The sequence below is a fragment of the Moraxella nonliquefaciens genome, assembly GCF_001679005.1.
Taxonomy (GTDB): domain Bacteria; phylum Pseudomonadota; class Gammaproteobacteria; order Pseudomonadales; family Moraxellaceae; genus Moraxella; species Moraxella nonliquefaciens.
Map to the genome: position 1 here is coordinate 1 of NZ_LXTW01000023.1, position 57671 is coordinate 57671.

At 42.2% G+C, this 57671-nt stretch carries 52 protein-coding genes and 2 tRNA genes (1 of these 54 running past the window's edge); 30 read left to right on the plus strand and 24 right to left on the minus strand.

The window, feature by feature from the left end; translation table 11 throughout:
• Positions 1–302 precede the first annotated feature (302 nt).
• The gene (gene upp / locus A7456_RS06330) at positions 303–932 is read left to right on the plus strand and encodes a uracil phosphoribosyltransferase (RefSeq protein ID WP_066884896.1); all 630 of its coding nucleotides are present in this window, start codon (positions 303–305) and stop codon (positions 930–932) included.
• A 6-nt stretch (positions 933–938) separates the two neighbouring features.
• Here the strand turns inward: upp and A7456_RS06335 are convergent, their stop codons facing one another.
• Together A7456_RS06335 and A7456_RS06340 are read right to left on the minus strand one after the other, a co-directional pair.
• Positions 939–1781 (minus strand): metal ABC transporter permease, encoded by an 843-nt coding sequence (locus A7456_RS06335; RefSeq protein ID WP_227713265.1) that lies wholly within the window; start codon positions 1779–1781, stop codon positions 939–941.
• Positions 1782–1818: 37 nt separating this feature from the next.
• Positions 1819–2190: a helix-turn-helix domain-containing protein gene (locus A7456_RS06340; RefSeq protein ID WP_062500299.1), complete on the minus strand. Its 372-nt coding sequence runs from the start codon at positions 2188–2190 to the stop codon at positions 1819–1821.
• 110 nt (positions 2191–2300) lie between these two features.
• Between A7456_RS06340 and A7456_RS06345 the strand changes: the two genes are divergently transcribed.
• Together A7456_RS06345 and A7456_RS06350 are read left to right on the plus strand one after the other, a co-directional pair.
• Positions 2301–2762: a surface-adhesin E family protein gene (locus A7456_RS06345; RefSeq protein WP_067008776.1), complete on the plus strand. Its 462-nt coding sequence runs from the start codon at positions 2301–2303 to the stop codon at positions 2760–2762.
• A gap of 79 nt (positions 2763–2841) precedes the next feature.
• Positions 2842–3711 (plus strand): DUF3761 domain-containing protein, encoded by an 870-nt coding sequence (locus A7456_RS06350; RefSeq protein ID WP_067008779.1) that lies wholly within the window; start codon positions 2842–2844, stop codon positions 3709–3711.
• A gap of 20 nt (positions 3712–3731) precedes the next feature.
• Here A7456_RS06350 and A7456_RS06355 read toward each other — a convergent pair whose 3' ends face one another.
• The 11 genes from A7456_RS06355 to erpA all read right to left on the minus strand — a co-directional run bounded on the left by A7456_RS06355 (position 3732) and on the right by erpA (position 15206).
• Positions 3732–4577, minus strand: a complete 846-nt coding sequence (locus A7456_RS06355; protein WP_067008782.1) for a metal ABC transporter permease — start codon at positions 4575–4577, stop codon at positions 3732–3734.
• The gene (locus tag A7456_RS06360) at positions 4574–5587 is read right to left on the minus strand and encodes a metal ABC transporter ATP-binding protein (RefSeq protein WP_320158677.1); all 1014 of its coding nucleotides are present in this window, start codon (positions 5585–5587) and stop codon (positions 4574–4576) included. Before A7456_RS06360 ends, A7456_RS06355 begins: the two co-directional genes overlap by 4 nt.
• 111 nt (positions 5588–5698) lie before the next feature.
• The gene (locus A7456_RS06365) at positions 5699–6661 is read right to left on the minus strand and encodes a metal ABC transporter substrate-binding protein (RefSeq protein ID WP_320158678.1); all 963 of its coding nucleotides are present in this window, start codon (positions 6659–6661) and stop codon (positions 5699–5701) included.
• Between the two features lie 470 nt (positions 6662–7131).
• Positions 7132–7389 carry a GlsB/YeaQ/YmgE family stress response membrane protein gene (locus A7456_RS06370; protein WP_067008785.1) on the minus strand — a complete coding sequence of 86 codons (258 nt, stop codon included), beginning with the start codon at positions 7387–7389 and terminating at the stop codon, positions 7132–7134.
• Positions 7390–7824: 435 nt separating this feature from the next.
• A complete protein-coding gene (gene mpl / locus A7456_RS06375; RefSeq protein WP_067008790.1) occupies positions 7825–9222 on the minus strand; it encodes a UDP-N-acetylmuramate:L-alanyl-gamma-D-glutamyl-meso-diaminopimelate ligase in 1398 nt (465 codons plus the stop codon).
• A gap of 100 nt (positions 9223–9322) precedes the next feature.
• Positions 9323–9865 (minus strand): disulfide bond formation protein B, encoded by a 543-nt coding sequence (locus A7456_RS06380; RefSeq protein WP_067008793.1) that lies wholly within the window; start codon positions 9863–9865, stop codon positions 9323–9325.
• Positions 9840–11405, minus strand: a complete 1566-nt coding sequence (gene gshA / locus A7456_RS06385) for a glutamate--cysteine ligase (RefSeq protein ID WP_067008795.1) — start codon at positions 11403–11405, stop codon at positions 9840–9842. Before gshA ends, A7456_RS06380 begins: the two co-directional genes overlap by 26 nt.
• Positions 11406–11840: 435 nt before the next feature.
• Positions 11841–12197 (minus strand): hypothetical protein, encoded by a 357-nt coding sequence (locus A7456_RS06390; protein WP_067008798.1) that lies wholly within the window; start codon positions 12195–12197, stop codon positions 11841–11843.
• A gap of 332 nt (positions 12198–12529) precedes the next feature.
• A complete protein-coding gene (gene dapB / locus A7456_RS06395; protein ID WP_067008801.1) occupies positions 12530–13336 on the minus strand; it encodes a 4-hydroxy-tetrahydrodipicolinate reductase in 807 nt (268 codons plus the stop codon).
• Positions 13337–13493: 157 nt separating this feature from the next.
• The gene (gene dnaJ, locus A7456_RS06400; protein ID WP_067008805.1) at positions 13494–14693 is read right to left on the minus strand and encodes a molecular chaperone DnaJ; all 1200 of its coding nucleotides are present in this window, start codon (positions 14691–14693) and stop codon (positions 13494–13496) included.
• A gap of 180 nt (positions 14694–14873) precedes the next feature.
• Complete coding sequence (gene erpA, locus A7456_RS06405; protein ID WP_066884936.1) at positions 14874–15206, minus strand: iron-sulfur cluster insertion protein ErpA; 333 nt, start codon at positions 15204–15206, stop codon at positions 14874–14876.
• 104 nt (positions 15207–15310) lie between these two features.
• Here erpA and A7456_RS06410 point away from each other — a divergent pair, with 104 nt between their 5' ends.
• From A7456_RS06410 to A7456_RS06420, 3 genes are all read left to right on the plus strand, one after another.
• Positions 15311–17275, plus strand: a complete 1965-nt coding sequence (locus tag A7456_RS06410) for an ATP-binding cassette domain-containing protein (protein WP_067008808.1) — start codon at positions 15311–15313, stop codon at positions 17273–17275.
• A 157-nt stretch (positions 17276–17432) separates the two neighbouring features.
• On the plus strand, positions 17433–18065 hold the full coding sequence (locus tag A7456_RS06415) for a J domain-containing protein (RefSeq protein ID WP_067008810.1): 633 nt from the start codon (positions 17433–17435) through the stop codon (positions 18063–18065).
• 158 nt (positions 18066–18223) lie between these two features.
• Entirely contained in the window at positions 18224–19228 is a 1005-nt protein-coding gene (locus A7456_RS06420) for a YheT family hydrolase (protein ID WP_067008813.1), read from the plus strand.
• Positions 19229–19434: 206 nt separating this feature from the next.
• Here A7456_RS06420 and secA read toward each other — a convergent pair whose 3' ends face one another.
• Complete coding sequence (gene secA / locus A7456_RS06425) at positions 19435–22329, minus strand: preprotein translocase subunit SecA (RefSeq protein ID WP_067008816.1); 2895 nt, start codon at positions 22327–22329, stop codon at positions 19435–19437.
• Between the two features lie 81 nt (positions 22330–22410).
• Positions 22411–23715, minus strand: a complete 1305-nt coding sequence (gene hemL, locus A7456_RS06430) for a glutamate-1-semialdehyde 2,1-aminomutase (protein ID WP_067008818.1) — start codon at positions 23713–23715, stop codon at positions 22411–22413.
• Between the two features lie 374 nt (positions 23716–24089).
• Between hemL and A7456_RS11415 the strand changes: the two genes are divergently transcribed.
• Complete coding sequence (locus A7456_RS11415; protein ID WP_156623323.1) at positions 24090–24263, plus strand: hypothetical protein; 174 nt, start codon at positions 24090–24092, stop codon at positions 24261–24263.
• A 43-nt stretch (positions 24264–24306) separates the two neighbouring features.
• Here the strand turns inward: A7456_RS11415 and A7456_RS06435 are convergent, their stop codons facing one another.
• Positions 24307–25248: a pseudouridine synthase gene (locus tag A7456_RS06435; RefSeq protein ID WP_227713266.1), complete on the minus strand. Its 942-nt coding sequence runs from the start codon at positions 25246–25248 to the stop codon at positions 24307–24309.
• Positions 25249–25382: 134 nt separating this feature from the next.
• Between A7456_RS06435 and A7456_RS06440 the strand changes: the two genes are divergently transcribed.
• The 5 genes from A7456_RS06440 (at position 25383) to A7456_RS06455 (ending at position 29021) form a co-directional block, all read left to right on the plus strand.
• Positions 25383–25709 (plus strand): ArsR/SmtB family transcription factor, encoded by a 327-nt coding sequence (locus A7456_RS06440; RefSeq protein ID WP_066884835.1) that lies wholly within the window; start codon positions 25383–25385, stop codon positions 25707–25709.
• 187 nt (positions 25710–25896) lie between these two features.
• Complete coding sequence (locus tag A7456_RS06445) at positions 25897–26880, plus strand: LLM class flavin-dependent oxidoreductase (RefSeq protein WP_067008821.1); 984 nt, start codon at positions 25897–25899, stop codon at positions 26878–26880.
• Between the two features lie 85 nt (positions 26881–26965).
• Complete coding sequence (locus tag A7456_RS06450) at positions 26966–28099, plus strand: NADH-dependent flavin oxidoreductase (RefSeq protein ID WP_067008824.1); 1134 nt, start codon at positions 26966–26968, stop codon at positions 28097–28099.
• A 50-nt stretch (positions 28100–28149) separates the two neighbouring features.
• Positions 28150–28302: a hypothetical protein gene (locus A7456_RS11420; protein WP_158512501.1), complete on the plus strand. Its 153-nt coding sequence runs from the start codon at positions 28150–28152 to the stop codon at positions 28300–28302.
• Positions 28303–28514: 212 nt separating this feature from the next.
• Positions 28515–29021, plus strand: a complete 507-nt coding sequence (locus tag A7456_RS06455) for an Rrf2 family transcriptional regulator (RefSeq protein WP_067008827.1) — start codon at positions 28515–28517, stop codon at positions 29019–29021.
• A 107-nt stretch (positions 29022–29128) separates the two neighbouring features.
• Here the strand turns inward: A7456_RS06455 and A7456_RS06460 are convergent, their stop codons facing one another.
• The 5 genes from A7456_RS06460 to dnaA form a co-directional block, all read right to left on the minus strand.
• Complete coding sequence (locus A7456_RS06460) at positions 29129–31492, minus strand: helix-hairpin-helix domain-containing protein (protein WP_067008830.1); 2364 nt, start codon at positions 31490–31492, stop codon at positions 29129–29131.
• Positions 31493–32167: 675 nt separating this feature from the next.
• Positions 32168–33328, minus strand: coding sequence for a metallophosphoesterase (locus A7456_RS06465; protein WP_067008833.1), 1161 nt, complete (start codon positions 33326–33328; stop codon positions 32168–32170).
• Positions 33329–33394: 66 nt separating this feature from the next.
• Positions 33395–34540: a DNA replication/repair protein RecF gene (gene recF, locus A7456_RS06470; protein WP_067008836.1), complete on the minus strand. Its 1146-nt coding sequence runs from the start codon at positions 34538–34540 to the stop codon at positions 33395–33397.
• A gap of 10 nt (positions 34541–34550) precedes the next feature.
• Positions 34551–35690 (minus strand): DNA polymerase III subunit beta, encoded by a 1140-nt coding sequence (gene dnaN / locus A7456_RS06475; protein WP_067008839.1) that lies wholly within the window; start codon positions 35688–35690, stop codon positions 34551–34553.
• A 118-nt stretch (positions 35691–35808) separates the two neighbouring features.
• Entirely contained in the window at positions 35809–37356 is a 1548-nt protein-coding gene (gene dnaA, locus A7456_RS06480; protein WP_227713268.1) for a chromosomal replication initiator protein DnaA, read from the minus strand.
• Positions 37357–37992: 636 nt separating this feature from the next.
• Here dnaA and rpmH point away from each other — a divergent pair.
• The 14 genes from rpmH to A7456_RS06560 all read left to right on the plus strand — a co-directional run bounded on the left by rpmH (position 37993) and on the right by A7456_RS06560 (position 52973).
• Positions 37993–38127: a 50S ribosomal protein L34 gene (gene rpmH, locus A7456_RS06490; protein WP_029103370.1), complete on the plus strand. Its 135-nt coding sequence runs from the start codon at positions 37993–37995 to the stop codon at positions 38125–38127.
• Between the two features lie 188 nt (positions 38128–38315).
• Positions 38316–38705 (plus strand): ribonuclease P protein component, encoded by a 390-nt coding sequence (rnpA, locus tag A7456_RS06495; RefSeq protein WP_067008845.1) that lies wholly within the window; start codon positions 38316–38318, stop codon positions 38703–38705.
• 6 nt (positions 38706–38711) lie between these two features.
• Positions 38712–39026 (plus strand): membrane protein insertion efficiency factor YidD, encoded by a 315-nt coding sequence (gene yidD, locus A7456_RS06500; RefSeq protein ID WP_066893063.1) that lies wholly within the window; start codon positions 38712–38714, stop codon positions 39024–39026.
• A gap of 166 nt (positions 39027–39192) precedes the next feature.
• Positions 39193–40851, plus strand: a complete 1659-nt coding sequence (yidC, locus tag A7456_RS06505) for a membrane protein insertase YidC (protein WP_067008847.1) — start codon at positions 39193–39195, stop codon at positions 40849–40851.
• Positions 40852–41153: 302 nt separating this feature from the next.
• Positions 41154–42584 carry a tRNA uridine-5-carboxymethylaminomethyl(34) synthesis GTPase MnmE gene (mnmE, locus tag A7456_RS06510; protein WP_067008851.1) on the plus strand — a complete coding sequence of 477 codons (1431 nt, stop codon included), beginning with the start codon at positions 41154–41156 and terminating at the stop codon, positions 42582–42584.
• Between the two features lie 9 nt (positions 42585–42593).
• A complete protein-coding gene (nrdR, locus tag A7456_RS06515) occupies positions 42594–43082 on the plus strand; it encodes a transcriptional regulator NrdR (RefSeq protein ID WP_066884789.1) in 489 nt (162 codons plus the stop codon).
• Positions 43075–44256 carry a bifunctional diaminohydroxyphosphoribosylaminopyrimidine deaminase/5-amino-6-(5-phosphoribosylamino)uracil reductase RibD gene (ribD, locus tag A7456_RS06520; protein WP_082995488.1) on the plus strand — a complete coding sequence of 394 codons (1182 nt, stop codon included), beginning with the start codon at positions 43075–43077 and terminating at the stop codon, positions 44254–44256. Before nrdR ends, ribD begins: the two co-directional genes overlap by 8 nt.
• A gap of 554 nt (positions 44257–44810) precedes the next feature.
• Positions 44811–45473, plus strand: a complete 663-nt coding sequence (locus A7456_RS06530) for a riboflavin synthase (RefSeq protein WP_066884783.1) — start codon at positions 44811–44813, stop codon at positions 45471–45473.
• A 260-nt stretch (positions 45474–45733) separates the two neighbouring features.
• Positions 45734–46744 (plus strand): methionyl-tRNA formyltransferase, encoded by a 1011-nt coding sequence (fmt, locus tag A7456_RS06535; RefSeq protein ID WP_067008856.1) that lies wholly within the window; start codon positions 45734–45736, stop codon positions 46742–46744.
• A gap of 4 nt (positions 46745–46748) precedes the next feature.
• A complete protein-coding gene (gene rsmB, locus A7456_RS06540) occupies positions 46749–48080 on the plus strand; it encodes a 16S rRNA (cytosine(967)-C(5))-methyltransferase RsmB (RefSeq protein WP_227713269.1) in 1332 nt (443 codons plus the stop codon).
• A 127-nt stretch (positions 48081–48207) separates the two neighbouring features.
• Positions 48208–49620 carry a threonine synthase gene (thrC, locus tag A7456_RS06545; RefSeq protein WP_067008863.1) on the plus strand — a complete coding sequence of 471 codons (1413 nt, stop codon included), beginning with the start codon at positions 48208–48210 and terminating at the stop codon, positions 49618–49620.
• 187 nt (positions 49621–49807) lie between these two features.
• Positions 49808–50977 carry a LysM peptidoglycan-binding domain-containing protein gene (locus tag A7456_RS06550; RefSeq protein ID WP_228141027.1) on the plus strand — a complete coding sequence of 390 codons (1170 nt, stop codon included), beginning with the start codon at positions 49808–49810 and terminating at the stop codon, positions 50975–50977.
• A gap of 228 nt (positions 50978–51205) precedes the next feature.
• The gene (gene dprA / locus A7456_RS06555) at positions 51206–52363 is read left to right on the plus strand and encodes a DNA-processing protein DprA (RefSeq protein ID WP_067008868.1); all 1158 of its coding nucleotides are present in this window, start codon (positions 51206–51208) and stop codon (positions 52361–52363) included.
• Positions 52350–52973, plus strand: coding sequence for an L-threonylcarbamoyladenylate synthase (locus A7456_RS06560; protein WP_067008871.1), 624 nt, complete (start codon positions 52350–52352; stop codon positions 52971–52973). Before dprA ends, A7456_RS06560 begins: the two co-directional genes overlap by 14 nt.
• 93 nt (positions 52974–53066) lie before the next feature.
• On the opposite strand, the gene A7456_RS06565 is transcribed toward A7456_RS06560, so the two are convergent.
• Entirely contained in the window at positions 53067–53249 is a 183-nt protein-coding gene (locus tag A7456_RS06565) for a hypothetical protein (protein ID WP_062498787.1), read from the minus strand.
• 492 nt (positions 53250–53741) lie between these two features.
• Between A7456_RS06565 and A7456_RS06570 the strand changes: the two genes are divergently transcribed.
• The 4 genes from A7456_RS06570 to A7456_RS06585 all read left to right on the plus strand — a co-directional run bounded on the left by A7456_RS06570 (position 53742) and on the right by A7456_RS06585 (position 56772).
• Entirely contained in the window at positions 53742–55313 is a 1572-nt protein-coding gene (locus A7456_RS06570) for an AbgT family transporter (RefSeq protein WP_067008874.1), read from the plus strand.
• Positions 55314–55588: 275 nt separating this feature from the next.
• Positions 55589–55678 (plus strand) — tRNA-Ser (locus tag A7456_RS06575).
• Between the two features lie 133 nt (positions 55679–55811).
• Positions 55812–55888: transfer RNA gene (locus A7456_RS06580), tRNA-Arg, on the plus strand.
• A gap of 227 nt (positions 55889–56115) precedes the next feature.
• On the plus strand, positions 56116–56772 hold the full coding sequence (locus tag A7456_RS06585; RefSeq protein ID WP_169816057.1) for an RDD family protein: 657 nt from the start codon (positions 56116–56118) through the stop codon (positions 56770–56772).
• 147 nt (positions 56773–56919) lie between these two features.
• Here the strand turns inward: A7456_RS06585 and A7456_RS06590 are convergent, their stop codons facing one another.
• Complete coding sequence (locus A7456_RS06590; RefSeq protein WP_066884763.1) at positions 56920–57327, minus strand: hypothetical protein; 408 nt, start codon at positions 57325–57327, stop codon at positions 56920–56922.
• Between the two features lie 206 nt (positions 57328–57533).
• Positions 57534–57671 carry the final stretch of a bifunctional DNA-formamidopyrimidine glycosylase/DNA-(apurinic or apyrimidinic site) lyase gene (mutM, locus tag A7456_RS06595; RefSeq protein WP_067009010.1) on the minus strand. It continues 705 nt past the right edge of the window, so 138 of the gene's 843 nt are visible here — the last part of the coding sequence; the start codon falls outside the window, past its right edge — the gene reads right to left on this strand; its stop codon occupies positions 57534–57536.

The following is a 57671-nucleotide window of genomic DNA, read 5'->3' on the forward strand; positions in this document are numbered from 1 at the left end:
TGGGGGTCAAGGGGTTTTTTAGGTTTTTGTAAAATATTTGTAGGGGGTTGATTTTTAGGGGGTTTTATAAATTAAAAATGACCGTGTAACTGACTTTTTATCATGATGGCATAAGAATCATCTTAAACATGCACCCTTAATATTTTAGAAAAATTTAGAATCATCAATGAGTTGTAAATAAATCTGCATTTTATTAACACTTGACTCTCACCAAATAAATCATCAAAAACATTTCATGGCGTCCCACTAAATGGTAAAATATGCCAAATTTTCTATTTTTATAACTTTTATTGAGAATCATCATGCAAATCACCATCATTGACCACCCTCTTGTCCGCCACAAATTATCCCTCATGCGAGAAAAAAACTGCTCCACCTATACGTTTCGTACGCTGACCAACGAACTTGGAAGGCTGATGGCGTATGAAGCAAGCCGTGATTTTGAGACCGAAGATTTTGACATGAATGGCTGGGACGGAAATACCATCAAAGGTACACAAGTCAAGGGCAAGACGGTAACACTGGTACCGATTTTACGAGCAGGGCTTGGCATGTTAGATGGCGTACTTGACCTACTACCTACCGCCAAAATCTCGTTTGTCGGCTTGCAACGTGATGAAGAAACGCTTGAACCTGTACCATTTTTTGAAAAATTTGTCAAAGACATTCATAAACGCCCTGCCCTGATTTTAGACCCCATGCTTGCCACAGGTGGTAGTATGGTGGCAACCATTGATATGCTAAAAAAACATGGATGCAAAAGCATCAAAGCCTTGGTACTGGTCGCCGCCCCAGAGGGTGTGAAACTTGTCAATCACGCCCATCCTGATGTTGAGATTTTTAGTGCATCGCTTGACAGCCATTTGAACGAAAATGGCTATATCATCCCAGGTCTTGGAGATGCTGGCGATAAGATTTTTGGTACTCGCTAAATTACTCTACGCCAGTCTTAATGATTGGCGTTTTTGTTTTATTTTTGAGATGACAACTGCCAAAGCAAACACCATTGCCTGCAACAGCACAATGGTCGCCCCTGTTGCCGAATCCAAATGAAAACTTAAAATCACACCCAAAAAACTTGTCAAACACGAACTTATCACAGCCACAGCCAGCATGGTATGAAATCGTCTACACAAAACAAATGCTGTAATGCCAGGGGAGATAAGCATGGCTACCACTAAAATTACACCAACTGCAAACATGGTAACCACAATCGTAGCGGACAGCAAAATAAGTAACCCATAATGTAATACCCTAGGCGATAATCCTGCTACACGGGCGTGGCTTGGGTCAAAACAATACAAGAGCAAATCCTTACCCTTTAACAGCACTACTCCCAAAATCACCGCACAAATGACCATCGTTTGGATGAGCATATCATGACTGATGCCAAGTAAGTTGCCAAACAAAATATGCTTTAAGTGCTGATCGGTATCTATCTTAGTAAACATGACAAGACCCATAGCAAACATGCCTGCAAAGACAATGCCCATGAGTGTATCTTCTTTGATGCGAGTGTTGTTTTTTAAAAAACCCACTGACACAGCACATAAAAGCCCCGCCACAAAAGCCCCAAACGATATCGGAAGTCCAAGCCAAAACGCCACAATGACCCCCGGAAACACAGCATGGCTAATCGCATCACCCATAAGCGACCAACCTTTTAGCACCACATAGCACGACAGCACCGCACACACTGCCCCAACAATGAGTGATGACAATAGGGCGTGTTGCATAAAGGGATAAGATAGGGGGGTTAGGAGAAGGTCGGTTGGGGTCATTTTTCACCTTTAAAAACTGCAACCAATGGTTGCAAAATTAAGCTTTATCCAAAAGTTTTCTTAAAAGTTCAATTTCTTTGTCTTTTTGGGCGATGATTTCGTCTTTGTGCGATGCGGTTAATTTTAATTTTTCAATTTCAGAAATTAAATTTTGGTCATTATTATAGTAATTATTGCTATAATTTTCACTAATTTGACAAACAACATTTTTATTATCTAATTTCAATAACTCAATTACTTTAACACCCAATAATTCGGCAATTTCGTCCAATCTTTCTAAATTAGGCATACTTTCACCACGCTCTATTTTGGCATAGCCGTTTCTTGTAAGACCTAATTTGTCCGCCATTTGTTCTTGTGTCCAATGGCGTTCTTCTCGCAATTCACGAATGGCGACAAAATCAATCATAAAATACCTATTATCAGTTGTCAAATGACAAGTTTAAGTTGGTTGCAATTTAAGAAAAATTATTGTAACATAAGGACGATTATTTGGCAAATTAAATATGGGTAAATTTTATGAAAAAGCTAATATTATTAGGTCTATTATTATCAAGCAGTCAAGTGGCAATGGCGGTAAATTGGGTGAACACAGGCGTAACAGGAGAGCAAAAACAAATAATTTGGATAGATATTGACAGCATATCAGGTTATTATTTTAATAACTATGATAAAAACAATTACTATGTAACTGCTTGGTTAAAATTTGATTACCCTACTTCTCAAAAACTAAGAGACGGTCGCTCATATCATCAAGTAAAGGAGCTTTGGTATTTTGATTGCTTAGCTGGTAAATCAAATTATGGTGATGTGGTATTTTATGCCAGTAATGGCAATTTGGTTGTTAGTGGTAAGAACAATCATCTATCTACTTATTCATCTAGTAATTGGGATAGGATTGTTCCAGATACAGTAGCAGACGGTTTATCAAAAACAACCTGTAATTTTTATAACATCAAATCAGCTTATCAAACCAAATAAGGAAGCATTATTAAACTTCCACACAATTTTATCTTAATACACCAGTAGAATTATTAGAATATATAAAAATGGAATATTTATGAAAGATAATCCTTCTGCAAATCTTGTCGTAGCCTACATATATCTCACTCCATTTATTGCTTTTTTATTGATTATTTTATATATATTTATCGGTTTGCCATTTCAAAATAAATATAATTTTGAGAAAGAAATACAAAAATATGAAAATATGGCAAAAAATGGAGATATATTAGCACACTTTGAACTGGCTCACTTATACAAACGCGGATATCCTTATTTTCTTAGTTTAGATTCTGATGTGGATTTACAAAAATCCGCTTACTGGTATGAGCAAGCAGCCCTAAAAGGCGATGCGGAAGCTCAATACAAAATTGCCGAAATCTATCAAAACGGTATTGGTATTCCAACGAATTTAAAAAATGCAAGTTATTGGTATGAGCAATCTGCCATACAAAACAATAGCGATGCACAATTTCAACTTGCTGAAAATTGGAAAAATGGTGCTGGTGTTCCGAAAAATAACAACAATGCAATTTATTGGTACACAAAATCAGCCGAAAATAACAATACTCAGGCAATGGAAAAAATCGGCATCATTTATCACGACGGTTTATTGGGTGTGGCGAAAAATAAGGAATTGGCACTAAGTTGGTTTCAAAAACTTAGAGATATGCCCAATTACATAATAAATAGCGATATAAATGCGAGATTATATTTTCTTGAAAACCCAATAGAGATTGCAAAACCACAGCAACCAGAATTACAAATCCCCCAACAACAATACACCAATACAAACAAATACTATCCATCAGAACATTATGGGTATAGCAAAGAGCCTACCGCTCAATGTTGGGACGGTACTTATAGTTATAGTTTAGGTAGGCGAGGCGTTTGCTCTGGACACGGCGGTGTCAAATATTGGTTTTAATTTTGCAACAGCCTGTTGCATTATTCCACTTTCCTTTTTCTCAAAACCCCAAACTTCCCCGAAAACAAAAATGCCCCAACAAAACACAGCGTTTGAAGTAGCACAATCACACCGCCTGTCGCCCCGTCTAGGTAGTAGCTTAGATACACGCCAAGCCCGCTTGTGGCTACGCCCAAAAATCCTGCGATGAGGATAAGCGGACGAAATCTATCGGTAAGCTGATATGCCGTTGCCCCTGGGGTGATAACCATCGCAATCACCAAAATCGCCCCCACTGTTTGTAGTGCCGACACCACGCACGCTGACAATAAACTAAAAAACAGCAGTTGATATATTTTTGGTGACAATCCAACTGATTTGGCGTGAATCTCATCAAAAAAAACAAGCAGTAAATCTTTCCAAAAAACAAGTAAGAAACCAAGCGACACCGCCATAACAATCGCTACCTGCATCATATCGCCATCACTAATGCCCAAAATATTACCAAAAATAATCTCTTGAACATTGACAGATGTGGGATTGACAGAAATAATAAATAACCCCAACGCAAAAAATGTGGTGAAAATAAAACCGATTACCGCATCTTCTTTTAGGTTGGTCAAGGATTTTACCCACAAAATCGCCAAAGACGCCAATATTCCCGAAAAAAACGCCCCAATGGCATAAGGCAATCCCAAAGCATACGCAATCGCCACCCCCGGTACGACCGCATGAGATAGGGCATCACCAATAAGCGACCAACCTTTTAACATCAAATAAGCAGATAAAAATGCACATACCCCACCAACCAAAGACGATAGCACCATCGCTTTGACCATATACTCATAGGCAAATGGCTCAGCAAGTAAGACAAAAAGCTCACTCATGGCACATCCTTATTTGGAACTAAAATGGGGTTTGGTATTATGGTATCAGTTTTTGGGTTGTATAATTGCACACCGTCATCTTTTGGTCGTTTTTGGTTCATATTGACCTGACACACACCAGTTACCTGTGTGGTTTTATCTCTGTGATGATGCTTGGATGTCTCATCATGCACCCCATAAAACACCGCAGGCACTTCATCATCTGCCAAAATCGTAACCGCACGGCTGTCATCATCATCATGTAAGTCCTTACCTGCCAAACGAATTTGTCGTAACACGCCACCAAATACCTTTTCCAAATTTTGCTGAGTAAAAGTGTCTTTGGTTGTACCGCTTGCCAGTACGGTGCGATTTATCATTACCACCTGATCACAAAATTCAGGAATTGTTCCCAAATTATGCGTAGAAATCAAAATCAAATGTCCCTGTGCTTTTAGCTCATCCAGCAAGGTCATGATCGCTTTTTCGGTTTTGACATCAACGCCTGTAAAGGGTTCGTCAAGCAAGATAATTTTGCTTTGTTGGGCAAGAGAACGGGCCAAAAATACCCGCTTTTTTTGTCCACCTGACAATTCGCTGATTTGCCTGTCCTTTAAATGCAAAATGTCCACCCGAGCCATCGCATCATCCACTCTTTGGCGGTCGCCTGCTTTGGGCATTCGCAAAAAATTCATATAGCCATACCGCCCCATCATCACCACATCATAGACCGATACAGGAAATTGCCAATCCACTTCTTCGGCTTGAGGAACATAGGCGACAAGATTTTGTTTTAAGGCGGTATTGATGGGAAGACCACAGAGCAAAATTTGCCCTGACTGGGGTTTAATCAGTCCCATGATGGACTTAAATAGTGTGGACTTACCAGAACCATTTACTCCAACCAAGGCACAAGTTGTACCGCCTGTTAGGCTAAAATTCATATCAAAAAGGGCGTGATGACCGTTGGTATAACGTACGGACAAATTCTGAACGCTGATGCTGACAGTCATATTGTGAATGTGAGTCATAAAATATTAAAAATTGATTTAAAAAAGATAGAAAATTTTCAAAATTTATATGTTTTTTAAATCAAAAATTTGGCAAGACAACTCTCTTATCTTGCCAAATTAGCTTATCAATCATTTTTGGGCTTTTGCATCCTCAAAGCCTTTTACCACCGTACTTGTCGTTACATTTAATAAGTCAAGATAAGTTGGTACAGCACCATCTTTTTCGCTTAGGCTGTCCACATAAAGTACGCCACCATAATACGCCCCTGCCTCCTTAGCGACTTGTTTGGCAGGTTTGTCCGATATGGTGCTTTCGCTAAATACCACAGGGATTTTGTTGGCTTTGACCGTGTCAATGAGTGTTTTGACCTGTTGTGGCGTACCTTGTTGCTCGGCGTTAATATCCCACAGATAAGCTTCTTTTAGTCCATAGTCTTCTGCCAAATAACTAAACGCCCCTTCTGATGTTACAAGCCAGCGTTCATTTTGGGGAATGTTGGCAAATTTGGCACGCAGTGGCTCGTCCATGGCTTTGATTTTTTGGGCGTACTCTTCGGCATTTTTGATGTACACTTCTTTATTTTTGGGGTCGTGAGCGATGAATGCGTTTTTGATATTTTCTACATAAATCAAGGCATTAGACGTAGACATCCAAGCATGTGGATTTGGCATATCCTTGTATGAGCCTGCCTTAATGGGAATGGGCGTGATACCATCTGTTACTACCACCGCAGGAATGTCTTTGGCGTCTTGATAGAATTTTTCAAACCAACGTTCCAAATTCATGCCATTCCACAAAATCAAATCGGCTTCTTTGACCTTAGCAATGTCCTTTGGGGTCGGCTCATAGTCATGAATCTCCGCTCCTGCCTTGGTAATGGACTCAACGTCTGCTGCGTCTCCTGCGACATTTTGGGCAATGTCTTCAATAATGGTAAAGGTCGTTATCACGTTCATTTTTTCGGTTGGGGTAACAGGTGATGGCATCTGTTCGGTTGTCTCACTGGGTTGATTATTGCCACAGCCGATTAGGGTAAAGCACAGTCCCAAACAGGTTGCCCATTTTTTAAATTCAAAAGAGGTGAACATCATAAAAGCTCCAAACAAAGTCACCAAACGCCAAAACCACCACAAATTCCATCATAGAAACATCTTAACATGCTTATCAAGACATATCAGCAAAGCAATATAACACAACACAGCCGCTTAATTTGTGGTAATTTTTGACGTTAAGCATACATTAATTAACATCACCCTTATTATTATGATTTGAATACATATAAATGCACATTCAAACCATGTCATGAACAAGGGATTTATATGATAATAATACTCATTATTTATTAAAAAATCAAGGGATTTGTAAAATAAATCATCATCAACTGTTGACAGTCAGGTCATCTTTATGTTTATCAAGATGATACTCATCACGAACCATGTTAAATCCTATGTACATTTTACCACAAAATACCCCAAAAAATTAGGACATCTAACTTTTGGGGTAAAGTTCTTTTTTTTTGGGGGGGGGAGTTTATCAAATCAAATTTTAACAAATGCTTAAATCACTTGATGCGTCTTTTACCTGTGGCAAATTCGTAGATGAACAGCACGATGATAGCACCGATGACTGACAGCACCAAACCACCAAAGCCACCATTGGCTGACAAACCCAAAGCACCTGCCAAGAATCCACCAACAACCGCACCGACAATACCTAAGATGATGGTCATAATCCAACTCATTGGATTTGCACCTGGTTTAATGGCTCGTGCCAACAGACCAGCGATAAAACCGACAATAAGCGTCCAAACAATACTCATGAGATCTCTCCTAATTAATGCCCATTAATGCCCAACTGGGCATGTCTGTCCGTGCCTGTCATTGATGGTATTTTGTAAAAGTAAAATATGATGGCTAAATCATTTACCCATCCAACTAAAACCGTTACCAACCATCCAACCGCCAAAGACAGGCACACCCTAAATCATGCACTTTTTACATTCGCATTTTTTATTTAAAATACAATTATTTAAAATACGAAAATCACGTAAAAATCACCACGTAAAAAGCACATGAATTGTAACCCAATCTTGCCACCCGTACCACCCCAAAAACGTTAATAACGTAGAACAAGTGTCAAATCTTGGGCAGATTTTTGGTGCTTTGGTTAAAAACTTAGTAAATATACGATGGTTTTGGGGTTTTTTTGTAAAATGAACACAACAACTCACCAAAAAAAGAAGCGGTAATGGCAGTTAAGCCAATATGTCCAAAATCCGCCCATGTATCCCCTCAAACGCCCCATTACTCATGACCACAATGGCATCATCTGAGCGTACATTTGCCTTGATGAATGCCAATACCTCATCAATGCTATCAAGCACAACCTGTCCATTTGTATGACCAATGGCTTCTTTTAGTCCCCATGACAAACCCTTTGGCTCGTACCAAATAACACCATCCGCCAATGACGCAGATAAGGCAAGCTGTTCCTTATAAATACCCAGCTTCATGGTGTTAGAGCGTGGCTCAATAACCGCCCAAATCTTACGACCCATCAGCTTCTTTTTAGCACCGTCTAAGGTGGTAGTGATGGCGGTTGGGTGATGGGCAAAATCATCATACACCTGCACACCCCCAACATCACCAATGAGTTCCATACGGCGTTTTATCCCTGCAAAGTCCGACAGAGCTTTACATGCCATCGCCACACTCACGCCCACGCTGTACGCCGCTGCAATTGCCGCCAGAGCATTGTTGACATTATGCACACCGCTCATGCCCCAGTTCACCACACCCATTTCATCGCCTGCTTTATTGACATGTTTCACGTGAAACACCGAACCATCCTCTTCTGCCAGAGTCGCTTGCCAATCACTCTCATCGCTCTCATCGCCCACCTCTGTTCGCCATACTGGTGTCCATACGCCCATATCTAGGGTATCTTCTAGGCTTTTTATGTCTTTTGGCATGATAATTTGACCGCTTGGGGGTATCATGCGAATCATGTGGTGAAATTGGGTTTGGATTGCTTTTAAATTGGGGAAAATGTCGGCGTGATCGTATTCTAAGTTGTTTAAAATGACGGTTGTGGGGCGATAATGCACAAATTTTGAACGTTTATCAAAAAAAGCACTGTCATACTCATCCGCTTCAATCACAAAATAGTCCTGCCCCAAATACGAACTGTGGGCAAAGACTGACTGCAATCGCTCATCATCAGTATTGACAAGGGGCACACCACCGATTAAAAAACCTGTGTCAATCCCTGCATACTGCAAAATCCAAGCCAGCATGGTTGTGGTTGTGGTCTTGCCATGCGTGCCTGCCACTGCCAAAACATGGCGTTCTTGTAGGAGATGCTCTGATAAAAACTGTGGGGCGGATGTGTAGCGAATCCCCTTATCAAGCATATACTCTACCGCTTGCATGCCACGTTTACAAACGTTGCCAACCACCACCAAATCAGGGGCAGGATCTAAATGAGCGGATTTGTACCCCTCTAATATCTCAACGCCTGCTTGCTGTAACTGTGTACTCATGGGCGGATAAATGGCACTGTCCGAACCTGTAATAGTATGCCCAAGCGAACGTGCCAACAGGGCAAGCGACCCCATAAATGTGCCACAAATACCCAAAAAATGAATGTGCATGATGTTGCCTTAATGATGATATAACTGAGATGATTTGGCAGATTATAGCAAATTTTGGCAAATGACGGTTTTATTTACACAAAAATTTATTCGCTGTTGCTCATATCTGTTTTTTTAATATCCCAAAAAGCCCAAAACTCAACATCACCAAAAATACCACAAACATCGCCAAAGTCAGATGAGGTATGCCAAATCCTGCCATTTGCCAGTCCATCAGAGCACATTCACCCGAACCTTTTAGCACTTCTTGAAATACCTGTAAAATCGGTAAAGTATCCACCCAATAGTTTAGCCCAGGGCCGCAGGCAGGCACTTCATCGGCAGGCAAATGCTGCAACCACACATGACGAGCTGCCACCCCAAGCCCCCACAGTGCACCAAATACCATGCCAACCCACAGGATGAGTTTACCCCACAGCTGTTTGGGATTGATGAGCATGCCAACAAAGGCAAATGCCCCCATTATCCACACGCCCATCCGCTGAAAAATACACAAAGGGCATGGGTCAAGCCCCAAATGACGCTGAAAATAAAAAATCGCCACAAGGGTTGCCACAACTGATAAAGCAAATATGCACGTGCATAGTGTGCCAAAAGTTGGGTATTTTGGTATGATATTATCTGTATTTTTGTAAGTAGTCATAAAAATCTTGGGTCTCTTCTCGCTCTAATTGCTGTTGGTCAGCAAAGGACTGTATGGCAATATTGGCATAATAGAACGCATCTTCGTTGCTAAGAGCATGGGTGAGTAAGGATTTATGGTGTTTTTGGGCAAGCATTTGCCCCAATTGCCATGTACTGCCCAATCTTTGGCTGTCAGATATGACCTGAGCGGATGGTGTAAAGTTGGGATTGATTGCCATGCCTTGCATGAGTGAGAGTGCCAAACGGTAGTCGTTACCACCGTGATACTCATCAAAAGCATCAGCGATGGATTGCATCTGTTCAAGAGTCTGCATTATCCATACCCTCAAAGGTTGTTTACCATCGGAGGTGATGATGGTTGTGTGAGTATCTCGCCCATCATTGACCACTTTATCAATATTTACCGACAGCTGTTTTTCTTCATCAGGCAACAGTTTGGGTGAGTCCGACAGCAAGCAATATAACGCCAAAATCTCCAAAAAGCATGCCGTGGCAGTTGTAATACCAATATCACTGTATGGGTCTAGGTCAATGGCACGAAATTCAACATAAGCGATGCCCCGAGATGCTAAGGCTTGGGTCGGTGTCTCACCAAAGTGCGTCACTTGCTTGGGGCGGATGGGGCTATAAAATTCATTTTCAATCTGTAAAATGTGGTCATTAATCTGCACAGGATTACCGTCTTTATCGTCCACACCAATATCCGTAAAGTCGGTAAAAGACGTACCAATCGCTCGGCGTAGCCCTTTGATGTATTCATCTAGGTCATTATAGCGAATGTCCAAATCCTCTTGTACACTATTGGTATAGCCCAATTTGCCCATCCTTAGGCTCGTTGCATGTGGTTTATAATAGGTGCAAGCCTCATCACACTCACCCAAAGGAATCAAATCATGTATGCGACCTGTCAAAAAGCACTCGCACACGCTTGGGCTTGCCCCCAGAAGATACAAAACAAGTGGGGTTAGGCGTTTAAAGTTGCGAATAAGCCCCAGATATTTTTCATTTTTAAAGGCTTGTAAATCATCACGCTTTTCATCATCCGCCCATACTTTGAACAAACCATCGCCAAAGGATAAGTTATAATGCAATCCTGCAATGGTCTGCATTTTACGACCATATCGCACTCCAAGCCCTGAACGATACAGGGTTTTAAGCCGTCCGATGTTAGATGTGCCATAATTGGCAAGAGGAATGTCTTTGTCATCATCTGATAACATGCACGGCATGGACAATGGCCACATCATCTCATCATTTTCTAGTGAGCGGTGCACCAAAACATGTAAGGTACGTAGCATGTCTAGGGCATCTTTGATGGTTGCTTTGGGTGCGGTGATGAGTTCAAGCAAATTCTCAGAATAGTCGGTGGTAATATAAGGATGGGTAAGTTTTGAACCGAGACGGGCAGGATGAAAAGTCTTGGCAGAATAGCCATCGGGCTGCATGCGTAGACCTTCTTTTTCAATGCCCCGTTTCATACCCGCCACAAGAGCTGAGTTAAACCATATGGGCAACATAAAATGTTGAGATGCGTTCATTGTATTATCCAAATAAATATTTAAGCAACCAATACGAAAATTTTTGACTTCCCATCCTTGTCATTTGGGGTTACTTCTAAAAGATGGCAAATCTATCGCAAAGTTTAAATGATGGTAAGTATCAACACGATACACCTTACGAGATTCCTATTTTAAATCAACCCTGCCATTAGGACTGTCAACGACACAAATTGGCTCATGTGCACTTAAAATGTTTTAGTGCTAAAATGTCTTAGTGATTAAGTGGTTGCATACCTATAATTTAATCTTACCTAACCATTCTTTATAAGACATTAAGCAGTGTTTGATAAGTATAGCAAAACTTATGACATTTAACAAATGTCTTAATCCTGTCATTTTTAAGCATGGGATTAAGACAGTAAAGAATAAAAAACACCTCCCACAAGGAAGGTGTTTTTAAATGGCTGTCTAAAATTAAGAGAAATCTAGTTCAGTTTCAAAACCTTTTAGGCTGTGACGAGCCATTGCTAGGTTTGATTTTTGACGGTCAAGTACTAGGTACAAGAATAGGTTCTCGTTACGAACCAATGGACGAAGTAAGTGGTATTGACCGCTTAGTGTGATTAGGATGTCTTCAATAGAATCGTTAAGGTTCAACGCTTTTGCAGTTTTACGCTTGGCACGTACCACCTCAGTGTTACCAGCAGATGCCAATTCTAGGTCAAGACCGCTACCCAAAGTCGCCAAAGCAAGACCTGATTCGCTATCAACCAACGCTGCTGCGATGAAACCGTCGATGTCGCCCAAGCCGTCAAGAGATAATTTAGCCATGATGTTATTCCTTAAAAAGTAAGTTAAAATTGGATTGATGACGATTTAAGTAATAATTACCAATGATTAAAATCAAATTAACAAGTTAATTTAGGTTTTAATAACCATAATAACAAATTACTAAAAACCATCATGCCATAACGAAAGCCATAGAAACTTCGTATACACAGAAACTTCACATAGACACTTCGTTATGTATATATTAAACCACACCACAAAACAAAATACAAGTATTATTTTTAAAAAGTGTCATAAAAAATGGATGAATAAAACAGACCATCATTTTTGGATAAATTTCATACAAAATCAGATACAACAAACCATTTGGCAAGTTATTTATTTTTAGGTTTAAGTCCAAGCACATCCTGCATGTCATACATCCCTGTCGGTTGGTCATGTAGCCACAGACCCGCTCGCACCGCACCATCAGCGAAAATCATGCGACTTTGGGCTTTGTGAGTTATTTGGATAATCTCACCATTTGTGATAAATTCTACCGTATGCTCACCGACAATCTCACCCCCACGCACCGCATGAATGCCAATTTCACCGTCGGTACGTTTGGCTTGCCCTTGTCTGCCATAGATGGCGGAGGTTTTGAGTGTTTGTCCACGAGCATCCGCCACGGCGTTTGCCATCATGAGAGCCGTGCCAGATGGTGCATCAAGCTTGTGTTTGTGGTGGCGTTCTATAATCTCTACATCAGCGTCCGCCCCCAGCACTTTGGCGGTGGTAGCAAGTAGGTTTAATGATAAGTTCACCCCTGTGGCGTAGTTGCCAGCATAAACGATGGGAATGTGTTTGCTGGCATCATGTAGTTTACTTTGTTGGGTCTCATCAAGTCCTGTTACCCCCATGACAAGGGCGATTTTGTTGGCGACACACGCCTTTAACACATCATCTAAGGCATCAGGCAAGCTAAAATCAATGAGTACATCCACCCCTGAAAAATCTGGCGTGGAGAACGTAACACCGCATTTATCCACACCGACAAACTCGCCTGCATCCACACCAATTAGACCAGATATGGGGCGAACAAATGCCCCCACTAGGTTGGCAGTGGGATTGTCTAACGTGGACTGAACAAGCATGCGTCCCATGCGACCTGATGCCCCCATGATTGCAATGTTTTTTGTCATGATGATTATCCTTGTGGTTGGCTGTCTTAACGTTGCGTGCAATACTGCAAAAAGATGATTTGATGATAACCAAAAATTTATCAAAAGTAAATTTAAAAATAAAAAACACGGCAAATTTACCGTGTTTTATCCGACAAAGACCCAATCACGCTTGCCATCAGTCAAAAATGTCTTTGACCTCATCTTTAATTTTATCAAAAAACCCTTTTTTCTTAGCACTTGCCCCATTGTTGCCATCTAAGGTTTTGGCAAATTGTTCAAGCAGGGATTTTTGCTCACTCGTTAGGTTGGTTGGTGTCTCAACGATGATTTTGCACAATAAATCGCCCTGCATGCCACCACGCACCGTCGTTACACCCTTACCACGCACTCTGAGTAGTTTACCGCTTTGGGTACCCTCGGCGACTTTGATTTTTAGGCGACCACCGCCCAATGTAGGAATCTCTACCTCATCACCAAGGGAGGCAACTGCGATGCTAACGGGAACCTCAATGTGTAAATCTGCCCCATTTCTGGTAAATATCTCATGTGGTTTGATGTGTGTCTCTACATACAAATCACCATTTGGCATACCATTATCGCCCGCTTCACCTTTGCCTGATAAGCGGACACGGTCGCCATTGTCCACACCAGCAGGGATGGAGACTTCTAGCGTCTGAGATTTTCGCTGTGTGCCCTCGCCATGGCAGTCAGGGCAAGGATTTTTTATTTTTTTGCCAGTGCCATGGCAATCAGGACAGGTTTGTTGCATGACAAAAATGCCCTGCTGCATACGCACCTGACCATGTCCACCACAGGTAGGACAGCTGACGATGTCGCTGGCAGATTTTGCCCCTTTGCCATCACAGCTATCACAGTTAATGTTTGTACTATATGTAATTTGTTTTTTACAGCCTGTTGCTGCCTCTTCTAGGGTTAGGACAATTTGATAGAGCAGGTCTGCCCCTTTATTGGCACGAGCACCATGGGAGTTACGAGCACCGAACATCTCACCAAAGATATCACCAAAACCACCGCCAGCATTACCCCCAAAACCGCCACGAGTGCCACCCCCAAAGAAACTGCCAAAAATGTCATTTAGGTCATCGGCACTAAATCCACCAGCATTACCAAAACCGCCATTATTCATGCCTTGTTCAAAGGCACTATGCCCCATGCGGTCATAAGTGGCACGCTTTTTGGCATCTGAGAGTACCTCGTAGGCCATCGTTGCTTCTTTAAATTTGCTCTCAGCATCTGGATCGTCTGGGTTTTTATCAGGGTGGTATTTCATGGCAAGACGGCGGTAGGCTTTTTTAATCTCTTTATCATCTGCTGACTTATCCACACCCAAGATGGTATAAAAATCTTTACTCATAGGTTGTTCCAATTGGCATTTAGCTACTTAGGCGATTCAATTAAGATCGCAATATAAAATAACAAAGTTGCCTATTTATGGTGTTTTTATGCCATTTATCAAGCATGATGGGGATGATTTTTAGCAATTTGCAAAAATTTATGGCAAGATCATCCATATCCACAGTTATCATGGGGCATGTTAGATGGAAAAAGACGAACCACAGCCACAGGTGGTTGTGGCATTTGGATTATCCACAACAAAGCGAGAGCCTTCGAGTCCTTCGATGTAATCAATGGTTGAACCGTGTAGATACTGGTAGCTTAGACTGTCCACCACAAGCGTGGCATCGCCATTGTCAAATGTGGCATCATCATCATCTAATTGGTCCGCAAAATCAAAGCCATAAGAAAAACCCGAACAACCTCCGCCAGTTACATAGACCCGAAGCATCAGTTCGTGATTGCCCTCTATGTCTTTTAGTTTTTGTAGTTTTTTGGCGGCGTTATCGGTTAGGGTCATGATGTTTTGCATGATGGTCTCTTTTTTAAAACTTTTGGGATAATTATACCATAATAAGCCCAAATTTTAGCGATACAAGGTATAATAGACGATTTAACTCATTACACACAATCACCATGATAGAATTTAAAAATGTCGCCGCTTACCGAGAGGGTCGCCTGCTGTTTGATGAATTTAATGCTCAGTTTCACAAGGGTCAGCGTATTGGTCTAACAGGCAATAACGGTACTGGTAAATCCACACTCATCGCCATGATATTAGGTGAACATGGGGTGGATAAGGGACAGATTGACAAGCCAAAAGATTGGCAGATTGCCCACATGGCACAAGAGGTTCACGCCAGTAATCAAAGTGCCCTTGACTATGTACTCTCAGGCGATGTTCAGTGGTATGAACTCAATGACAAACTTCAAAACCAACGTGCCTTGTCTGAACATGACATTGGTGCAATTTACCAAAAATTTGATGAGATAGACGGCTATCGCACACCATCAAAAGCAGGACAGATTTTATCAGGGCTGGGATTTGGTGAACATGAACATGAACGCATGGTCAGTGAGTTTTCAGGCGGTTGGCGTATGCGTCTTAACCTTGCTCGTACACTCATGCACCGAGCGGACGTACTGCTTTTAGATGAACCAACCAACCACTTAGATTTGGATGCCATTTTGTGGTTAGAGGAATGGCTGCTTAAATTTGACGGTTTGGTTTTACTCATCAGTCATGATCAGGAGTTTTTGGACACAGTATGTGGACAAATTTTGCACATAGAGCAAGGCAAGATTAACTTATATACTGGCAATTACAGTCAGTTCATTCACACACGAGCCAAGCGACTAGAACAACAACAATCCGCTTTCGCTAAACAGCAAGCGACCAAAGCTCACTTAGAGGATTTCATTCGCCGTTTTCGTGCCAAAGCAACCAAAGCCAAACAAGCCCAAAGTCGCCTAAAACAGCTTGATCGCATGACTGACATCGCCCCTGTTGTGGCAGATAGTGGCTTTGATTTTCGTTTTTATTCACCCACACACATGGCAAATCCACTCATCACATTAGAAAACGCATCCATTGGTTATGATAAGCCTTTATTAAATAAGGTCAATCTACAAATCACGCCTGACACACGCCTTGGTGTGCTGGGTGCAAATGGGGCAGGCAAATCCACGCTTATCAAGGCACTGGTAGGTGATTTGCCGTTATTAAGTGGTGTTTGCAAATACGCCAAAACCCTAACACTGGGCTATTTTAATCAGCACCAAATGGATGCACTGGATGAATCTGCCACACCCATTGTGCTACTTCAAAGACTGGCAGGGACGACATCGGATGCTGATTTGCGGGCATTTTTGGGGAGTTTTAATTTTCGTGGCGACAAGATTGATACTCAGGTACGTCTGTTCTCTGGTGGTGAGAAGGCACGGCTTACCCTTGCTCTGATTGTCTGGCAACGCCCCAACGTACTGGTACTAGATGAACCAACCAACCACTTAGATTTGCAAATGCAAAATGCACTGATGCTCGCCTTGCAGGATTTTGAGGGGGCGTTGATTTTGGTGTCGCATGACCGTGGTCTTATCACTTCTGTGTGCGATGACCTGATATTGGTATCGGACGGACAAGTAGATGAATTCACAGGCGACATGGCGGACTATGCCAAACACCTAAGATACGCCCGTCTTGCCAAACTCGCTCAAAACAAAGCCACCAACAAAGCCCCCCAACATCATCAAAACAGCAATAGCCAAATCCTAGCAACAAAGAGTGTAACCAAAGCGGACAAACCTACCCTAACCAAAGAAGAAATCCGTAAAAAAAATGCCGAAAATCGCCAAAAAACTGCCCCCTTACGACAGCAGATTGATGCGCTAGAAAAAGAGCTGGACACACTTGGGGCAAGACTTATCAAGATTGAGACTGCCTTATTGGACGCCACTTTGTATGATGATGACCAAAAAGACAGGCTTATGACACTGCTGGTCAAGCAAAGCCAAACTCAAAAACAGCTAAATGATGCCGAAGAGCGTCTACTTGTGGTCATGGATGAGTTGGAGGGTTTAGAGCGAGTGTTAGAGGATTGATGAGACCAACATACATTTTGACATGAGAATAAACCACATAACTTACCAAAGGCAATCTATTGCCCAGCAATCAAATTTTTAACATAAGTTTTAACATAAGTTTTAACATAAAGTTAAATGATAATTTACCCAAAATGACATCAAAATACGATTAAAGATGAAACAACCACTTCCAAAACATGACTATTATGCCATTTTAGGCATATCCAAATCAGCAGATATTGGACGGATTAAAAAGGCCTATCGTCAGCTTGCCCAAACCCATCACCCTGACAGAACAGGTCAAAGCGGATACATCGTGCTGATTAACGAAGCCTACGCCACCTTAAAAGACCCCAAAAAGCGTGCTGAATATGACGTATATCATGCCGTTTATTTTAGCACAACTGGTAAAATCGCTCGTAAATTTACCACCATCGTCAGCCACAATCTACAAAAATCCCCCACTGTCATGGCAAAGCTAAGACAACTAGAACGCCAAAGCCTGGTTTTTGCTCATTTTGCTGAACGTGAACTGCGACCCATGCTCATCAAAAATGGCAAAATCTTATTTGATAAATTTAGCGAATTTATGGCAACTTACAACCCCAATACCCATGCCAACAACACCCATCAATACCCCACACTCATCATCACACCAACGCTTGCCATCCATGGCGGACAGATGAGCTTTGTTCATGATGGTCAAAACATTCGCACAACCCTACCCAAAGGTTTGGCAGATGGCTCACACATCAAACTTACCATAAATGGCGTGGCGGTATGGTTTGTGATAAAAGTGGCCCTCTAAAATAAAAAATGATTAAAACAGGATATGATTAAAATAAAAATTGATANNTATCAATTTTTATTTTAATCTAAGATGATATTACCAGAGCGATTGGTTGCCCATTGAAATTGCACACATCACACCCATTTAGCTTGAATGACTGTTTATAAAAGAGTGCCATGACTGCCCTTGCTACTGATTTTCGTCCACCCTTTTGGCTAAAAAATCCCCACTTACAAACCATTTTACCTCGTTATGTGGTCAATCACACGCCTGATTACACCCGTCATCTTATCAAAGATTCGCTAAATGAGAGTCAAGTGGCATTTGATTATTTTCTTAGCGATGACAGTCAAGTGAACGCCAAATACCAAAAACCGCTCATCGTGCTGTTTCATGGCATGGAGGGGTCAAGCCAAAGCCATTATGCCAAATCATTGGCTGATGCTGTACATGGGGCGGATTGTCATTTTGTGGTGGCTCATTTTCGCTCGTGTGGTGGTGTGGCGGTGTCAGGTAAGGTGTTTTATAATGCAGGTGATACGGCGGAGATTCATCATTATTTAAGCCATTTACAGGATAATTTCACCCAAATCTATGCAGTTGGTGTATCGCTTGGGGGTAATGCTCTTGCCAAATACATGGGCGAATATGGTTCAGATGCCATCTGTCGCTGTGCGGTTGTGGTGTCAGCCCCTGTGGATTTGGCAAGCAGTTCGGTGGCCATGGAGCGACTGCTTGGACGGCATATTTATACGCCTTATCTGCTAAACCCCATCATCAAAAAAGCCCTAGACAATCATCTAACCTCTGATGAGTTAAAGGCATTAAAATCTGCCAAACGTATTGGTGATTTTGATAATGTCTTTACCGCCCCTCGCCATGGTTTTCGTTCAAAAAATGACTACTATCGCCAGTCCTCCGCCTTGCCATATTTGACAGAGATTAGCAAACCCACGCTCATCATTACCGCCAAAGATGACCCATTTTTGGGTGTAACTGCTGAACACTCAGATGTGTCAGCGGATGTGGTATTACTAAACACAACTTATGGCGGTCATATCGGTTTTGTGGATTATGATTATCAGGCTTTGACATTTGATACAGGATTTATCGGTCGGCAGGTAATGGGATTTTTTGACAAGCACTTTGTAGGGCAACCAACAAAGGCAGGCATGCCCTAACATTTTATTTTTAAGTAGCTGTGACTTGTTTTTGGGGCAGGTTGTTTGGGCAGATTAAAAAAGCAAGACTTTAATAGCAAGCTCTACAATCAACCAAAAAGCACCTAAAAGCGAGATTAACAAGCTCACATTCAAGCAATTACAGACAAACACTTAACCCTTAAAGTATTAATCAATTCAACATACAGCAAGATGGCAAGCATTACTTAAATCTTACCATGACATTGCTTATACTTTAAGCCACTACCGCAGGGGCAGGGGGCGTTACGGTTGATATTGGCAGGGATAAAGACATCATCGATGCTTTGGGGTGCTGTGGTATCGCTCACATCTGCCATGCTTTGGTTGGTGTCAGTGCCAGTATTGGCGTTGATATTAGTGTTGGTGTTGGTATTGACATGACCGTTTGGCGAAAGATTTGGCGTGGATGCCACACCGCCCAAACTGACCGTGATACGCTGAACGTTTTGGGTTGCTCGTGGGCGACTTTCATCGGTGGCAATCTCACCCTCTAATCCCATGTCATTATGCTCAAAATGCAGCTGCATCATCTTGGCTTGACGGCGACGCTCTTCTTGGATTTGAGCAATCTCTTCTGGGGTGGCGACATGCACACGTGCCAAGTCCTGCACCACATCTGACTTAATCGCCCCAAGCATGGACTGGAACAAATCAAACGATTCACGCTTATACTCTTGTTCAGGGTTCTTTTGGGCATAGCTACGCAGATGAATACCTTTACGCAGTTGATCCATTTGAGTCAGATGCTCTTTCCAGTGGCGGTCAAGGTTACGAAGCATAAAATCACGCTCCAACCTAGCAGCGTTTTGCTCGCCCATGGTCTCACGTTTTTTCTGATAATGGGCGATGGCAAAGTCAATAATCTTAGCACGCAACCCCTCTTCATCAAGGCGACGGTCAGCATCTAGCCAGTCATTAATCGGCATATAATAACCAAAAGCATCCTCAATCTCATCTTCTAACCCATCAATATTCCATTGGTCATCCACCGAACCTACTGGCACAAACTGCGTGATAAGTGCATTATACACCTCATGGTGCATGGTCTTGATGGATGCTTGCAAATCAATCTCTTCTAACAAATCATCACGCTGTGTGTAGATGACTTTACGCTGTTCATTGGCAACATCATCGTATTTTAACAGACTTTTACGAGCATCAAAATCACGAGCCTCAACTTTGCCCTGTGCATTCTCAATTGAACGAGACACCATTTTATGTTCAATGGCCTCATCTTCTTTTAGACCCATGGCACGCATCATTGACACCACACGGTCGCCTGCAAAAATCCGCATCAAGTCATCTTCTAGTGATAAGAAAAAGCGAGACTGACCGGGGTCTCCTTGTCGTCCTGCACGTCCACGTAATTGGTTGTCAATACGGCGTGATTCGTGGCGTTCTGAACCGATGATGTGTAGTCCGCCTGCTGCTTTGACCGCCTCGTTACGGGCTTGCCATTGACTTTGTAACTCGCTCTTTTGGGCGTCGGTGAGTGCATCCAAATCCTCTATCTCCGCCTGCCAATTACCGCCTAAGATGATGTCTGTACCACGACCTGCCATGTTGGTTGCGATGGTAACGGCAGATGGTCTGCCTGCCTGAGCGATAATCTCCGCCTCTCGCTCATGCTGTTTGGCATTTAGAACGTTGTGCTTAATGCCTGCTTGGTCAAGTAAATACGACAACTGCTCAGATGCCTCAATGGTTGCTGTACCGACAAGCACAGGGGCTCCTTTGGCAGTAATCTCACGAATCTCACGGATGATGCCTTGATATTTGCCCAATTTGGATAAGAAAATTTGGTCATTTAAATCCACACGAGCAATGGGGCGATGGGTGGGGATGATGACCACATCCATATCATAAGTGGATTTAAATTCTGCCGCCTCGGTATCTGCTGTGCCTGTCATGCCAGAGAGTTTATCATACAGACGAAAATAGTTTTGGAATGTGGTTGTCGCCATGGTTTGGTTTTCAGCTTGAATCTCAACACCCTCTTTGGCTTCTACCGCTTGGTGTAGCCCCTCACTCCAACGTCTGCCTGGCATGGTACGCCCTGTATTTTCGTCCACAATAACAATCTCATTATCATCAGAGATGATATAATGAACATTCTTGACAAATAAATGATGGGCTCTAATCGCCGCCTGCACATGAGCGAGCAAGGGCAGGCGAGCAGGACTGTATAGGCTTTCTTTTTCGCCAAGCTCACCCACTTCTATCAAAAACTTTTCTATCTTTTCATAGCCTTTTTCGCTAATCTCAATGGCTCGGTTTTTCTCATCAATCCAAAAATCCTGTGCCACGTTATTTTTATTATCCTCTTCGTTGTCGGACTTTTTTAGGCGAGGAATGATGTTGTTAATTAACGAATACAGATGGGCTGAGTCCTCAGCTTGTCCTGAAATGATGAGCGGTGTGCGAGCCTCATCAATCAAAATACTGTCAATCTCATCAATGATGCAATAGTTTAAGGGACGCTGTTTTTTCTCATCTTTGCTAAACACCATGTTATCACGCAGATAATCAAAGCCGTATTCGTTATTGGTGCCATAGGTGATATCAGCACGATAAGCATCAAACTTCTCATGGGGGGGCTGTTGGCTATAAATCACACCCACTGTCAATCCCAAGAAGCCAAATAGCTCACGGTTAAGCTCAGCATCACGCCCTGCCAAATAATCATTCACCGTAACAACATGCACACCTTTGCCACTGATGGCATTTAGATACATGGCAAGGGTTGCCATTAAGGTCTTACCCTCACCGGTCTTCATCTCAGCAATCTTACCCTCATGCAAGGTCATGCCACCGATAAGTTGCACATCATAATGTCTCATGCCATTGACACGTTTGGAGGCCTCACGGCACACAGCGAATGCCTCAGGCAAGAGTTTATCCAAACTCTCACCATTGGCATGACGACTTTTAAATTCATCGGTTTTTCGGCGTAACTCATCATCAGACAGTGCCAAAATCGTGGGTTCAAGAGCATTAATCTTGTCCACAACTTTACGCATACGTTTTAATTCACGTTCGTTTTTGGTGCCAAATACAGCACTGATGGCTTTTGTTAGCATGTTTTTTTCCAAATTGCACGGAGCAAAAATATTTTAATGGCGGTGATATAGCCAAATTATATGGTAATGAATCTTAAAAAATCAACCAGCCAATCTGGCAAATGCTTTATCAGCACACAACAGCGTCTGTTCAATATCATCATCGGTGTGGGCAATAGACATAAAGGCAGCTTCAAAGGCAGATGGGGCAAGATAGACACCCTGTTCTAGCATGGCATGAAAAAACTGATTAAAACGCTTGGTGTCGGCGTGTGCCACATCATCAAAGTTTTTGGGTAACTCTTTGCTAAAAAACAGCCCAAACATACCGCCCACATAACAACTTGAAAAGTCTATGCCATGTTTATCCGCCAGTTTTTGCAAGCCATTGACCAATTTGGCGGTTTTGGCGGTTAATTGTTCATAAAAATCCGGACGGGTTAATTCATCAAACATTGCCTTACCTGCACGCATGGCCAAAGGGTTGCCTGAGAGCGTTCCTGCTTGATACACACCACCTAAGGGGGCGATACATTCCATAATCTCACGCTTACCACCAAATGCTCCCACGGGCAAGCCAGCTCCGATGATTTTGCCAAAAGTGCTAAGGTCTGGGGTGATGCCAAAATGATGACTTGCCCCTTTTAGTCCCACACGAAAGCCCGTCATTACTTCATCAAAAATCAACACCGCCCCGTGCTTGGTGCAAAGCTCACGCAGGGTGTTATGAAATTCTTGGCTTGGGATAACCATGTTCATGTTGCCCGCTATCGGCTCTAAAATCACGCATGCAAATTCATCACCAAATTTGTCAAAGGCAGATTGTAGTGCTTGGGTGTCATTATAAGGTAGAGTAATGGTATGTTTGGCAAAGTCGGCAGGCACGCCCTTGGATGTCGGCTCACCAATATCTAGCATGCCAGAGCCTGCCTTAACAAGCAAGCTGTCTGAATGCCCATGATAGCACCCCTCAAATTTGACAATCTTGTCTCGCCCTGTGTAGCCACGAGCCAGACGAATGGCACTCATAGTAGCTTCTGTGCCTGATGACACCATGCGAATGAGCTCAATGTGTGGCATGATATCAGCAATCAAATCCGCCATGGTCGTCTCAAATGGCGTGGGAGCCCCAAAAGACAAGCCGTCATCACAGGCGAGCTTTACCGCATCGACGACCTTGGGGTGAGCATGACCCAAAATCATCGGCCCCCACGAACCCACATAATCAATGTACTCACGCCCTTGGGTATCATACATATATGCACCCTTGGCACGGCTTATAAAAACAGGCGTACCGCCCACCCCTACAAAGGCACGCACAGGCGAGTTTACACCCCCTGGAATATGGCGTTTGGCTTTTTCAAATAAGAGCTGGTCGGCGGTCAGTTTAGTCGTTAGTGTGGTCATAAAAATTCCTATTACAAATAAAAGCCATTACAAATAAAAAACAGATGAGTAAATCAACCCATTTTATCATTTTTTGGCGTGGGTGTCTGATTTGATTTGTCCAATGTTTTGGCACGATGACACAAACCAGTGATTTTAATTAATTTTATCAATGATAAAGATTGACAACAATGCCGATGGATTTTATACAAAAATGCTGTTTTTTATTTAAAAATTTCAAAAAAGACGATATAATAGTACAACAAGTAACACAAAAATATTTATTGTAATGATTTATTACATAAAATTACAATAAACAAATCAGCATCACTAAGATTTGATATGGTCATGAGCATCAGCCCCAATGATTTTGTCAATAAGAGATTAGCCGTCCCATGAGCGACAATAAACACCCCACCAAACAAGAGCTTGACGTGATAAGCATCCAAAACACGGACAGCAAAGAACAAGGCTCAGCCTTAGTGGTATTTTTAAAAAAACACCAAAATTTTTTAATCCTACAATGTGTACTGCTGATTTTGCTTGGGGTGAGTTTTTTATTTTGGTAATCTGATACCAAAAAACCAACAGACCATATCGGTAATAAAATCATCATAACAGCAACTGTCGCCTTGATACAAATCTATGCCATTTGCCTGTCATGGGGTCTTTAAATTCAAGATATTTAGCAAGTAGCTGTAAGGGGTGAGTAAAATCATCTTTGGGCTTATGGCACACAGATGGATAATAAGGGTCGTGACAGATGGGCATGCCAAGATGGTTAAGATGAACCCTAAGCTGATGCAGTTTGCCAGTACTGGGGCGAAGCTCATACTTTGCCATGTTACCCCTAAGTGCCAACACATCAATATGCGTGTGCGTGTTGGCAGGTTTGTCGGCATTAACACGCATGAGATAAAACGGCTCACCTCGCTCTAAATGCAAACGAACATCCATCGGCATTGTTAAATTATGATTAACAGTAGCGATGGCGTGATACACCTTTGTGATGGCATGATTGGCAAATAAGGCTTGATACAGATGGCGTGTGGTAGGATTTTTACTCACAAGTATCAACCCTGCTGTCTCTTTGTCCAGTCTGTGAATGGGGGACAAATTGGCATTGTCTGTATCAGCTTTTAGGCGAGTAAGCAAAGTCTGCTTAACATGATTGCCAGATGGTGTTACCGCCAAAAAATGGGGCTTATCCACCACCATAAATTCATCATTTTCAAACAAAATTTGATAATCAAATGGCACAACAACCTCACACGCTAAGCTGCGGTAATAATAAATCGTCCGCCCATGTAGATAGGGTGCATCTGACATCAATGGCACAAACCCACCCTCTGTTGTATCACTCCACACATCACCATTCTCAAAACGTGCCCGCCATTCATCAAAGCTGACATGGGGGAATTTTTGGCATAAAAATACCAACAAATTCTTGGGTATATTGTTTAATTTTTCTAAATAAATACGGCTTGGAGATACGCCGTCTTTCATGGGTGGTGCAGTTTGGAGCATGGTGTGGTTTTTATAAGATGTCAACATGGTTTTATGTCATTTTATCACATTTATCACCTCATTTATCATCTCATGATTTTTGTGATATCACAATCATCTTGACATATCTAAATTTATAGATATAATGATATATTGTTTATAAAATCACCTGCATTCAATTCATGAAATCTACCGACATTTTTAAAGTGCTGGGCAACGATGTTCGCTACCAGATTTTACTGTGGCTAAAAGACCCTGCCACACATTTTGGGGTGGATGCCTTGCGTTGTACAGAAACAGGATTTGATGGTGGGATTTGTGTGGGTGTGATTGCCGAAAAATCAGGACTTGCCCAATCGGTAATTTCAAGCTATCTAAATAACCTACAACAAACAGGGCTGATACAGAGCAGACGCATTGGCAAATGGACCTACTACCGCTATCATTCTGGTGGTGTGGACAAATTTATCCATCAAGTGCGTCATGAGATTGGCGGTTTGTCTGATTAAAATGATATGACATCTTTGGGTTTTGGTTACAGTTTAGGAATAAATCACCATGTTTTGTATGTCCCACACCCCATATAAGATTGATTTTTGATAAAATGACATCATCCGACCAATACCCAAATTAAAAATTTTTGCCCAAATATATCTAAATTATTGTATATGTATAAATATAAAATTGAGAAAAGCCATGACTGATTTATCTATTTTAAACCTTGCCCCCTTGCGAGATGGTGAGACATTTGCCGATGCTGTGGTCGACCTTGTGGCATTGGCACAGCTTGCCGAGCGTCTTGGTTACACTCGCTATTGGATTGCCGAGCATCACAACATGCCATATCTGGCAAGCTCTGCCACAAGCCTGCTTATCGGGCATGTGCTTGACAAGACAAACACCATTCGGGTTGGCTCAGGCGGTGTCATGCTCCCCAACCATTCCCCCTTTATTGTTGCTGAGCAGTATGGTACGCTGGCAAGCCTATATCCCAACCGTGTGGATTTGGGGCTTGGGCGAGCGCCTGGTACCGACCCTGCCACTGCCAAAGCCATCCGCCGTCATCAGGACGATTTTGTGTCAAGTTTTCCTAGTGATATCAAAGAGTTACAGTTCTATTTTGGCGATGATAAGAGCGACAAGGTGCGAGCCTACCCTGCCAAAGGGTTAAATGTGCCACTTTATATCTTAGGTTCTAGTCCTGAGAGTGCTTATTTGGCGGCGGAATTGGGTTTGCCTTATGCTTTTGCATCTCACTTTGCGCCACGCTTTTTAACACAGGCAGTTGAGATTTATCGCAAAGAATTTAAGCCCTCTGATGTGCTTGACAAACCCAAGGTCATCGTTGGGCTAAATGCCATCGTTGCTGATACCGACAGCGAAGCGAAACTTTTGGCGACCACCAGTTTACAGTTTTTCCTAAATGTGGTAACGGGCGAACGTTCGGGCATGAAACCGCCAGTACCAGACATTGAAAGTCGTATCCCACCGCACATCTTATCCATGGCAAAGAGCATGACGGCGTGTAGCGTGATTGGTTCACCAAAGACGGTCAAAGCCCAGTTAGAACAGTTACAAAAACAAGTCAATGCCGATGAATTCATGGTGGTGAGCTATATTTATGACAAAGACAAACAAGCCCGCTCCTATGAGCTTATCTTAGAGGCTGTTGACGGTTAGTTTTAGCACAGTACAACCGAACATAATCACCACAGAGCCATTTAGCCAATTTTAATCAATTTTTTAACTCAAAAGAGAGCACCCCATGACTGACACCACCCCACTTTTTAGCCCTTTTACCCTAAATAATGGTGTAGAGATTCGTAATCGCCTTGTCGTTACGCCGATGACCCACTATGCGTCCAACCCTGATGGCACATTATCTGACGAAGAGCAGGCATTTTTGACAGGGCGAGCGGATGATTTTGGGATATTTATCACAGCAGCAACTTTGGTACACCCAAGCGGTAAGGCCTTTGTCGGTCAGCCGTGTGCCTATGATGAGAGCCATTTGGCAAGCCTAACAAAAATCGCAAGCATCATCAAGCAAGGCGGTGCAAAACCAATTTTACAAATTCATCATGGCGGTTATCAGTCGCTTGCCCAGTTTGGCGAGGTCATCGCTCCATCTGCCATGGATGATGGCACACAATCCGCCAGAGCCATGAGTGTGGACGAGATACAGACAATCATCAGAGGCTTTGGCGTGGCAACTGACTTAGCCATACGAGCAGGCTTTGACGGTGTGGAAATTCATGGGGCGAACAATTATCTGATTCAGCAATTTTTCTCACCCCAAGCCAACAAGCGAGATGATGAGTGGGGAGGCAGTTTAGAGAACCGTTTGCGTTTTCCCAAATGTGTCATCAAGACAGTCAATGATGTTAAAGCCAAACATAACAAGCCAGAGTTTATCGTTGGGTATCGTTTTTCACCAGAGGAGGCAGGCGATGACGGCTTGACAATGGCGGATACTTTTGATTTGATTGATGCTTTGGTTCATGAACCTTTGCAATATCTGCACGTCTCTTTGTGGGATTTTTATAAAAAGGCAAGACGTGGGGCAGACACCAATTTGACACGCATAGAACAACTGCATGAGCGTATTGGTGGTAGATTGCCCTTAATTGGTGTGGGTTGTTTGTTATCGGCTGATGATGTGGTGCGTGCCTACAAGACAGGCTGGGCAGAGTTCATCGCTGTTGGCAAGGCGGTAATGATAAATCCCAACTTTGCCACACTACTAAAAACAGGTCAAACCGATAAAATTGCCACACACATAGACCTCGAGCGTAACGACATCTACAAAATCCCAAGCCAGCTTTGGGCGTATCAACAAAAAGGGCCTGCCTATCTGCCACCATTAAAGGGTGAAAACTGGCAACCTTTGGACATCTGATGGGCGTCTTTGGGTTCTAATTTACCTTAAAACCAATACAGGAGATGAACATGACCAACCCACAATCAACCGATTTGGATGAATTAGACTTTGATGAGGTGGACTTTGATGCCATGCTTGGCGACCTGGCGGACATGAGTGTGATTGGTGGATTTGACAGTGAAAACGATGACAGCTGTCAAGGCGGTGCGTGCAAGATTTAAAAAGCACACCATCTGACCACTTAATGAGCAAATTTTTAAGGCTTTTACTTAACTTTTTAGATTAAATGGTCAGATGGGTTTTTATATAAAAACAATCATTTTATTTGTATGCACTCTCCAAAATGTAACTTATGTCACAAAGGTCAGGCATGTCTTAATAAACATCATGATTGATACGCATATCCCATGTCTTTAACGTTGAGAATGACAGCATGAAACTGACCAATTATAGCGATTATGCACTACGCTCTTTGATTTATTTGGCGGTAATACCAAAAGATGGTGAGCTTGCCAACATTGACGACATCGCCCACGCCTATAACATCTCAAAAGGCCATCTTAGCAAAATCATTCATCAGCTTGGCAAGTTGGGCTATATCCAAAGCGTGCGTGGCAAAGGTGGGGGCATTTGTCTGGCAAAAGACCCAAGCAAGATTAATATTGGCAAGCTCATTCGCCACACCGAAAGTGACTTTGGTATCTTACAATGCTTAGATGATAACAGCAAAAACACAAACAACAAAATCAGCCTGGTCAATATCAGCGATGATGCCAGTGGCTGTACCATCTTTCCTGCCTGCCATTTAAAGGGTGTGTTTCATAAAGCCATGCTTGCCTTTGTGGACGTACTAGACAGCCACACCCTTGCTGACATACTGGTCAATGATAACGAGCTATTGGCACTCTTAGATAAAAACCGAGATAAAACAACCAAATAAGGCACGTTTAGAAAATACTTACAAAACTTTGCAATTTTTTGCGTATTTTGTGATGGCGATGATTGCACCATGATGCAACCACGCCCCAAATTCAATATTAATCCAAATTATTTAAGCCCCGCTTTTTGTAACAACGCCCCAAAACTTCCCACTTTGGCATCGTTTTTGGGCTTGCTAGGTTCACGTTTTGGTCTGTTGTTTGATTTGGCTTTGCTTGATTTGCCCTTAAAATCCCTGCCAGTCTTATCAATATGTGTCTTATCAGATTTTAAGGGTTCTTTTTCGTTGGGCGATTTCATAGAAAGACCAATACGCCCTCTGGATTCATCTACGGACAACACACGCACCTTGACGATGTCTTGGGGTTTTAGTACATGTGTAGGGTTGGCAACAAAACCATCAGAAAGCTCAGAGACATGCACCAACCCATCTTGGTGTACGCCAATGTCCACAAAACAGCCAAAAGTGGTAACATTGGTTACCACACCCTCCAACTCCATGCCGATGTGTAAGTGTTTAATCTCGCTGACATCATCACGGAATTTGGCGGTTCTAAACTCACCACGAGGGTCATGGGCAGGTTTGGCAAGATGAGCAAGCGCTGTTGCAAGTTGGCTAAAATTGTCCGTACTGTCATTTAAGGATTTGACAAGACTTTCATTGCCCAGCACCTCTGATAATGATTTATCCGCCTTACGCAAAATCTCGTACACCAGTTCATAACTCTCTGGATGTACGCCTGTTGCATCTAGTGGTTCACTGCCATCTTTGATGCGTAAAAACCCTGCTGACTGCTCAAAGGTTTTCGCACCCAAGCGTGGTACAGCTTTTAACTCTTCACGGTTTTTAAACGCCCCATTACTGCGACGATGATTGACGATTTGTTGGGCGACATTTTTGTTCAGTCCTGCAATGTGGGCAAGGATGGCAGGGCTTGCCGTATTCACATCCACACCCACCGCATTGACACAATCTTCGGTAACTTTATCAAGGCTAGACTCTAACTCAGCTTGATTAACATCGTGCTGATATTGCCCCACACCGATTGCCTTTGGGTGAACCTTGACAAGTTCAGACAATGGGTCTTGTAATCGCCTTGCAATAGACACCGCTCCACGCACCGACACATCAAGGTTGGGCAGTTCGTGACTTGCAATCTCGCTTGCTGAATACACCGAAGCACCTGCCTCACTTACCATCACCGCTTTGGCTGACAAATCATGCTCATCGATTACCATCTTAATGATCTCTTCTGATTCACGGCTTGCTGTGCCGTTGCCGATGGCGACAAGCTCTACATGATGATCCATCATCAATTTGGCAATTGTCGCTTTTGCCTTATCGTTTGTGGGGTCGGTAAAGGGATAGACGGTATCAGTTGCCACAACATCGCCTATACTGTCAATCACCGCCATCTTTATGCCATGACGAATGCCCGGGTCAACCCCCAAAATAACTTTGCGTCCAGCAGGGGCGGCCATCAGTAAGTGTTTTAGGTTTTGGGCAAATACACCAATGGCGTGAGCTTGGGCATCCAGCCGTCTCTCGGTCAATAGGCGGTGTTCTATCTGTGGTCGCCATTTGGCATGCCACAGTCTGCTCGCTGTCTGTGCCAAAAACTGCCCACGTTCATCCGACTCATCTATCCCAAAGGCATTTTTGATTTGGGCAATAAATGGCTCATCTTCGCCAAGCACAGATAAAGTCAGCACATTTGCCTGTCTGCCTCGAAGCATGGCGAGCAGGCGGTGGTTTGAGAGTTTAGCAAAAGATTCGGTGTGGTCAAAATAGTCTTTGAATTTTTCACCAACCTCTCGCTTTTCTTCACCAACCAGTTTGGCATGAATGCTTGCTGTGGCATTAAAACCCACTCGCACCTTGTCAAATAAATCTAAATTCAACGCCCATTCATCAAGGATGATCGCCTGCACGCCCGCCAGTTGTAACTCATGGGTACTATAATCCACATCAAAACTCTCACCCTGCTCATCTGTTACTACACTGACAGGCGTGTAGTCGGACAGTGCCACACCCAAATGCTCCCCTGCCAAAATCCGCTTAGCAATGGGTGCAAGCCCTGCCAAAGTCGCCTTAGCTGATAAAGTACGGCGTTTTGGGCGATAAGGTTCATAGATGGCATCAAGCTCCAATTTGCTCACGGCATTTGTGATACGCTCACCAAGCTCGTCTGTTAGGGCATTTTGGGCAGTCAAAAGATCTAGCACCTTATTACGGCGAGCTTGCAAATCTCGCTCATGCGTTAAGGCCTTCTCTAAGGTGCGAAGCATGTCATCATCAAGTCCACCTGTTCTGTCCTTACGGTAACGGGCGATGAATGGCACGCTTGCCCCTTCATCCAGCAAGTCGGCAAAGGCCTGTACCTGTTCGGTACGCACGGCGTGATTTTTGGCAAGTTTTTGGTAAATGGTGATGTGATTGATGGGGCTAGGGTTTGAGATTTGGGTATCCATAATATCCTACTGCATGACAATGATAAATGTATTATTATAACAAGTTTTGGGGGTGTTTGACAGACAAAATCCACACACCATCACACGCTCACACTCATTTTCCCATTCACATAAAAGTGCCATGAACGCCTTTGCTGTTTTGCTTATATTGGGCTTACAAGTGTTGATAAAAGAGTTTGGGGCATAAGCGATATGTATTTGTAAGTAAATGCTTACAAAAATTTGCGACTTTTGCGTATTTTCTTACAAGATGACTTTTGGCATAATACACCCATCAGCAAGGAAGACGGCAAATGGACATGCCACCACGGATGAATGCTGATACATGAACCACGGATGATGAATGGAAGACAAAACCCATGCGGTAAGCCCTGACACAAGTTAGGGCTTTATCGTCTCAAAGCACGCCATCTTGCGTTTATCTTTTCATTACTTTTAATGGATTGACATTAAAATTTACCCCATCCAAACTGACAAACTGGCGTAGCACCATACAAAACCCCATGATATAACATAAAAATATTGCTTAATGGTCTGGGTGAGAGCATATCAGAGATGGTAAATTTGGTCTTGGCTAGGGTGGATTAGTGGTCTTAGCAGTGTCTATTTTTACCAAATTCTGCCAACATAAAAACAATAAATCTAATTAGAATCTTAACAACAAGATTCTTGGCATCATAAACCGCCAGAGCTTACATTCTTTTGTCTGTCAAACTCATCATTCTCCATATCTCCACGCATCTCTATCACCCACACCTCAGCTTGTGAACCCAAGCGAAATGGCACACCCCAAAAACCATATCCTGATGAGACAACCACATGCGTGTTGTTGATTTTTTTATACCCATAAGCCACACGGTTTAGGGCTTTGACGATAAAGTTTGCTGGGAAAATCTGTCCATTATGGGTATGTCCTGAGACTTGCAGGTCAATGGGAAGCTGGACATTTTGATCAATCTGGCTGGGTCTGTGGTCAAGCAGTATCACAAGATGGCGAGTATCCACGCCACGCATCAGCTCTTGTGTGGACAGGCGATTGGCATGATAATCATCATATCGTCCGACGATGGTCATGGGTGTGTTATTAATGACAAACATTTGAGTACGGTCATCAAGCAGTATCGCTCCACCATCACGCACTGCCTGAACGATGGCATGACGTTCTTTGGCATCATACAAATCATGATTGCCAAGACTTGCGATGAGATTACCATTGACTGCGGCGACTAAGTTATCAAAAGCGACGTTCATTTGTTCATCGTAATAGACATGTGTGTCATCATCCATGATATCCCCCGGCATGAGTAGCACGTCCACTTTTTCACGGCGTAAAATATCCGCCAAAAGGTTCAACTGACGACTGCCAACCAAATGACCCAAATGCGTATCGCTTGCCACGGCAAACCTAACAGGATTCATCGGTTTATCAATCTGTATGGACAAATGTCGCACCACAGGCATATAGGCGTTATAAACGGACAAACCGATCAGCCCCAAAAAACTTACCACACCAAACACACGCACCACAAGAGCATCCACCCCATTCATGATGGCGTTAAGATGGGGAATGTATTTGATGGCAAATACAAGCATTGTGGTCATGACAATGCTTAACATCCCAAGCCACAGCAGTGCCATATAACCCATACCAAAGCGAAATCGCCCAATAAACAATGTTACCAAAAACAAATGCGTAATGATAAACATGCTCACAAATACCGCTGTTTTGGCGTTTGGCAAATAGGGTTTTATAAGCCAAAATATGCCTCTCGCCCCAAGATAGCTAAACAGCTCAATAAATAAAATGGTTGTGGCTAAAAACAAAAATCGTCTCATGGTAAATCTTTAAAAATCATTCATCTTGCTCTTTTTATTTGGACTCATTCATCACGTTCGTCTGTTTCACGTGAAACATTTATTATTTGGTGTGATATTGCCCTGTTTCACGTGGAACTTTTTAAAACTTTTTGGCAATCTTAGGGCTGATATTTTTTGGGCAATCATCTCTGCTGTGCCATTTTTTAAGCTGGTTATCATCAGCTGACAGGGCAATGATAGCAATGTATCCAACAATAAATCCATCGCATCCACATCAAGCTCTGCATCAATATCATCAATAAGTACCACAGGCTTTATCTGATGATGCTCACACACAACTTGTAATTGTGAGAGTTTTAGGGCAATGATAAGTAATTTTTTCTCACCTCGAGAAAGCACATCCACCGCTTGACTTTTGATTTTTCCATCATCAGACCGCTTTAACATCACCATCACATCAGCACGATGAGCCCCCACTCGGGTATAGCCAAGCTCTATGTCAGAGTCCAAGCGAGATGCCAATATAAAAAGCAATCCTGCCTTATCATCAAAACCTGCCTGATAAGACAGATAAATATCACCTTGATAATGTGGTAACAGTCGCCCCATCATCTCATCAAAACGTACCTGCCATCGCTCAAAAATCACCTGACGACATTGGTGCAATCTGCCTGCATGGTATGACAACTGACCATCCCATGCTCGCACTTCATCAATTCTCTTATGCACACTGGGGGATTTTAGTAATAGATTTCGCTGTTTAAGCAGTCGCTGATGGGCAAGCCATTCTCCATGAAATTCTTGTTTCACGTGAAACGTCAGCCAATCCAACATTTGCCGTCTAACATGACTGCCCTCTTCTAACACCATCATACCGCCAGGATCAATGGATAGTACTGGCAAAGCATGGGTTAGAGAGCTTTGGGTTGTTACGGTTTGCCCGTTGAGTTTTAATGTCGTTGTTGCCAGATGCTTATCATCAAGTTTTTTTTGCACCGCCAGCATGTCATCCTTTGTCATCGCCCATACTGTACAAGATTTTTGATGATGGCTGATGTATCGTTTGGGTTCGTGATGACGAAAAGTCTTACCCCGAGACAACAAAAACACCGCCTCCAAAAGCGATGTTTTGCCACTGCCATTACACCCCACAAATACATTATAATCAGCCAGTGTTAGGCTTATCTTATTTAGGTTTCGTACATGAGTAATTTGTAGCCGTGTTATCATACCCTGCCCATCACACACGCATGGGCATGACAACATACTGATAATTATGGTCATCGCCTACCTGATAAATACGTGTTGGGCTGGTTGGGTGTATCATTTCTAGGCAAATGTCTTCTTCTAGCACATTCAAAACAGCACGCAAATAGGACTCGTTAAAAGAAATCTCAATCGGCTCACCTGTGTAGTTAACCATCACCTCTTCTCTGGCCTCGTCTTGCTCACGGTTGGTTGAGATGACATCCACCGTCTCGCTTTTTGCAAAGTGTAACAACACCCCAGGGGAATCTTTGGTATTTACCACGGCCACACGACGCAAGACCTCAATCATGTTATCTTTATTAAAAATGGCAATTTTATCATTATTAACTGGCATGACACGACGGTAGTCAGGGAATTTACCCTCAATAAGACGGGCTGTCAAAGATATCATCATTTGCCCAAAGTTTAAATTAACGGTCAAAAAGTCATCATCAAAACCTAAGGTAACCATCTCGCCATTTTCTTCGGTGCTTTTAAGTAGGTCAGTTAAGAGTTTTTCTAGACCACTGACCGCCTTACCAGGGATGATGACTTTAATCTCATCATGACTGTCTGCCAAACTCTGGTACGCTACTGCCAAACGATGTCCATCGGTTGCCACCGCGGTTAATTTATCATCTTCAATCTCAAAGAGCAGTCCTGTTAAGTAGTGACGCACATCTTGGGTTGCCATGGCAAAACGAGTGTGTTTAATGAGATTAAAAAGTGCATCTCGTCCGATTTTGACAAGTTTATCTGAATGTGGTTCGCCAATGCTTGGGTAATCCTGAGCAGGTAGGGTACTAAGCATGTACTTACCTTTGCCACTGGTGATATGACAGCGACCGTTCGCCACTTCAATGCTAACCATGTTATCAGGCAGGGCTTTGCAAATGCCAAAGAACTTATCTGCGGCGATGGTTACCGCGCCTACCGTCACACACGCACCATCAGGCAAGCTAATAACATTGGTCAACTCCACATCCAAATCAGATGCGGTCAAAGTCAGACTTTGTGGTTTTAGCACCAGTTTTAGGTTGCCCAAAATCGTCATTTGATGATGGTTGTCCACCGCATCAATGATGAGTGTAATGGCTTTGATAAGTAAGGTTTTATCAATGACTAATTTCATAAAAATCCTTCATGCTTATAAAAAATAACATATCTGTATTTGTGTATTATAACAAAGTTCACACAGCATTTCATGACAATACACGCACAAACTTCATAGCCATGATAAACCTTTATCATCAGGCAAATTCAAGCGTGGCAAGCAAAGCTTGATAGTCTTTTTCCACCGATGATTCTACTGCTCGCAGTTCACTGATTTTTTCACAAGCATGTATGACCGTGGTATGGTCTCGCCCACCAAATACCTGCCCTATCTCAGGAAAGCTGTCTTGGGTTAGCTCACGCACCAATGCCATCGCCATCTGACGGGGGCGGGCAATATTACGAGCCCTCTTTTTACCAATCAAATCTTTAACCGATACGCCATAATACTCTGCCACCAAATCACGAATGTTCTCTGCATTGACCGCACGGGCACGAGCCTCAATACGGTCTTTGATGGCATAACGTACCAGTGAAAGCGTCACCTCACCACCCACCAACAGGGCATTGGCACGCACTTGATTTAATGCCCCCTCCAATCGGCGAACATCAGGGGGCATATTTTGTGCCATAAAAATCGCACAATCTTTGGGCAATTCCATGCCAAGCAGGCTTGCCTTTTTTTGTAAAATTTGCATACGCATTTCAATGTCAGGCGGTTCAATGGCAAGCGACAACCCTCCTTCAAAACGTGATAAAAAACGTGTATCAAAATCCTGCATTTGTGATGGCGGTCTGTCGGATGCCAAAATTAGCCGTTTATCACCTTTGGTAAATTCGCCAAATAGTAACATCAAAAACTGCGACACTTTTGGGCCGTTTTTGTTATTAATCATATGCACATCATCAACGATGAGCAAATCCGCTTGACAGATACGCCGAAGCAAAGAATCTGCCCCACCCTCACCCCCACGCAAGGCATTAATGGTCACCTTAAAAAACTGGTCTTTGCTAAAATAACACACCAAAAGCCCTGCGCGTTCATAGCGATGAGCCACCGCATGCATGAGATGGGTCTTACCCAGCCCCGATGAACCATAAATAAAATACAAATGCGTGTCCTGTTTGGCGGTTTTATCGGTAAGATTTTTGGTCAACTCTTGGCAGGCGTTATATGCCAGCACATTAGATTTACCTTTGACGAAATTTTCAAAGGTAAATCGTCCTTCTAAGGGCTGGCTCTCTTCAATACTGGTAGGTTTTTTAGGGGATTTTGATTTTTGTTTTTTTAAGGTTTTATCCACCCTCTCAGTTTTTGGTGCAAGAGACATGACCCTAAGAACAACATCTGACACATTCTGACCACCACCACTTGCCAAACGTGCCACAACCGCACGGATTTTATCGTAATAATGCGTCTTAATGCGACGAATAAACACATCATTAATGGCAAACAGCACCAATGCATCTTTGGCAAATACAGGCTTTAAAGAACGTAACCACTGATTAAGCTCGCTCTCTTTGAGTTCATGTTTTAGTTCAGACAAGCATGACTGCCAAAACAGCTCAGCATCAGCGTCATGTTTTTGAACATCATCAATCACAGCATCATTTGCCAAATTTTCATCACCTCTTATGGCAACAACACCATCTTCACGACGAGCATCTGTATTATTACCTGTATCCATCTCATCAGCTAACAGATACTCTGGCATAATCTCATCAAACAGCGATATATTTTGCATGGTGAAAACTCAACTTTAACGATTAACCCTAAGGCGTGTTCGCTCCTATGACAAACCTATGACAAAACCCATCATAAAACAAACAATGGTATGCCTGCTCTTAAATTTTTGCCTATCATACCACAAATTTGACATTTTTCAATGATAATTTCATGTGGATAAGTATGTGGATAAGTATGTGGATAACAACAATAAAAAAATTTATTCACATTTTATACACAGGTTATCCACAGGCTTATCAACAATGTAAATATTTGATTATTATAAAAAAACACTACTTATCAACAGAAATATGCAACCCTTATTATTATTATACTTATATTAATATAAATAATAAGGGAGTAAAAAACCTGTGGATAACTTCACTAAAACCTGATAATAATTTACTTTTAGCAAAAAATACAAGAGCATACAACAACCGTATGGCATGATAACACTGAAAAATTAACACCATCAAACCATAATACCTAAAAAATATCTTGACTTAAAAATATCTTTTTAGTAGAATATCTAGGTTTTTCACTAAATATTAATCATGACCACATTAATTGTTCTGATAAGCACATGTTTGGTTAAATATCATCCATCACATAGATGGCTTCTGCAGAGCCTGTGATACAACCTTAAGGTATTATTATGAAACGTACATTCCAACCTAGCGTTCTAAAACGCAAACGCACCCATGGTTTTCGTGCTCGTATGGCAACCAAAAATGGTCGTCAAGTCCTAGCACGTCGTCGTGCCAAAGGTCGCCATCGTTTGACCGTATAATCAAACACATCATCTGACAATCATTATCGGTAATTAACATTTTACTGATTATGAACTTAAAAGATTAAAAGCACTCTTTTGGGGTGCTTTTTGTTTACCTAACATTGCTTTATGATTTGTATTTTGGATAAGTGATTGACGAAACAAGTCAAGCCTTGTATGATAGTCTGATTTAACACGTTTATACCATGATAAATTCACAGCCTGGTGCAATACCATTGTCTTTTACCAAAGCAGAGCGTTTACTTCACCCCAATGAATTTAAACGAGTATTTGATAATCCCATCAAAAAAATCCACTCAGAGCATCTGCTGTTATTTATCCAAACAGGCGTACCAGAGCAAACACAGGCACGTTTGGGACTTGCCATCACCAAAAAAAAGGTGAAACTTGCTGTCATGCGTAACCGCCTAAAACGTCTTAGTCGTGAGATCTTTCGCCACACCGCCCCCACACTCGGGTCTGTGGATGTGGTATTGATTGTTAAAAAAAGCTACGCAAAAAAGACTGACCTAAATGATGAGCTGACACACATTTTTGAAAAATTGGCCATACTTTTTCCAGCCATTTCAATCTGATTGGTCATGTTTACTAAGTTTTTGCAATTTTTTGTCAAGTTTTATCAAAAAGCAATCAGTCCACTTATTCTTGCTCGTTGTCGCTATTACCCAACTTGTTCAGCGTATGCTTATACTGCACTGACCATTCACACCGCACCAAAAGCCCTAATGCTCATCACAAAAAGAGTGCTGTCTTGCCATCCTTTTGGTGGTTATGGTGTTGATTTTGTGCCAGTACCATTATATCGTTATACCTTTGTGCCAGCGATTGTTTTACACCGTCATCCTTTAAAAGACCGCCATTCTTATCAAGTTCATCAAAGTCATTTGGTCAAATAAAATGTTCACTTAATCTAAGCGTTTTATGCTGATGAGTTAAATTTGCCCCAAATCAGCCAATCTCCATATTTGGAATTATTTACAAAAAAAGGGGGTATTTTTTGTTATTTTATTGTAAAATAGATCATTTTGTTTTCTATTTTAAACATTGCAAAGGCTAAAACTTATGCAAAAGATTTTACGGACTTTAATTATTATTGCCATGCTCATCACCTCCTATCTGCTTGTGCTTGCGTGGCGAGATGATTATACCAATAAGCCTGTGAGTGTCAAACAACCTGTGGCAACACAAGGGGTAAATGATGTGCCAAATGCCACTGGCGGTGATGTGCCAGTAGTGGGTGGCGCAACGCCTGTGATGGCATCTGATGTCAGTGGTGGCTTAATTGATGTCTTAACCGATCGTTATGAGATTAAGATTAACCCTGTGGGTGGGGACATTGTTTATGCAGGGTTGAAGCAATATGATGCCACACTTGACAGTAGTGAGCGTTTTGCACTGTTAGAGAGTGAACAAGGTCGTACTTATGTTGCCCAATCGGGGCTGGCAGGACAAGATGGTATTGATACCAATGCTGGGCGTGCCATTTATCAAAGTCCCAGAAGCAGCTATGACATGGCAGGCACAGCAGTACTGACAGTGCCACTCATCCACGAAAAAGATGGTATCACCATCACCAAAACTTATACTTTTAAGGCCGGTGAGTACCCCATTAACGTGGCGTATAACATCAATAACACCTCTGATAAAGTATGGCAGGGTAACATGTATGCCCAATTAAAACGTGATGGCTCATCTGATCCTGGTCTTGATAACAAAGGCATGATGGGTATGCCAACCTATCTAGGTGGAGCGTGGGGCGTACCAAACGAGCCTTATAATAAATTAAAATTTAAAAACTTCAATGATGCCAAGCTAAATGTCGTTAGTAATGATGGCTGGGTAGGAGTGGTTCAACACTACTTTGTCTCAGCATGGACACCGGGTAATTTTGATGGGCAATTTTATAGCCGTGAGAGTGGTGGCGAGCATTTTATTGGTTTTAATAGCCCCGCCATCGTCGTTCCTGCTGGCAAGCAGATGACCATAGACGCCACACTTTATGCTGGTCCTAAGGTACAAGATGAGATGGCAGGGGTGGCAACAGGGCTTGAAAAAACGGTGGATTATGGCATTTTTTGGCCCATTTCAAAGCCGATGTTCTTAATTCTTGAAGCTTTGCATAAAATCTTAGGTAATTGGGGTTGGGCGATTGTTGGACTGACCTTGATTGTTAAGATTGCTTTATTTTGGCTGTCCAATAAAAGCTATGTGTCTATGGCAAAAATGCGTGCCATTGCCCCCAAATTAGAAGCCCTAAAAGAAAAACATGGCGATGACCGCATGGCGATGAGTCAGGCGATGATGCAGTTGTATCGTGATGAGAGGGTCAATCCCATGGCAGGCTGTTTGCCGATTTTGTTACAAATGCCGATTTTCTTGGGATTATACTGGTGCTTGGTGGAGAGTGTGGAGCTGCGTCATGCCCCTTGGATTTTGTGGATTAAAGATTTATCCGCCATGGATCCATGGTTTATTTTGCCAATCATCATGATGGCAACCATGTATGTTCAACAGCTTTTAAACCCACAACCAACCGATCCCATGCAAGCTAAGATGATGAAAATCATGCCACTCATTTTTGGGGTATTTATGTTATTTTTCCCAGCAGGTTTGGTACTGTACTGGACGGTAAACAATCTATTTAGCATGGCTCATCAGCAGTTTGTGAATAAACGTGTTGAAAAAGCTTATAACAAACCTGTTAAAGTACTGTCAGATTGATTGTTTATCAGTCCCAAACCAATCCGCCTTATTTGGGCGGATTTTTTAGGTGGAGTGGAGAAATAAGACAAAATGAGTTGTGATTGATTTGATGTTATTAATATCAAATAAAAACATTCATAAAAAATTCACCGCCAAAAGCGACCCAAAACAAAACAATACTTTGGATTATACGTTAAAAGCAATCATTAATCATTGCCTTTATGTTTTACCCATTGTGATGTGGTTTGTAATTTGGAACTTATGATAGCCAATTATTGGTAAATATGCTAAGATGATTCATTTATTTAGACAATTTAGTCATGACAACAAAAACATCAGCTTCTGCCCAACAACCCACCATTGCTGCCATTGCCAGCCCTATCGGTCAAGGTGGTGTGGGGGTAATTCGTCTGTCAGGTCGCACCGCTTATGCCATTGGCTGTGCCATGTCAGGTCAATCCGCTCTCACGCCACGCCACGCTCATTTCGCCAAATTTAAGAACAGTGCAGGGCAAATCATCGATGAGGGGATTATTATCTACTTTAAAGCCCCACATTCATTCACAGGCGAAGATGTGGTAGAGCTACAAGGACATGGCGGTATGGTCTTGCAAAACTTGTTGCTGTCTGTTTGTTTTGAACTTGGAGCAAGACAGGCGATGGCAGGTGAGTTTTCAATGCGTGCTTTTGAAAATGACAAAATTGATTTGGTGCAAGCTGAGGCGATAGCAGATGTCATTTCTGCAACCAGTGTCGCTCAGCTAAGCAGTGCCATGCGTTCACTCTCTGGTGATTTTTCCAAAAAAATCAATGAGCTATCCAATAAAATCACCAATATCCGCCTGTATGTAGAAGCCAGTATTGATTTTTCTGATGAAGATGATGTGGTATTTTTATCAGATGGGGTGATTGAGTCCAACATTGATGAAATTTTAAATGCCATTGATGACATCTTGGTAACTGCCAAACAAGGGCAACTCTTGCGAGATGGGGTGCAGGTGGTGCTGGCAGGTCGTCCAAATGCAGGCAAGTCTAGCTTATTAAATTGCTTGGCAGGAACAGAACGTGCCATTGTTAGCAACATTGCAGGAACGACACGAGATACACTCTCTGAGGTACTTGTATTGGATGGTTTGACCGTACATTTGACCGATACCGCAGGGCTTCGAGATGCCTGTGATGAGGTAGAAAAAATTGGCATTGACCGTGCCAAATCTGCCGTCAAAGAGGCTGACATCCTACTCTTTGTTTATGATGTGAGTGGTGAGCGTGAGCCATTTGAACTTGCCAAAGAGTTATTTGCTGATATGATTGATGAGATTGGTGTGGAAAATTTTGAACGTAAATTAGTGATGATTGCCAATAAAGCTGATTTGTTGGATGGCGTTCCACGTGAAACCATGCAAATCAACCAAAATACCCCCAATGTTTCATGTGAAACAATCAGTCAAATACAAGTCTCTTGTATCACAGGTCAAGGGCTTGATGAGTTGGTAGATTTACTAAAAAACAAAGTGGGATTTCATCCACCAGAAAATAGCCTAATTGCCCGTACTCGCCACATTGATGCCCTAAAACGTGCCAAATCTCATGCCATGGATGCTCATACTCAGCTTGTCGTTTATCAAGCGGTAGAGTTGGTAGCGGAGAGTCTAAGACTGTCGCAAATGGCATTGGGTGAGATTATAGGACAGATGACGGCGGATGATTTGCTTGGGCGGATTTTTTCAAGTTTTTGTATTGGAAAATAGGAGAGTGATGTGCATTGTCCGTTTTGTGCTGCCATAGATACCAAAGTGATTGACTCACGTCTTGCTGCCGAAGGGTCGCAGGTTCGTCGCCGCCGCCAATGCACTGAGTGTGGCGAGCGTTTTACCACTTTTGAGGTAATGGAGGTGGTTATGCCACGTATCATCAAAAACAATGGCTTGCGTGAACCTTATGATTATAACAAGCTTCGCCGTTCTATGGCGTTGCCCCTACAAAAGCGCCCTGTGAGTATTGACGAAATAGATACAATAGTACACCGAATAGAACAACGCCTACGCCAAACAGGGGAGCGTGAAGTATCTAGTAAAGTGCTTGGCGAGATTGTCATGGCGGAGTTAAAGGAGATTGATGATGTGGCATATGTTCGCTTTGCCAGCGTGTATCGGGACTTTCAGGATATAGAGGCCTTTAAAGCCGAACTTGAAAACTTCGCTCCCAAAGTGTGTCATGATGACTTGCAAGGAAAAAATCATGACTGATGTTTTGAACGCTTTAACCAATATTTTGCCCAATACGCTAAAATCTTGCCTAAGTCCCATCCTGCCTGATGATGAAAGGTTTATGATGATGGCATTAGATGAGGCCAAAAAAGGTGAATTTACCACTCGCCCAAATCCTGCGGTGGGCTGTGTTATTATTAAGAATAACTTAATAATAGGCAAGGGTTTTCATCCCAAAGCAGGTTTTCCCCATGCTGAGATATTTGCCTTGGCTGATGCTAAAAATAACGGTCAAAACACAGCAGGAGCAACCGTTTATGTTAGCTTGGAGCCGTGTAGTCATACAGGCAAAACACCGCCCTGTGTGGACGCTCTGATCCACTCAGGGGTAACTCGGGTGGTGGTGGCTTGTGCTGACCCCAATCCACAGGTGGCAGGGTGTGGCATACAAAAGCTGTTGGATGCTGGTATTAGTGTATCGCTTGGTGTGTGTCAAAAGCAGGCTTATGAACTAAATGCAGGCTTTTTAAAAGCAATGGCGACAGGTCTGCCCTTTGTCCGTTTAAAAATGGGCATCAGCCTAGATGGACGCATTGCCATGCAAAATGGCGAATCCAAATGGATAACAGGCGAATTATCTCGCATGGATGTGCAAAGATTGCGTGCCAAAAGTGGAGCGATTATCACAGGTTCAGCAACCATCATCGCCGATGACCCTGCCCTAAATGTGCGTTTGTCTGATGTAGAGCTTGATAATATTGGTAAAACCGCCATACCACAGCCTAAGGTTGTAGTGATGGACAGAAGCCATCGCTTGGATTTTAAGGATTGGCAAATGGGTGATTGTTGGGGGGTAGATCAATTGCAGGGTCATAACCCACAATCGCATTATCAAGTACTCTCCTATGATAATACGATGATTTGGCATAATGATATTGCACCCTTGTTAAAATATTTGGTAGAAAAGTATCGATGTTATGATGTACTTGTAGAGACAGGGGCGACTCTTGCCACCAGTTTTTTGAGTCAAAATTTGGTGGATGAACTGATTATTTATCAAGCTCCTTGCCTGCTTGGGGTAACCGCTCGCCCAATGTTTGGGGCAGAGATTAAGCGGTTGCAGGATAAATTTGATTTTACACTTATGAATGTAGAAAGGCTTGGCGATGATATTAAAATGGTTTTTCATCCAAAAAACTTATCCACAGCTTGATTGCTAAAATATTTAACCTCAGATTTGACAAAAAATGTTCCACGTGAAACTGTGGAAAACTTTTTTAAAATCAGTGTTTTCTATAAAAAATAGAAGCTAATGATGTGTCATAAGCCTTATTTTTAGAGTGTTCCACGTGAAACCAAGAATGACCAATCACGTTCCACATGAAACATTTCTGGATTGTGGATAAGTTGAAATGAATATTGACAAATGGCAAAGTTAAAACGACTTATCCACAGCCAACCATCAAGATTGGTTAAATATTGCCAACAAATCACACCTTTGGGTGAATGTATAAGACAGATTGTATTTACCTTATGATGATCATAATTTAAGCGGTTGTCATTTGTTTTGCTTTGTCTTTTTTGGGGTGTTTTGTGCATTTGAAGACATTGTTATTTAAAAGTTATTTAAAGACGTCGTTAATTGACCAATTAACTGCTTGGGTTGATTTAGAAAGTTGGATTTATAAGCACCCATTAACCACCCATTGATTTAAAACATTAACCATTTTAAAAAATACTCATAAAAATTCTCATAAAAGGTAAGTTATGTTTACAGGCATCATAGAAACGACAGGCACACTGACCGCCATTACACCCACAGGGGGTGATGTGCGATTGACGATTACTGCCCCTGATTTGGATTTTGGCGATGTTAAATTAGGTGATTCTATTGCGTCCAATGGCATATGTTTGACAGTTGTGGCAATAGATGGCAACAGTTATGTGGTAGATGTTTCACGTGAAACATTGACCACTTCTTCATTAAATATGTGGAAAGTAGGCGACACGTTAAACCTAGAAAAAGCCATGCTCCCAACCACTCGTTTTGGGGGGCATATCGTGGCAGGCCATGTGGACGGCGTGGGCAAAATTACCAAAATCGCCAAAGATGCCCGCTCGGTCTATGTGGAGGTATTTGTACCATCTGAGCTGATGAGATATACCACAGGCAAAGGCTCAATCACGGTGGACGGCATTAGTCTCACGACCAACCGCATAAAGCCGTCTGAAAATATCGTCTGCCTAAATATCATTCCGCATACTGCTGAGATGACCAACATCGCACGGCATTGGACGGTGGGGCGGGCGGTAAATTTGGAAGTGGATTTGGTGGCACGCTATTTGGAGCGACTTATTGGGGCAAAAACCGATACACCCCAAAGCAAAATTACCGAAGAGCTGCTTATCAACAGTGGATTTTTAAAATAGACGATGTGTGACATTTGGGTGATTGTTAGGATTTGTCTGTCTGATAAAAACTTGAAAATTGGTAGAAAATTAACCATAATCACCAAAGCCAAATTGTCATTTTTTTGAGTGTAACATTGAGTGTGGTTTTCTAATATAGATTAAAATATTTAATAAAATCAATAGGATATTTTAAAAATGATTTTGACGGCACATAAAAATCACTCTTTGTTCAACCCATGATTGATGGGATTATTATTTAACATGTATTAAGGTAAAACATGAATCATAAGTTACGCCTAATTTTTGCAGGTACACCAGAATTTGCCAAGGTTGCTTTACAAGAGCTTATTGACCACCAAGATGAGCTAAATATTGATATTGTGGCGGTCTATACCCAGCCCGACCGCAAGGCAGGGCGTGGGCAAAAATTAACTCCAAGCCCTGTCAAAGAGCTTGCTCTTAGCCATAATATCCCTGTGGAACAGCCGATAAGTTTTAGCCTAAAAAGTGAAAATGGACAAGTTTCACGTGAAACACTTGCCAATTATCGTCCTGATGTGATGATTGTCTGTGCTTATGGCTTGATTTTGCCGATTGGTGTGCTGGGTACCCCAACTTTTGGCTGTCTAAACATTCACGCTTCGCTGCTGCCTAAGTGGCGTGGTGCAGCTCCCATTCAGCGGGCAATTTTGGCGGATGATGCGACCACGGGCATTACGATCATGCAGATGAATCAAGGGCTTGATACAGGTGATATGCTATATAAACTCCCTTGCGATATCACAAATACTGATACGACTCAAACACTCCATGATAAACTTGCCAAACTTGGTGGTGTGGCGATGACAACCGTACTAAAAGATTTGGCAACTTATCAAGCCAACGCCAAGCCACAAGATGACAGCCTTGCCAATTATGCTAAAAAAATAAGCAGTGATGAAGGGCAAATTAACTGGCAAAACTCTGCCCATCATATCAACCGCCAAATCCGTGCGTTAAATGCGTTTACCTTTTTAAATGGTGAGCGTATCAAGGTGTTAGAATGTATGCCCATAAAACTTAACCAAACCACAACCGAGATGCCAGCTAAGATTGTAAGTGTGGGGAAAAAGGCGGTGCTGGTGGCGTGTGGTGCTGATGACAATGGCGATAAGCATTTGATAAATATCACAAAAATGCAATGGGCAGGGGGTAAACCCTTGACCGCCGAGCAAATTGCGGTGGGTGATAAATTAAAAGACGGTGAGATTTTTGATGGTCATACCAATAAAAATATCAATGATAGGTAATGATATGAAAATCAACTCACAATTACCCATCCGAGCCAATGTCATCTTAACACTTGAAAACATCAAGCAAGGGCAGTCTTTATCATCGTTATTGGATGATTTATTAACTGCTCTCAAAGACAGTCAAAAAGGTTTTGCTCACCAGTTATTACTAGGCACGCTTCGCCATTGGCATGCCATTGGTCGCATTGGTGAGAGTCTCATAAAACAACCTCCAACTGATATGAGTGTCATCTGTGCGTTAAATATGGGCTTGTATGAACTTTTATATATGAACACGCCTGATTATGCTGTGATTAATGAGACATTAAACGCTCTAAAAGCATTAAATAAAAATTATGGCGTGGGGTTTATTAATGCCGTATTGAGAAAAGTAGCGGACAAAAAAGAAAAATTTACCAAAAAAATACAAAAAAATCACAGCTTGCCCAATTGGCTTGCCAAACAAATTAAGCAGGATTGGGGGGAGTATTATGAAAATTTGGGGCAAAATTTGCGAAAGTCTGCTCCGATATTTTTGCGTGTGAATGGCAAATTTAGCACGCTGGATAAGTATGCTGATTTGTTAAATTCTGCTAATATCGCTCATCAAATTCTACCGCTTGGCGTGGCGGATGAGCGTGTGATTAAGCTGACTGCTTCGCAAAAAGTGCAATCTTTACCGCATTTCCAAGACGGCTTTGTGAGTGTGCAAGACCGTCATGCCCAGCTTTGCGGACATATCTTAAAGACCTTAGATTTGCCCAAAAATCTAAGGTTGTTGGATGCTTGTACCGCGCCTGGGGGGAAGTTGGCACAGCTGTTGGAATTATCAAATGATGTGTTTCACGTGGAACATATTACGGCGCTAGATAATGATGAAAAACGCCTAAATCGTGTGCATGATAACTTAACTCGCTTGGCATTGGCAGATGGGGCAAAGGTGATTTGTGCAGATGCCACAAATTATCGGACGGATGTATCCTTTGATGTCATCGTGCTTGATGCACCGTGCAGTGCCACAGGGGTTATCAGAAGACACCCTGATATTGCCCTGCTTCGCACTGAACAAGATGTTATTCAGACGGTTGCCTTGCAAGTGGATATCTTGCAAAATCTGTGGCAAAATTTGATGGTGGGTGGATATCTGCTGTATGTCACCTGTTCATTGTTAAAAATAGAAAATGAGAAACAGATTCTAAACTTTCTTGCCAATACGCCAAATGCCAAAGCGGTGGATTTTGGGTTAAATCTACCATCTCAAATCAAACAAACAGTGGGTTATCAATGCCTGCCACTAAGTGATGATGATGGAGATGGATTTTATTATGCACTTTTGCAAAAAGTAGATAGATGATATGATGATTTGTCATTATGTTTGTCATTGTATTTGTTCTAAATTAACTTATCATGATATCATTCTAAATTAACATTGATGCCAGATTAATATTAACATTGATTTTTTAAATTCAAAAGGTATTTTTATGAAATATATCAGCACTCGTGGCAATACCGCCCCCATGCAATTTAGCGATGTTTTGCTTATGGGGCTTGCCCCTGATGGTGGTTTGATGCTTCCAGAGTACTACCCACAGATTGACCGTGCGACTTTGGATAAATGGCGGTCGCTGTCTTATACTGAGCTTGCTTTTGAGATTATGTCGCTGTTTGCAACCGACATCCCCAAAGATGATTTAAAGGGTCTGATTGACAAAACCTACACCAAAGCCGCCTTTGGCACGGAGGAGATTAGCCCTGTTCGCACACTAAAAGATGGCATTAAAATTTTGGAGTTATCTAATGGGGTAACGCTTGCTTTTAAGGATATGGCAATGCAGTTTTTGGGCAACGCTTTTGAATATGTCCTAAAACAAAAAAATAAACGCCTAACCATCATCGGAGCAACCTCTGGCGATACAGGCAGTGCAGCAGAATATGCCTTGCGTGGTAAGGATAATATTGATGTCTTTATGATGTCGCCATGTGGTAAGATGAGCGAATTTCAAAGAGCTCAAATGTATAGTTTAATGGATGATAATATTCATAATATCGCCATTGATGGTATGTTTGATGATTGTCAAGATATTGTCAAAGCGATACAACAAGATAAAGCCTTCAAAGATAAATATCAAATTGGCACGGTCAATTCTATTAATTGGGGTCGTATTTTGGCTCAAATCGTTTATTATTTTAAAGGCTATTTTAATGCTACCAATAATAATGATGAAAAGGTAAGTTTTTGTGTACCATCTGGTAATTTTGGCAATGTCTGTGCAGGTCATATCGCCCGTGAGATGGGATTGCCAATTCATCGCTTGATTGTGGCAACCAATGAAAATGATGTTTTAAATGAATTCTTTAAAACAGGCAAATACATTCCCAGAAAAGCCAGCGAAACTTATATAACATCAAGTCCGTCTATGGATATTTCAAAAGCGTCTAATTTTGAGCGATTTATTTATCTGCTTATTGGTAAAAATGGTGATGAATTAAATATGCTTTGGAAAGATGTGAATGGTGGTAGGGGATTTGATTTGTCGCATTTATTAAATGATGCCAATGACAAATACGGCTTTGTGTCGGGTAAATCCACGCACGCTGACCGCATCGCCACAATCAAGGCGGTGTGGGAAAGTGATGAGGATTTGCTGGACCCGCATACCGCAGATGGTGTTAAAGTTGCCCGTGATGTTCGTTTGCCTGATGAAACCATTGTTGTGGCGGAAACGGCGTTGCCTGCCAAATTTGCCCAAACCATCATAGAGGCGGTTGGACACATTGACATTCCAAGACCTCCTCACACCAAAGATATTGAAAGCCTGCCACAAAAAGTGGTGGTACTTGATAATAAGGCAGAGCTGGTTAAAGAGCAGATTGAGAAGTTTGTCAAGCTCTAAAAATGCACAAGTCATTAGATACAAAAGTCATTTTAAATAAGCCATTTTAAACCCAAATAAAATGGCTTTAACTTAATTTATCAGATTTTACCATCATCTTATCAAAAGTTTGTTAAATGATGTATTTTTGTCGGAAAGTTACCGCCAAATAATGATAAAATAGTTAATATTTTTTTACATTTGTGATATGCTAAGCAAAATTTTAGCAAGTTCGCAAGTTCTTGTCTTGCAAGATGCTCTTATTGCCTTAATAATGGATAATGATATGAAGCTAACAGTCCTAAAAAGCCTGATGACCGCTTGCCTAATCGGTGGTGTGATGATGTCATCAGCTCATGCAAATAACCCCGCCCCAACCATCAAAGCAGATGCTCCCAACCGCTATACCGTCAAAAAAGGTGATACATTGTGGGACATCTCTGGCAGATATCTAAATGCACCATACAGATGGCGTGAGATTTGGGCGACCAATCAACAAGTCAAAAACCCACATCTTATCTACCCGGGCGATATTCTTATCATGTGCATCATCAAAGGTCAGACGCTGGTCGGTGTGGATACAGGCGAGGGCTGTGCAGGCATTGAACGCCAAATGCAAGAGGTGCCAGCTGGCGATACCCCCATACAGCTTAACTCATCACAAGACAGCGTGCCTACCATTCCACTATCAAACATTCGTCATTGGCTTGACCGTGCGGTGATTGTGAGCCCTGATGATTTTGAGACAACTCCTTATGTATTGGCATCTAAAAAAGGCAATCTTATCACCGCAACAGGCGATAAAATCTATGTCAAAGGTGCACTGCTTACCCCCGGTCAGATCTATGGTGTTTATCGTAAGTCTGAGCCTTATGTAGATACAAGAACTGGTACGGTTGTGGGGCTAGAAGCCATTCAAGTGGCTCGTGGTATCGTTACTGATGTGTCGGGCAATGGTGTGTCAAGCATTCAGATTACCCAGTCATTTGACACAGAGATTCGTGAAGGTGATCGTGTATTCTCTGAGATTCACACCCAACTGCCTTTGGTGTTCTATCCTGCCCCCGCTCAGGTGAATCGTGGCGGTAGTATTGTTCGTGTGATGGACAGTATTGGCAGTGCTGCCAAAGGCAGTGTGGTTGCCATCAATATCGGTGCTACCCAAGGCGCAAGAGCTGGTCATGTTTTTGACGTATATCGCAAAGGTGCGCTTGTTCGTGATGTCTATGACAATGATACACCAGTTCGCTTGCCCAGTGAAAAAGCGGCTCAGGTGATGGTGTTTAAGGCATTTGACCATATCAGCTACGCCTATGTTCTCTCATCAGAGTTGCCACTTAATGAAGGCGATCAGTTGGTGCCACCTGATTATCTATAAAGTTTTATTTTTAAATTGCCAGTACGCTGTATTGGCAATTTTGTTTTGTCAATAAAATTTTGGGTGCATCCTAACTGATAATATGATGATGCTCTTATAAAAAAGCAGTCATGATATGGGGCATACTTGCCTTTGCTATTTGTTTATTTGTTATATTCTATGAATTTACAAAATATTATAATGGTAGGTATGCTCTAACATCACCTAATATAAAAATAAGTAATAACCATGAAATATCAATCACTAAATGCAACATCTGCCATACTCGCTTTGTGGTATGTGACAAACACATCTTTGAGTGCCTTTTATAAATTAACCGAACAATTTGGTGATGCAAAGCAGGCACTCATGGCAGAGCTTACAAAATGGCAGGAGCTTGGTGTGCATAACGCCCACATCAAAAGATGGCAAGATGCCGATGACGTCATGGCGATGGTAGATGGACTCTATGATGAATCAGAGCGTGGGACATATGGCATGCTTTTTATGGATGATGAGCGTTATCCTGACATGCTAAGACAAATTTATGACCCACCACCGGTGTTGTTTTATCGTGGGGAAGTCGCTCGTTTGTCAGATAGGCAAGTGGCAATTGTTGGCAGTCGTCATCCCACAGAATTTGCTTATCAGACAACTTTAAACATGGCAGAATATCTGACCCATCAAGGGCTGACCGTTACCAGCGGATTGGCAAGCGGCATTGATAAGGCTGCACATTTGGGTGCACTTTTGAATGGACGTGGGCAGACGGTTGGGGTCATGGGAACAGGCATTAATGTGTGTTATCCTAAAAATCAAAACGCTCTATATGCTCAAATTATCAATGATGGGGGCTGTCTTATCAGTGAGTTACTGCCTGCCACGCCCCCCACAAAACACAATTTCCCACGCCGTAACCGTTTGGTGGCTGGGCTGTCGCTTGCTACGCTGGTTACCGAAGCTGCTATTGCCAGTGGTTCACTCATTACCGCCCGCCTAAGTGCTGAGCAGGGCAAACAAGTCTTTGCCATGCCCAGTTTTGTTGATAATGTTAATGCTGAGGGTTGCCATCATCTCATCCGTGAAGGGGCGACTCTCATCTACCATCCCAATCAAATCGTTGATGAGTTAAGTGAGAGCATGACAGGTTATAATGCCCTACCCAAAACTTTCTCTCGGGGTGTTTTAGCACTTGATGACGCCCATCAAAAACCCCCTGTGCCTACACCAGTTGTTATCCCATCCCATTTACAAGGGGTGTTTGATAAACTGCCTGATAAGCCTACGGATTTGGATACGCTTGTGATGATGACGGCATCGGACGTTGGGGTATTGCTGGGGTCTTTGTTAGAGCTTGAAATGTTGGGAGTGGTCAAAGTGGTTGGAGGTCGTTATGAGCGGATATGACCATATCCCCCAAAGTCATGTTACTAAAAGTGTTGATGTGGCGTATGAATGGCTCATGCAAGGTAAGATTTTGGCGTATCCTACCGAAAGCGTGTGGGGGCTAGGTTCTCATCCTTTTGATGAGCAGGCAATAAATAGGCTGCTTGCCCTAAAAAAACGCCCTACCAACAAAGGCATGATTGTCCTAACTTCTGATGAATCCTATATTGAAGTATTTTTTAAAAATTTGTCAAAAGCTCGTCAAGACCAAATCATCAAAAGTTGGTATGCCAATGACAGACGGCAGGCAAGTACATGGCTGTTTGATATTCCAAAGGGGGTTGATGTGCCACGGTCTGTGCGTGGCGAACATGAAAGCCTTGGCATTCGGGTGATTCATCATCCCAAAATCGCCGCCCTATGTGATTTGTTTGCTGCCAATGACACCGACAATCCTTTTGGGTTTTTGCTCTCTACCAGTTGTAATATTGGTGGGCAAGCTCCTGCTCGTGATTTTTGCATGGCGTGGGATTATTTTGGCGATGGTGTGTATTATCTGTTGGGTGATACGCTAGGTTATGACAAACCCAGCCAAATCATCAACGCCAACACAGGAGAAGTGGTGCGATGATTTTGATTTCAATTTTGATTTTGATTTCAATAAAAAATCCTTCGTATGGTACAAAGGATTTTTAATGTAAGGGATTTTCAAAGCAGAGAGTGCTTAGATGCCAATGGCAGTTTTAAAAGCAGCTTCATCAAAGTCATCACCGTGAGTGACAACCACAGTGCCTTTTTCAACGTTGATATTGACAAACTTAACACCAGCGATATTTTCGGTTTTGGCAACCAAAGCATCAGCGGCAGCTTGGTCAGCAACAGTTAGGTTAAATTGAGATTGAGACATAAGATACTCCATGGATTAAATGATGGGTGGATGGTAATGATATAGATTAAGCATGGTATGAGTGTGTTTAAATTAAGATTTAAATCAACTCATCGTTTATTTAAAAAACAAATTGATACTAAACTTATTCTAGCTGATATCAGGTCTTATGCAATAAAATACAGATGAAATGTCATAAACTAAGCATCAACAGCATTGATTTTACAAGTCATTACAATGTAAGCTAATGTAATCCAAAAGTTAAGTATTCATCGCAGATTTGGGATTGTGATGACATGATTCATCAGCATGTTTAAAAGTATGAATTTTTCTGTGATTTTATCTTAGATTTTAAAAACTTGAAACAAACATTTTGATACAATATGTACCAAAATGTTTGTTTTTATTACTAAATTGTGATTTAACAATCGTGCTAAATGATGGCACTTTTTATTTATTATCTAACTACTTGATAAGATTGCATTTTATTGGGTTTTTTAAAAAGGAAAGGTTATGCAAGAAAAAGCAACATCTTCTCAAATGCAGAGATTTTTAAGAGGTGTGGAATGGCTTGGCAATCTGTTGCCACACCCTGCCATTTTATTTGTATGGATGTCGGTCATTCTGCTTGTAGCGTCTGCCATTTTGTCAATGATGGGCGTGTCGGTGGTTGATCCACGCCCAGAGGGTGCTAAGGGGCGTGGCGAAGATGGCATGATTTATGTTGTCAATCTCTTAAATGGTGATGGAATTGCTAAGATTGTTGAAAATCTGGTATCCAACTTTACAGGATTTATACCACTTGGGACGGTGCTTGTCGCCTTGCTGGGGGTGGGAATTGCTGAGCGTTCAGGCATGATTTCAGCAGCTTTGCGTGGGCTTGTCATGAACGCTCCACCAAAGATGGTAACTTTTGTGGTGGTCTTTACAGGCATCATGTCAAATACCGCCTCAGAGCTTGGCTATGTGGTGCTAATTCCATTGGCGGCGATGATTTTTCATTCATTGGGCAGGCATCCATTGGCAGGGCTTGCTGCTGCCTTTGCAGGTGTGTCGGGTGGGTACAGTGCCAATTTACTCCTTGGTACGGTTGACCCACTGCTGTCGGGCATCAGTCAAGAAGCGGCACGCATCATTGACCCTGAGTATGTCGTGGGTGCAGAAGCCAACTGGTATTTTATGGCGGTGAGCACATTTTTGGTGAGTGGCATTGGCTACTTTGTTACCGAAAAAATCGTAGAACCATCTTTGGGTAAATACAATCCTGATGATGCCGATGACCCAAGCGTACTTGATACTAAGGCAGAGAGACTGACTGCTTTGGAGAAAAAGGGACTGCTTTGGTCGGGCGTGTCCATGTTGATTTTTTGCTTGCTGCTTGCGTGGACGATTGTGCCTGCCGATGGGATTTTAAGGCATCCTACAACAGGTCTTGTGGCAGGGTCGCCTTTTTTGCATGGGATTGTGGTGTTTATTTTTGTGTTCTTTGCCATTCCAGGGATTGTGTATGGTAAGATTACAAATACCATCAAAACCAATGATGATGTGGTAAATGCCATGAGTGCTGCCATGAGTTCACTGAGCATGTACATCGTGCTGGTATTCTTTGCTGCCCAGTTTACCGCCTTTTTTAATTGGTCAAACATCGGCTCGGTCATGGCGGTATCAGGGGCAAATTTGCTAAATGACATTGGGCTGACAGGGCCTTTGTTGCTCGTGGGCTTTATTTTGATTTGTGCCTTTGTCAATCTCATGCTAGGCTCAGCATCGGCTCAGTGGGCGATTACCGCACCGATTTTTGTGCCCATGCTCATGCTAACAGGCTATGCCCCAGAGATGATTCAGGCGGCTTATCGTATCGGCGATAGCAGTACCAACATCATCACGCCGATGATGAGCTATTTTGGGCTTATTATGGCAGTAGCAATTCGCTACAAAAAAGACACAGGGGTTGGCACGCTCATGTCGCTTATGATTCCGTATTCGCTCTTGTTTTTGGTGGGGTGGACGGTGCTCTTCTGTATTTGGGTGTTTGCCTTGGGCTTGCCTGTTGGTCCTGGGGCTGCAACCTATTATACTCCCTAATCTTATCTTATGATAATCTTAAATCTCTTGTTTTATAACAAGGGATTTTTTGATATTCTAAGCTAAAACTGTCTGATAATCCTCCGTTTTGATTTGTCAATATGGGTTTTATCAAGGTGGCATTTGGTGATATTTGATGGCAATTGATGAATTTAATGGGGTGATTTTGATATTTTTTAAAAAATTTATCATAAAAAAATAAAAAACCCTTGCATTTTTGTCAAACTTTGCTATAATCATCGCCCACAGCTTTTGACAAATTTGTCAATCAAAATGGTGACGTGGGTGAGTGGCTGAAACCACATCCCTGCTAAGGATGCATACGGGAAACTGTATCGAGGGTTCGAATCCCTCCGTCACCGCCATTTATTTTAAAATATTTATTTAATTAAAATGTTTATTTTAAGATAAGTAAAAAAGGCTTGACATACTAAATTATTAGTGTATAATAGCCCACCACGACAGGTGGTTAATGATTGAAATTACATCTGTTGTACTGCACCCGTAGCTCAGTTGGATAGAGCACTTGGCTACGAACTAAGGGGTCGGGAGTTCGAATCTCTCCGGGTGCGCCACATACCAAACACCAAAACTTGATTGAGTTTTGGTGTTTTTATTTGTGCAAGTTTTATTGGGTCATTACATTATCAGTGATTATTTTAATCAGTTATTTTTTTATTTTTACATATAAAAGTATGGATTTATGGTAGCGACTGATAAAAGTGTGATAAACACTCAACACTCCCCAAAGTCATGGTAAAATGGTGTTTATTTTAACACCACTTAGCATCAATTTACCATCATGACTACAAAAAACAAAACCCCAAAATCTCACTCATCGCCTAAGACACATACCGCAGATAAGCCTACACAGACAGACTTTGATGAGGCGCCCATCATCGCCAAACCCTTGGTGCGAATGATGGCACTGTTGTATGATGGTATGTTAATATTGGCGATGTTGTTTTTGGTGGGGACGATTGGGGCGGTGATTGGCACGTTGTTATTTATGGAGGTGGGTACAGATTCAACACATGCCCAAAGACTGCCAACATGGTATCAACATGGGGTAATGTCGCCACTGTTTGTGCTGACTTTGATGGGTTTTTATGGATTGTTTTGGCAAAAATCAGGGCAGACGCTTGGCATGCAGACATGGCGACTAAAAACGCTAGATAATACAGGGCATCTTCTGACATGGTCGCAAAGCATGCACCGTATCATTAGTGCTTGCCTGCTACCCATACTTTGTGCGATTATCGGTAGTGTGCTATATGGTTCACGTCTGGCGGTGTTGATGAGTGCTATGCTTGGGTTTTTGTTTAATTATCTGTTTTGTGCATTCAATGCCAAGGGGCTTGCTGTACATGACATGCTGTCCAATACCATCACCTTAAAAATGCCCAAAATCCAGCATCAAAGCCTATGGCAATCATGGCGTAAAAAACAAAAAGCATAAAATCGCCCAGCCTATCACAGATTGGGTGGTTTTGTAGAAAGATTTTAATGTTGAAAATGTATCATGTTGCAATTTGTATGATATCAAAAAACCCCATTTATCAAAAGATGGTAAATGGGTTGGAGAAAGTGTTAATTGGGGTGTAAATCAGCGTGGGTTTACCACCACATTTTGATCGGTATTAATGATAATCTCAGAAGGTCTGTCCACAACAATGCGTACCTCGTTGGGATTTTCTTTATGAGCGTTGCGGTGATTGTCATAAACCTCGGTGCAACCCACACACCGAGACAACGCTGACCAAGGTTTGACAACCAAAGTCTCATAAGAACTCTCCACGCTACCTGATGCCATAGAAAATGGTAAGCCTACCGCATGCAGTGCCGTGCCTGCAATCGCACCAACTAACTGCAACGGTTTGGCAATCGTAACATCAAGCACGGTAGTGCCATAGGTAGGACCAAAATCCTCTTCATTAATCTCTATGGCAGCATGAGCGGTAGTGCTGATTAGAGTGGCGACAGTCAGTGCCAGTAGTGTATGTTTAATTTTCATGAGAATATCCTAAGGGGGCGATATGCCTAAGAGATAGATTTATGAGATAGATTTATGCTACTATTAAAACAAGTTTTTTTCATATTATCAAGTCAATTTTATCAGAAATTGAATGGACGGTAAATTTTTCCGACAAGGGGTAAACAAAGCAGTAACATTTGGTGATGAATGATGAGCGTCAAAAGTTGATAAATCAAGCAGTTGGGTTAAGCGGATGAATTAAATGGCTGGCAGTTGGGACAATAAACACTGGCCCGTCCGCCGATTTTGATGGAGCTTAATGGCTCATGGCAAACTGTGCAGGGTTGACCAGCGCGACCATAGGCGAGTAGGGTTTGTTGAAA

Bases quoted from the DNA above. Each gene is read 5' to 3' on its own strand.
- A7456_RS06440 (WP_066884835.1), top strand. From the start codon at position 25,383: ATGAAATCTACCGACATTTTTAAAGTGCTGGGCAACGATGTTCGCTAC.
- recF (WP_067008836.1), bottom strand. From the start codon at position 34,540: ATGATAACACGGCTACAAATTACTCATGTACGAAACCTAAATAAGATA.
- dapB (WP_067008801.1), bottom strand. From the start codon at position 13,336: ATGACAAAAAACATTGCAATCATGGGGGCATCAGGTCGCATGGGACGC.
- A7456_RS06350 (WP_067008779.1), top strand. From the start codon at position 2,842: ATGAAAGATAATCCTTCTGCAAATCTTGTCGTAGCCTACATATATCTC.
- A7456_RS06415 (WP_067008810.1), top strand. From the start codon at position 17,433: ATGAAACAACCACTTCCAAAACATGACTATTATGCCATTTTAGGCATA.
- erpA (WP_066884936.1), bottom strand. From the start codon at position 15,206: ATGCAAAACATCATGACCCTAACCGATAACGCCGCCAAAAAACTACAA.
- A7456_RS06365 (WP_320158678.1), bottom strand. From the start codon at position 6,661: ATGATGTTCACCTCTTTTGAATTTAAAAAATGGGCAACCTGTTTGGGA.
- A7456_RS06465 (WP_067008833.1), bottom strand. From the start codon at position 33,328: ATGAGACGATTTTTGTTTTTAGCCACAACCATTTTATTTATTGAGCTG.
- A7456_RS06455 (WP_067008827.1), top strand. From the start codon at position 28,515: ATGAAACTGACCAATTATAGCGATTATGCACTACGCTCTTTGATTTAT.
- A7456_RS06370 (WP_067008785.1), bottom strand. From the start codon at position 7,389: ATGAGTATTGTTTGGACGCTTATTGTCGGTTTTATCGCTGGTCTGTTG.
- A7456_RS06445 (WP_067008821.1), top strand. From the start codon at position 25,897: ATGACTGATTTATCTATTTTAAACCTTGCCCCCTTGCGAGATGGTGAG.
- A7456_RS06410 (WP_067008808.1), top strand. From the start codon at position 15,311: ATGATAGAATTTAAAAATGTCGCCGCTTACCGAGAGGGTCGCCTGCTG.
- ribD (WP_082995488.1), top strand. From the start codon at position 43,075: ATGACTGATGTTTTGAACGCTTTAACCAATATTTTGCCCAATACGCTA.
- A7456_RS06340 (WP_062500299.1), bottom strand. From the start codon at position 2,190: ATGATTGATTTTGTCGCCATTCGTGAATTGCGAGAAGAACGCCATTGG.
- A7456_RS06530 (WP_066884783.1), top strand. From the start codon at position 44,811: ATGTTTACAGGCATCATAGAAACGACAGGCACACTGACCGCCATTACA.
- fmt (WP_067008856.1), top strand. From the start codon at position 45,734: ATGAATCATAAGTTACGCCTAATTTTTGCAGGTACACCAGAATTTGCC.
- A7456_RS06590 (WP_066884763.1), bottom strand. From the start codon at position 57,327: ATGAAAATTAAACATACACTACTGGCACTGACTGTCGCCACTCTAATC.
- dnaN (WP_067008839.1), bottom strand. From the start codon at position 35,690: ATGAAATTAGTCATTGATAAAACCTTACTTATCAAAGCCATTACACTC.
- dnaJ (WP_067008805.1), bottom strand. From the start codon at position 14,693: ATGAGTAAAGATTTTTATACCATCTTGGGTGTGGATAAGTCAGCAGAT.
- A7456_RS06420 (WP_067008813.1), top strand. From the start codon at position 18,224: ATGACTGCCCTTGCTACTGATTTTCGTCCACCCTTTTGGCTAAAAAAT.
- A7456_RS06570 (WP_067008874.1), top strand. From the start codon at position 53,742: ATGCAAGAAAAAGCAACATCTTCTCAAATGCAGAGATTTTTAAGAGGT.
- A7456_RS06335 (WP_227713265.1), bottom strand. From the start codon at position 1,781: ATGACCCCAACCGACCTTCTCCTAACCCCCCTATCTTATCCCTTTATG.
- A7456_RS06550 (WP_228141027.1), top strand. From the start codon at position 49,808: ATGCTAAGCAAAATTTTAGCAAGTTCGCAAGTTCTTGTCTTGCAAGAT.
- A7456_RS06345 (WP_067008776.1), top strand. From the start codon at position 2,301: ATGAAAAAGCTAATATTATTAGGTCTATTATTATCAAGCAGTCAAGTG.
- A7456_RS11420 (WP_158512501.1), top strand. From the start codon at position 28,150: ATGACCAACCCACAATCAACCGATTTGGATGAATTAGACTTTGATGAG.
- A7456_RS06585 (WP_169816057.1), top strand. From the start codon at position 56,116: ATGACTACAAAAAACAAAACCCCAAAATCTCACTCATCGCCTAAGACA.
- gshA (WP_067008795.1), bottom strand. From the start codon at position 11,405: ATGAACGCATCTCAACATTTTATGTTGCCCATATGGTTTAACTCAGCT.
- A7456_RS06360 (WP_320158677.1), bottom strand. From the start codon at position 5,587: ATGACTCACATTCACAATATGACTGTCAGCATCAGCGTTCAGAATTTG.
- A7456_RS06460 (WP_067008830.1), bottom strand. From the start codon at position 31,492: ATGGATACCCAAATCTCAAACCCTAGCCCCATCAATCACATCACCATT.
- yidD (WP_066893063.1), top strand. From the start codon at position 38,712: ATGTTTACTAAGTTTTTGCAATTTTTTGTCAAGTTTTATCAAAAAGCA.
- A7456_RS11415 (WP_156623323.1), top strand. From the start codon at position 24,090: ATGAGCGACAATAAACACCCCACCAAACAAGAGCTTGACGTGATAAGC.
- A7456_RS06380 (WP_067008793.1), bottom strand. From the start codon at position 9,865: ATGACTACTTACAAAAATACAGATAATATCATACCAAAATACCCAACT.
- upp (WP_066884896.1), top strand. From the start codon at position 303: ATGCAAATCACCATCATTGACCACCCTCTTGTCCGCCACAAATTATCC.
- A7456_RS06390 (WP_067008798.1), bottom strand. From the start codon at position 12,197: ATGGCTAAATTATCTCTTGACGGCTTGGGCGACATCGACGGTTTCATC.
- A7456_RS06565 (WP_062498787.1), bottom strand. From the start codon at position 53,249: ATGTCTCAATCTCAATTTAACCTAACTGTTGCTGACCAAGCTGCCGCT.
- rsmB (WP_227713269.1), top strand. From the start codon at position 46,749: ATGAAAATCAACTCACAATTACCCATCCGAGCCAATGTCATCTTAACA.
- thrC (WP_067008863.1), top strand. From the start codon at position 48,208: ATGAAATATATCAGCACTCGTGGCAATACCGCCCCCATGCAATTTAGC.
- rpmH (WP_029103370.1), top strand. From the start codon at position 37,993: ATGAAACGTACATTCCAACCTAGCGTTCTAAAACGCAAACGCACCCAT.
- secA (WP_067008816.1), bottom strand. From the start codon at position 22,329: ATGCTAACAAAAGCCATCAGTGCTGTATTTGGCACCAAAAACGAACGT.
- A7456_RS06450 (WP_067008824.1), top strand. From the start codon at position 26,966: ATGACTGACACCACCCCACTTTTTAGCCCTTTTACCCTAAATAATGGT.
- mnmE (WP_067008851.1), top strand. From the start codon at position 41,154: ATGACAACAAAAACATCAGCTTCTGCCCAACAACCCACCATTGCTGCC.
- yidC (WP_067008847.1), top strand. From the start codon at position 39,193: ATGCAAAAGATTTTACGGACTTTAATTATTATTGCCATGCTCATCACC.
- A7456_RS06435 (WP_227713266.1), bottom strand. From the start codon at position 25,248: ATGTTGACATCTTATAAAAACCACACCATGCTCCAAACTGCACCACCC.
- dprA (WP_067008868.1), top strand. From the start codon at position 51,206: ATGAAATATCAATCACTAAATGCAACATCTGCCATACTCGCTTTGTGG.
- A7456_RS06560 (WP_067008871.1), top strand. From the start codon at position 52,350: ATGAGCGGATATGACCATATCCCCCAAAGTCATGTTACTAAAAGTGTT.
- rnpA (WP_067008845.1), top strand. From the start codon at position 38,316: ATGATAAATTCACAGCCTGGTGCAATACCATTGTCTTTTACCAAAGCA.
- A7456_RS06355 (WP_067008782.1), bottom strand. From the start codon at position 4,577: ATGAGTGAGCTTTTTGTCTTACTTGCTGAGCCATTTGCCTATGAGTAT.
- hemL (WP_067008818.1), bottom strand. From the start codon at position 23,715: ATGACCACACTAACGACTAAACTGACCGCCGACCAGCTCTTATTTGAA.
- mpl (WP_067008790.1), bottom strand. From the start codon at position 9,222: ATGCACATTCATTTTTTGGGTATTTGTGGCACATTTATGGGGTCGCTT.
- dnaA (WP_227713268.1), bottom strand. From the start codon at position 37,356: ATGCAAAATATATCGCTGTTTGATGAGATTATGCCAGAGTATCTGTTA.